The following is a 53,299-nucleotide window of genomic DNA, read 5'->3' as shown; positions in this document are numbered from 1 at the left end:
TGGTCTGGACAGACAAGAACCTGGGAGCCGATGGGCACTGTGATGTTGAACCCGGATCGGCAGCAGCAGACCAAGAAAAGAGCGGCATAGTTAGACGGCGACGCGACAACAACCTTGAAAAACGCCGTTCCTGGCATATGGTTTTGGAATCGCGTCCGACATTGCTCGGTGCGTAAAGCTCAAGGCCGGCAATCGACTTGCAGACAGCGCTGCCGCCAATTGATGGATCGACATCTAACAAAAGTGCGGTCACCAATAACCGGGCGAGACCGGAATTTGAGGGTGTGTCTCCCGGCTGAGAACCAAACCACTGCAGTTTTTGCAGATAAGCCGTGGCCAGATCGCGCGCAAAGGTGTGGCTCAGTACACGGCCAACCCACCCGGCGACGTTCTCTTCGGTGACGGCGGTTTGTCCAGTATTGCGGTGCAGGACATCCAACAGTTTTTTACCTGCACCCACCAATTGTGCAGTCACCAGACGTATGGCGCGACATTGCTCGGCAGACAGGACAATCAGCGAATGATCTTCAGCATCCAACTGTGTCCAGAAATTGCCGAGCACATCCACTTTCGGATTGAATTCAAAATAACCGATCAGGTTCTTCGTTTGCGCCAACGTTTGCGGAACAGGCAGCCCGTGAAACTTGAGCCATTGATCGATATCGACATAATCGACGTCATAGATATACCCGCCAGCCTGTTTGGCAATATCACCAACGACCAGAACATTTTTATATAAATAAGTGAGCTGAGGAATATTATCGAGATCCACTTCATGCCATTTTTCAGTTTCCTTGCGAAAGACTTCAACTCCACCTTTTTCATTTACCCTGACCAACGCCATATTCAATGCGCGATGGCGACGCAACTCACTCATGATCCGGTCGTTGTTGGCCAACTTGCTCCAGAACACGCGCCCGGGGTTGAACACCTCATAAAAAGACGAGCCTGCCCGCACCTCAACGGTATAACCCTGCCAGCTATAAACCGGATCAACCCCTTGCTCTTTGACTCCATCGCGCAACTGGGCAAGTACGAGCTCTCGCTCTTCAGCATCAAACGCCTTTCGACGCTGATGCTCCTGACAAAAAACGCCATAAGACTTGAACAACTTTCCTGCAACCTCAGATGACATCACAATTTCCTTATCAATATTTATGCGCTCTAGTTGCGCCTGAAAAGCTAACCCCATTCGCAACTAGATAAGCCATCAGATATTTATAAGCCAATATGTAAGCCACGAAAAAACCAACACCCAACTACTCCAACAACCCCCAATCATCATGCCCTTCTTCCCGATGACTCACACTGTCCATTTGCAACTTAATCTTCAACCTCAAATTAGTTACAGAGTCAGCATGTTTCAACGCCTCTTCTTCGCTGAGCACTTGATCTTCAAACAGACTGAACAATGACTGATCAAATGTCTGCATGCCCACAGCCCCAGACTTTTCCACGATCATTTTAAGTTCACCTAATTCATTGCGGCCTATCAGATCGCTAATAGTCGGTGTTCCCAACATTACTTCCACCGCGGCCCTCCTCTGCCCGTCAACCGTGCGCACAAGTCGTTGTGAGATACACGCTCTCAAGTTAACGCCTAACGTCTGCAACAACGGCGACCGCCGCTCCTCCGGGAACATATTGATAATCCGGTCCAACGCCTGGTTGGCGTTATTGGCGTGCAAAGTGGACAGCACCAGATGCCCGGTCTCGGCGAACGCCAATGCATGTTCCATGGTTTCACGGTCGCGAATTTCGCCGATCAGCACCACGTCCGGCGCCTGACGCAGAGTATTTTTCAAAGCGATATGAAAACTGCGGGTGTCGACACCGACTTCACGCTGGTTGATGATCGAACGCTGATGACGGTGGATGTATTCGATCGGGTCTTCGATGGTGATGATATGCCCGCTGCTGTGGCGGTTACGGTGATCGATGAGCGCTGCCAGTGACGTTGATTTTCCCGAATCGGTGGCGCCGACGAACAAGATCAGCCCCTGTTTGAGCATCACGGTTTCGAGCAATACCGGCGGCAGTTTCAAGTCCTCGAAACGCGGAATGTCGAGCTTGACGTTACGGATCACAATCGACACATCGTTGCGCTGTTTAAAAATGTTTACGCGAAAGCGTCCGACACCGGTTCGAGAAATTGCCAGGTTCATTTCCAGATCCCGATCGAACTCCCGGCGCTGCTCGGCGTCCATCACCGAGTTGGCAATTGAGGCTATCTCACCGGGCTTGAAGCGTTGTTCGCTCAACGGCGTCAGCACCCCGTCGAATCGCGCACTCGGTGGTGCGCCTGTTGACAGAAACAGGTCCGAGCCGTGACGGTCCGCCAGTTGTTTGAGCAGTGCATCGATTTCCATGGCAAAAAGCACCCGCGAAGCTTTCAATGAACAGAGAGGCCCGGTGCCGTGACGCGACGGGCCAAATGGCGTCTACCGAACTAGGATAGTAGACGCCGCCTCACCGACCGACGCTCAGGATTGATGTAATGAACGCTGTACCCACCACCGATGACGCCCAGGCACTGATCGCCCGTACCGACTGGAGCCAAAGCCCGCTGGGCGCCTCCGGTACCTGGCCGCAGAGCCTGCGCACGGCAGTGGACATCGTGATTCACTCGCCGATGCCGATGTTGCTGTTGTGGGGGCCGGAGCTGACGCAGATCTATAACAACGGCTTTGCCCTGCTTGCCGGGAGCAAGCATCCGAGCGCTTTCGGACAGCCTGCCCACCAGATATGGCCGGAACTTCGAGACTTCACTGACCCGATTTACAGCGCCGTCCTACAAGGCCAGGTGCGCACCTATAGCGAACGACGCTTCACCCTGCAACACGACGGCAAGGATTCCGATTTCTGGCTCGACCTGACTTACAGTCCGATCCGCGATGAAAGCGCAAACGTGGCGGGAATTCTGGTCACGGCGATTGAAACCAACGAGCGGCGGCGTATTGCTCTGGAACTGCAACGGCGCTCCGACGAAAGCCTCAAAGCCCAACGTGAAACTGAAGAGCGCCTGCAACTGGCGCTCGCCGCAACCGATGCGGTGGGCACCTGGGACTGGGACATCGGCGAAGACCGCTTTATTGCCGACGCGCATTTTGCTCAATTGCACGGCATCGATCCCGCCCTGTCGGGGCAGTTGCCAATCACCGAGTACCTGCAAGGCGTGCATCCCGAGGATCGGGCAATGGTCGCGCGCAGCATCAAGCACTGCATCACCCACGGCACCGAATACGCCGAGGAATATCGTCTGCTGCAACCTGGCGGACAACTGCGCTGGGTGTTTGCTCGCGGGCGCTGCTACAAGGATCACCATGACCGGCCGGTACGCTTCCTCGGCGCCGCGCTCGATCTGACCGAGCGTAAACACACCGAACAAGCGTTGCGTCAAAGCCAGACCGAGTTGCAGTTGATCATTAACGCCATGCCGATCCTGATCAGCTATGTCGACCACGAAGAACGTTTTCGCCTGAACAACGCGGCGTATCTTGACTGGTACGGCCAGACGCCGCAGGAGCTCTATGGCCGCACGATTCGTGAAGTGATAGGCGAAGAGGCGTATTTCCTGCGCCTACCGTATATCGCCGAAGCGCTGGCGGGCCGGCCTTGCTCATTCAGCCTCTACACGCCGCACCGCGACGGCAGCAACCGCCATGCCCTGATGAACTACTTGCCGCGCCTGGGCGCAGAGGGTGCGGTCAATGGTTTCTACATCTTTGTGATCGACGAGTCCGAGCGCAAAAAAACCGAGGAGGCCCTGCGCAACCTCAACGAAACCCTGGAGGAGCGCGTCAGCGCCCGCACCGAGCAACTGGCTCAGGCCAATCAGCGGCTGCAGAACGAGATGTTCGAACGCGAGCGCGCCGAAGACGCGCTGCGCCATGCACAGAAGATGGAAGCGGTCGGGCAGCTCACCGGCGGCATCGCCCATGACTTCAACAATATGCTCACCGGGATCATTGGCAGCCTCGACCTGATGCAGCGCTATATCGCCAACGGCCGGACCGATGAGATCGGGCGCTTCACCGACGCCGCGGTGTCGTCCGCCAACCGTGCGGCGGCGCTGACCCACCGTTTGCTGGCGTTTTCGCGGCGACAATCGCTGGATCGCAAGACGCTGAACGTCAACACGCTGATCCATTCACTGGAAGATCTGATCCGCCGTACCAAGGGCGATCCGATCGAACTGACATTGCGCCTGGCCGATCAGGTGTGGCCGGTCAGCACCGACGTCAGCCAACTGGAAAACGCCCTGCTCAATCTGGTGATCAACGCCCGGGACGCCATGCCTCATGGGGGTGAGTTACTGATCGAGACGGCCAACGTCTATCTCGACGGCAGCGATATCACGACGCTTGAGCCAGTCAAGGCTGGCGATTACCTGATGCTGGCGGTCAGCGATAACGGTACCGGCATGACGCCTTCGGTGCGATCGAAAGCGTTCGATCCGTTTTTTACCACCAAACCCATCGGCCAGGGCACCGGCCTGGGCTTGTCGATGATCTATGGTTTTGCCCAGCAATCGGGCGGGCATGTCAGCCTCGACAGCTTGCCGGGCCAGGGCACTTGCGTACGTTTGTACTTGCCGCGCCTGCATGGCGTTGAGCCTGAGCACCCGGCTATGGAGCCGATTGAGCAGACCCCGAGCACCGTCACCGGGGAAACCGTGGTGGTGGTCGAAGACGATCCGGCGGTGCGCATGCTAGTGCTCGATCTGCTCAACGAGTTGGGCTACAACGCCCTCGAAGCAGAAGACGCGAAGACCGCCCTGCCCTTGCTGGAATCCGGCGTGCGGGTGGATTTGCTGGTCACCGACGTTGGCCTGCCGGGCATGAACGGCCGGCAATTGGCGGAAATCGCCCGGCAGCAGCACCCACGACTCAAGGTGCTGTTCATGACCGGTTATGCGCAGAAAGCCGCCGAGCGTCAGGGTTTTCTGGAGGACGGCATGGACATGGTGGCCAAACCGTTTTCCATTGAGCTTCTGGCCAGCAAGATCCGCACGATGCTCAGCCAAACGCCTTGAGTTGAGGCATAATCCGCGGCCCGCCGTCACCCCGTTATCAGGTATCGCAAGATGAAAGCCCAAGCCCGCCACATCCTGGTGAAAACCGCCGAAGAAGCCGAACAGCTCAAACAACGCATTGCCAAGGGTGAAGCGTTTGATGTGCTGGCCAAAAAATTTTCCACCTGCCCGTCCGGCAAGCGCGGCGGTGATCTGGGTGAAGTGCGGCCGGGGCAAATGGTCGGTGCGATCGACGCGGTGATTTTCAAGAAGCCGCTGCGCACGGTCCATGGGCCGATCAAGAGCAAGTTCGGTTATCACCTGGTGCAGGTGTTTTACCGGGACTGAAGGGTCGACTCGCGGACCGACTGCGCAGCAAGCGGCATCCACCGCTTACCTCGGAATCAGCGCCCCAGGCACCTGAATCACCCGACTCGCCAACCGGTGCCCCGCCGCGGCCGCCTCCGTCGGGCTGCCCCCCAGCAAACGACTGGCCAGATACGCCGCACTGAACGAATCCCCCGCCGCCGTGGTGTCCACCACCTTTTCGACCTTTTGCGCCGGCACCTCAAACACCTCACCGTCGCACCGGATCAGACACGCCTGGGCGCCCCGTTTGAGCACCACTTCCGGTGTGCCGATCAGCGCGTAAGCCTCGAACACGGCATCGCCGTCAGCAAAACCAAACAGCGCCTGGTCGTCATCGACCGTCAGCAACGCCAGATCGACATAGGGCAACACGCTGCGATAGGCCGCCCTCGCATCCTCCGACGACGCCCACAGACGTGGCCGGTAGTTGTTATCGAAGACAATCCGCGCATCACGCTGGCGGGCCTCGGACAACACTTCGATCAGTCTTTCCCGGCCCTGCGCACCGAGCACGGCCAGGGTGATGCCGCTGAAATACAGCACGTCGTAATCCGGTAACGCCGCCAGAATCGGTTCGGCGGCCGGGGTGGTGAAGCAATCGCGAACGGCCGCTTCGTTGCGCCAGTAGAGAAAACGCCGTTCGCCGTTGGCGTCGGTCTGGATGCAATACAGGCCGGGCAAACGACCCGGCAGGCGTTGCACGAGATCGAGGCCGATGCCTTCGCTGGTCCAGATCTGGCACATGGCGTCGCTGAAGCTGTCATCGCCCAGCGCGGTGACGTAGTCAACCTGAGCCTGATCGCCCAAGGCGCGGGACAGGTACACGGCCGTGTTGAGGGTATCGCCGCCGAAGTTTTGCAGCAGACTGCCGTCGGCGCGTTGCTGCAGTTCGATCATGCACTCGCCAATCAAGGCGATGCGCGGGCGGTGTGGGCCCAAGGGGCTGAGGCTGGTCATTTTGTGGGTCTCTGTTTGATCGAGGGTGTCTGGGCAGACGCATTGGCGAGCCTTAGAAACAGGTCTCCATGCACTCGATCACCGTCAACTGCTCGTCGACCAGCAACCCCACGCGCCATTTATCAAAGGTCAGGCACGGGTGCGAAGTGCCGAAGGAAATGATGTCACCCACGCGCAGCTCAACGCCCGGCGCTACGGTCATGAATGCGTGCTGATCCATCACCGCTGTCACTTTGCACGCGCCGACGTCATCGCCCACCGCCGGCACCACACCGGCCTGGTAACGCAGCAACGGTACCGGCAGACCGGCATCGAACGCGACATCCCGTTTGCCCAGCGCAATCACCGCAAACCCCGGTTCCGGCATCGACTGCACATGAGCCCAGACCTCCAGCGCCGGCCGCAAACCTTCGTGCAAATCGCTGCGCCGATCGAGCACGCAGCACTGCGCCTCTTTGTAGATGCCATGGTCATGCGCGACATAACTGCCAGGGCGCAACACACTGAGGAAACGTCCGCCCGCGTTCTGCGCCTCGAACGATTCGGCAATCAGGTCATACCAAGCCGACCCCGAAGCCGTGATGATCGGCTTGGCAATGGCAAACGCGCCGCTGTCCTGCAACTGCACCGCCAGACGCACCAGCGACGCGGCGAACTCACGAATGCCGCTGACCGCGTGATCGCCATGAATCACGCCTTCGTAACCTTCGATACCGGTCAACGCCAACGAAGGTTGCGCGTTGATTGCTTTGGCCAGTTCGATGACTTCCTGCTCGCTACGGCACCCGCAACGACCACCGACCACGCCGTATTCGATCATCACGTTGAGCTTCACACCGCGCGAGGCAAAGTAAGCACCGAGATCGGCCACGTTGTCCGGGTGATCCACCATGCAATAGAACTCGAACGACGGATCCGCCAGCAGTTCGGCAATCAATGCCATGTTTGGCGTGCCGACCAATTGGTTGGCCATCAGCACCCGGCGTACGCCATGGGTATAGGCCGCACGGGTTTGGGTCGCACTGGCGAGGGTGATGCCCCAGGCACCGGCGTCGAGTTGGCGCTTGAACAGCGCTGGGGTCATGCTGGTTTTGCCGTGGGGCGCCAACTCGGCGCCGCTGTCGCTGACAAACTTTTGCATCCAGCCAATGTTGTGTTCCAACGCTTCGCGGTGCAGCACCAGCGCCGGCAGGCTGACGTCACTCGCCAGGTGCGCGCCGATCGCGGCATCGCCCTTTTGCGCAGCAGTATTGATGGCAGTCGTCATGGTCAAACTCCTCGCAGCCGCGCCCGCAGGCCGCCGCGTTTATTCGTTGATTCGCCGGGCGAGGCTGTTGGCGCTCTCGATCAGAACCCGGCGATAGTCGTCGTAATTGTTCTTCGCATCGGCCCGTGGTGCGACGATGCACAGGGTGCAAATGGCCACGCCATTAGGGTCTTTGACCGGAGCGGCGAAGCAATGGGTGAAGGTGTCGGCGACGCTGTCGAAGGAAAAAAATCCGTCGATACCGGCCTGACGGATCTGCGCCAGAAACAGCTCCAGCGACAAGCGTTCACCGTCGGGCAGGATGTAATCGTCTTCGTCGATCAGGTCGACGATTTGCTGGTCACTCAGGTGCGCCAGTAGCAAACGACCGGATGCCGTCCACGGAATCGGCGCGTTCTCGCCGATGTCGGAAGAAATACGGAAATGCCGTTCACCTTCCTTCATCAATGCCACCGTGTACTTGCGCCCATTGAGCAGGCACATCTGCGCGGTTTCACGGGTCTGGCTGACGATCTCCTGCAAGGCGTGATCTGCCTCGCGGCTGAGGTCGAAATGACGCAGGTGCGCCTGACCGAGGAAGTACAACTGCCGGCCGAGATAGACGTGACCGTCCTTGCCCACCGGTTCCAGAATCCGCCGCTCCAACAAGGACGCGACCAACTCATAGACCGTGGATTTCGGGCTGCCGATGCCGTTGGCGATGTCGTTCGGGCGCAGCGGCTGGCCGATTTCCTTGAGGAAATCGAGGATATCGAACGCTCGGTCCAGGCCACGCGCCCGGCGTTTGATGGTGTCTTCGGTCATTTCTGCAGTCCCCAATGAAAGTGCCGGGAGTTTACCGAGAGTGCCGCATCGACGGTAAGAGCGCTTTGGCGAGCAAGCCCCCTCTCAACCCTTTCTCTTGTACGCAATGCAATCGATCTCGACCTTGCAATCAACCATCATGCTCGCCTGTACGCAGGCCCGTGCCGGGGCGTGCTCAGGTTTGAAGTATTCGCCGAACACCTTGTTGAAACTGGTGAAATCCCGCGGGTCGTCCAGCCATACGCCAGCGCGAACCACATCTTCCAGGCCATAACCGGCCTCTTCGAGAATGGCGATCAGGTTCTTCATGGTCTGATGGGTCTGCTCGACGATGCCGCCAACAATGATCTCGCCATCCACCGCGGGCACCTGGCCGGACACATGCAGCCAGCCATCCGCTTCAACGGCGCGAGCGAAGGGGCGTGGCTGACCGCCAGCGGCCGTGCTGCCGGTGCCGTATCGAGTAATGCTCATGGGTACTTCTCCTGATTACAAAGCAAAAATTAGAACCGCGTGCTCTTGAGAAACTCAGCCAACCGCGGTGATTGCGGGCGTTCGAACAGCTCCTTGGGAGGCCCCTGCTCTTCGATCCGCCCCTGATTCATGAAAACGATCTTGTCCGAGACCTCGAAAGCGAAACGCATTTCGTGGGTCACCAACAGCATGGTCATGCCTTCGTCGGCCAGGCCCTTGATCACGTTAAGCACTTCGCCGACCAACTCCGGGTCGAGCGCCGAGGTGACTTCGTCGAACAGCATCAGGCTCGGGTTCATGGCAATGGCCCGGGCAATCGCCACGCGCTGTTGCTGACCGCCGGACAACTGACCCGGGAAGTGATTACGCCGTTCCAGCAGGCCCACCCGCTCCAGCCATTTCTCGGCCAGGACCACGGCTTCGTCCTTGTGCATTTTCTTCACCTTGAGCAGCCCAAGGGTGACGTTCTGCAAGGCCGTCAAGTGCGGGAACAGGTTGAATTGCTGGAACGCCATGCCGGTCATCGCGCGATGACGGGCGATGACTTTTTCTGCGTGGCGCACGCGTTTGCCGTTGACGTCGTCATAGCCGATGGATTCGCCGTCGAGCAGGATCTGCCCGCCCTGGAACTCCTCAAGCATGTTCACGCAACGCAGCAGCGTGGTCTTGCCCGACCCGCTGGAGCCGATCAGTGTCACCACGTTGCCGCGTTGCATACTGAGGTCGACACCTTTGAGTACTTCGACCGCGCCGTACTGCTTGTGCAGGCCACGGATGTCCAGCAGTGGCTGGCCGTTTTGTACGTTGGAAACTGGAGCGTCTGTCATGGCAAGGCCACCCGTTTTTCAATGTGCCGGCCGAGTAATTCGATGCCGAAGTTGATGACGAAGAACAGAAAACCGGCGAACAGGTAGAACTCCAGTGTCATGAAGTTCCGAGCGATGATCTGTTGGGTGCTGAGCAGCAATTCGGCCACGCCGATCACCGACAGCAAGGTCGACGCCTTGACGATTTCGGTGGACGAGTTGACCCAGGTCGGCAGAATCTGCCGCAGCGCTTGGGGTAACAGCACGTAGCCGAGGGATTGATAAAACGTCAGGCCAATGGCTTTGCCCGCTTCCATCTGGCCGCGAGGCAAGGCTTGCAACGCACCGCGTACGATCTCGGCAACGTGGGAGCCACAGAACAGCGTCAGGCCCAACGCGCCGGCCTGAAAAGCGCTGATCCGCCAGCCCAGCGCCGGTGCCATATAGAAGCAGGCCAGCACCAATACAAACACCGGCGTACCGCGAATGATGTCGACGTAAAAACGAAACGGTGCGCGCATCCAGAACTTGCCGTAGGTCAGCACCAGACCCGCGACGACGCCGAGCATCGTGCCGAACAAAATCGCCAGCGCCGACACCTGCACACTGGTCAGAAAACCCTGCCAGAGCGGCTCGCGCGCCACCCATAACTCATGCAACCAACTGGGGGATTGGTACATCACTGCCTCCTATCGGCGGATCGCCAGACGCTGCTCCAGATAACGCAGCAGCATGGCGATGAGGTAACAGGCCGCGACATACAGCGCCGTGGTCACCAGCCAGGTTTCGATCACCCGGTAGCTCTCGACGTTGATCTTGCGCGCGTAATAGGTCAGCTCCGGCACCGCAATCGCGGCAGCCAACGAGGTGTCCTTGAACAGCGAAATGAAGTTGTTCGACAGCGCGGGCAAGACGTTGCGCAGCATTACCGGCACGGTGACGTAGGCCTTGACCTGCCATTCACCGAGGCCGATCGCCAGCCCGGCTTCGCGCTGGCCTTTGGGAATGCTCAGCAAGCCACCCCGGAACACTTCGGTCAGGTACGCCCCGGCATACAACGACAGGGTGATGATGAACGACGGGATCTTGTCCAGCCGGATCCCCAGGCTCGGCAACGCAAAGTAGATCAACAGAATCAACACCAGGATCGGCGTATTACGCACCACCGTGACGTACACCGAGGCCAGCACCCGCAAGGCGCGATGCCTGGACAGCAAGGCAAACGCCATCAGCAGGCCGATCACGCAACCGATGGCGATCGACACCAGCGCCAGTTCAAGGCCCAGACCCAGCCCCGCCAGCAAGGTGTCGAAATCGCGCCACACGGCGGCAAAGTTCAACTGATAGTTCATGGTCAGCAGTACCTTGAGCGGGGCGCGTTATGGGCGCCCCACTCTCACAGGATCATTTGAATTCGACAGGGAAACCGATGGCGGGCGATGGCAGGTCAACACCGAACCATTGCTTGAACGACGCCGCGTAAGTCGGGAATTCAACGCCGGTCATGGCTTCATGCAACGCCGTGTTGACGAAGTTCAACCAATCCTGATCGCCACGTTTGACGGCGCACGCGTAGGTCTGCGGGCTCCAGGCATAGCTCGGGCTGCGATAGCGGCCAGGGTTCTGCACCATCAGGTATTTGACCGAGGACTGGTCGGTGGCGGCGGCATCGGCGCGGCCGGAGTTCACGGCCTGATACATCAGATCGACGCTGTCGTACTGATCGACCTTGGCTTTGGGCAATGCCTGATGCACCAGTTCTTCGGCGTATACGTTTTGCAGCACCGCGACCGTCACGCTGTCGCCCGCGGCTTGCAGGTCTTCGATTTCCTTGTACTTGCTGTTGTTCGGCAGCAGCAAGCCAACACCTTCGCGGTAATACGGCAGGGTGAAGGCAACTTGTTGGGCGCGGCTGGCTGTCACGGTGATGAACTGGCAACTCATATCGACTTTGTCGGTGAGCAGATTGGGGATCCGCGCATCGGACGACTGCACCACGAACTCGACTTTGCCCGGGTCGTTGAACAGCCCTTTGGCCACGATCCTGGCGATGTCGATATCAAAGCCCTGCAACTTGCCGTCCGCGCCCTGAAAGTGCCACGGCGCATTGGTGCTGCCGGTGCCCACAATCAGTTTTCCGCGGGCCAGCACACTGTCGAGCTTGCTGTCGGCGGCCTGAGCCAGGCCCATGACAGTTGAAGAAGCTGCAAGAACAAAAACACACGCTTTGAACAAGGAAGGTCGGCGATGCATGGCAAGCACTCCTGAGACTTTTTATTCCGCTATAACGGAACTTGGTTTGTTACTACGGAATAGATAGCAGAAAGTGTGCCACAGGATTCGCCAGGAATCTGCAATGGATTGAAATGCTTGAAGAATCAAAGGGATGCATGATGTGCGGCATTAGGCGCTACGTGAGGTGCCACTGCCCAACGCTACCGAGGGCCACACATGGGCGGGTACTCGGGCAACATTCGGGTGCACCGTGATCAAGCGAGCGCACTGCTTTAGTGATGCCTGCCTGTCAACTCTGACAGTAGATGAGAGGGTTCGATGGGGGTTAACGTTGCAGTCGCGCTCACTCGTTGAACAAGGAGGTTTCCATGCAAACGACAACTCGTCGTTCGGACTTGCCTGCCATTTACCGTAAAGCCCTGAAAACCTGGCGGCCGGTCATCCTGTACTTCGCCAACGAACACTGCCCCGCCTGCGAAAGGGCCGGGCCGATTTTTCGTCAGACTGCCGAGCCGTATCGGCATCGTGCCAACATCTACATGCTCAATACCCGTGAGTCGCCGCGCCATCCGCTGGTCACGGGAACGCCGACGGTGCTGTTCTACAAGAACGGCAGGCTTGTGAAGAAACTCAAAGGGATTGGCACAGAAGGAACACTCGCGGCGGACTTTGCCCGGCACATTGGCAACACCAAGGCACCAGCGGTGCAGCAAAAATCACGGCACGACCTGATCTGGCTTCGTCGTACGTTGCGTCATCTGTGCACCATCACCGGTGCGCGCCGGCAGAGGCGCGGCGCCTGATACATCGCCTTCGCGAGCAAGCCCGCGCCCACACTGGACTTGTGGCTGGATCACAAATCATTCGCCCCTCCCAGCCCATGGCGCTGGTGGGGTCTATAGTGATCAGGTCTTGTGCCCAGCCGTCGAGTGCCGCCCATGGCCCACACCGAACACCTGATCATCTGTGAGCACTGCGACTGTGTGTACGAAAAAGTCGTGCTCACTCAGCATCAGAAGACCCTTTGCACGCGCTGCGGTGGCGTGTTGCAGCGCTACAACGGTTTGACCGCCGAACAACGGCTGGCCCTGAGCTTTACCGCGGCCATGCTGTGGTTGTTCGCCAATTTCTACCCGGTGATGAGCATCAGCATGAAGGGCCTGAAAAACAGTGCAACGCTGTGGGATTCGGTGCTGGCGCTGAGTCAAGGGCCCATCACGTTCATGGCGATGGTCGCGGCGATTTCGATCATCATCGCCCCGGCCTTTCAATTGGTGCTGTTGATCTGGGTGCTCAGCTTCGCCCTCTCTTCACGCCGAGCGCCGGGCTTCAAGGTCTGTTTGCGCTGGCTGGAAACGTTGCGCCCCTGGAGCATGCTCGAAGTCTGCCTGCTGGGGGCGATGGTGGCGGTGTTCAAACTCGCGGGGTTGCTTGATGTGTTGCCGGGCATCGGTCTGTTTGCCCTTGCCGCACTGAGCCTGATGATGATCCGCATCGCCGGCCGCGACATTCGTGATCTGTGGGACATTCCATGAAACGACCAGCGACGGCCAGCGAACTCAATCTCTGCCTGTGTCACAGCTGTGGGCTGGCCTGTGACATGAGCGACGAGCCCCAAGAGTGCCCGCGCTGTGACGCACCGTTACACCGGCGCAAGCCCCATTCACTGGCTCGCACCTGGGCCTACCTGTTTGCAGCGCTGGCGTTTTATGTGCCGGCCAATCTACTGCCGGTGATGAACACCGTCATGCTCGGCAACGGCGCCGACAGCACGATCATGAGTGGCGTGCTGGAGTTCTGGGACGGTGGCGCGTGGGACATAGCCCTGATCATTTTCATCGCCAGCATCGCGGTGCCGGGCATCAAGTTCGTCGCCCTGTCGCTGCTGCTGATCACCGTGCAGTGCGGCAGCGGTTGGGCGCGTCGCGAACGCTCGAAACTGTTCCGCTTCGTCGAGCTGATCGGCTATTGGTCGATGCTCGACGTGCTGGTGGTGGCGTTGGTCGCAGCGCTGGTGAAATTCCAGGCGCTGGGCGATATCGAGCCGCGCCCGGGCATCCTGTTCTTCGGCATGGTGGTGGTGTTCACCATGCTCTCGGCGATGAGTTTCGACCCTCGGATGATCTGGGACAACGCCCCGGACGACGAACTGCTCAGCGACGCAGAACCGCCAGCAGCACCTGCAACGGATGGCGCAGCGCCTGATCCGACTGGCGCTTGACCTGGCTGCGGCACGAATAACCGGTGGCCAGCGCCTCGCCCTGCGCCACCGGCACATCAACCTGCCGCGCCCACGATTGCTCGTAGATCACCGCCGACGTTTCGCGGTTACGCGCCTCGTGACCATAGGTGCCGGACATGCCACAGCAGCCGGTGGCCTGAGTCGCCAGTTTCAGTCCCGCGCGTTCAAACACTTGCTCCCATTGCCGAGTGGCGGCCGGGGCGTTGGTTTTTTCCGTGCAATGGGCCAGCAAACGGAACGTCTGGGCATTGCCCTGACGAACCTGTTCCGGCATCACCTTGAGCAACCACTCCTGCACCAGCGCCACTTCCGGGCATTGCTCCATGCCGGGCACTTTCAAGTATTCCTGGCGATACACCAGGGTCATCGCCGGGTCCAGCCCCAGCAGCGGCACACCGACATCCGCCAATTCACGCAGTTGCCGGGCATTGCGCAGCGCCGCGCGGTTGAACGCCGACAGGAAACCCTGAACATGCAGGGGTTTGCCGTTGGCGCTGAACGGCGCCAGATACACCTGATAACCCAGACGCGAAATCAGTTCGATCAGGTCTGCCAGCAGCGGTGCTTCGAAGTAACGGGTGAAGGCGTCCTGCACCAGCACCACGCTGCGCTCACGTTGCGCCGCGCTCAGTGCAGACAAGGTCGCCACCGTCGCCGGTTGCACCTGCCAACGGCGCATGGCTGCGTGAAAATCAAAGCGACTGAGCAGCGGCACATCGACCATGCCCCCCAAGCGTTCGAGCAGGCGGCGAATAAACGAGGCGCCCATCAAACCGTTGTACAGCGCCGGAATACGCGCCATGTACGGGATGCTGTATTCCAGCGAGGCAATCAGATAGTCCCGTGCCGGACGCAGATAACGGCTGTGATACAGCTCAAGAAACCGCGAACGAAACTCCGGCACGTTGACCTTGACCGGGCATTGTCCCGCGCAGGACTTGCACGCCAGGCAACCGGCCATGGCGTCGTAGACCTCATGGGAGAAGTCTTCGGACTGCGCACGGCTGTTGCGCCAGCGCTGCCACAGCGATGAGAAAAACGCCGGGCGGCGAATGGCATCCGACAACACATCAACCCCCGCCTCGCCCTGCAACCGCAGCCACTCGCGAATCAACGAAGCCCGGCCCTTGGGCGACTGCGAACGTTCACGGGTGGCTTTCCACGACGGGCACATCGCATCGTCCGGGTCGAAGTTATAGCAGGCACCGTTGCCGTTGCAGTGCATGGCCGCGCCGTAGCTCTGCCAGACTTTTTCGTCGATCTGCCGATCCAGTTCGCCGCGCAAAGTCACTTCGTCGATTTTCAGCAACGTCGCATCGGTATTGGCGGCAGTGGCGATCTTGCCCGGGTTGAATTGGTTGAACGGGTCAAACGCCGCCTTCAGGGCTTGCAGTGCCGGATACAGCTCACCGAAAAACGCCGGTGCGTATTCCGAGCGCAGGCCTTTGCCGTGCTCGCCCCACAGCAGTCCGCCGTAGCGTTGAGTCAACGCGGCAACACCGTCGGACACCGGGCGCACCAGCGCCGCTTGCTGCGGATCTTTCATGTCGAGAATCGGTCGTACGTGCAGCACGCCCGCATCGACATGGCCAAACATGCCGTACTGCAGGCCATGGCTGTCGAGCAAATCGCGCAACTCGGCGATGTACTCGGCCAAATGCTGCGGCGGCACGGCGGTGTCTTCGACAAACGGCTGCGGCCGCGCTTCACCGGCGACGTTGCCGAGCAGACCAACCGCCCGTTTGCGCATGCCGTACACCTTGCTCACGGCGGCCTGCCCGACGGCCAGCGTGTGGCCCAGCCGCTCAACGGTTTGATCGCTGATCAAGTGTTCGATGAAGGTCTCGACCCTGCGCTGCAAGTCTTCGGGATCATCACCACAGAACTCGACCAGGTTGATCCCCAGGGTTGGCCGCTCGGCGCTTTCCGGGAAATACTCGGCAACGCCGTGCCAGACGATGTCCTGCATCGCCAGCAGCAGGACTTTGGAGTCCACGGTTTCGATCGACAACGGTTTGAGCGCCATCAAGGCCCGGGCATCGCGAAGCGCGTCCATGAAGCCTGCGTAACGAATGTTCACCAGCATCGTGTGCTTGGGGATCGGCAGCACATTCAACTTCGCCTCGACCACAAACCCCAACGAACCTTCAGCACCGCACAGCACACTGTTGAGGTTGAAACGGTGATCGGCTTCACGCAGATGCGCAAGGTCGTAACCGGTCAGGCAGCGGTTGAGATCGGGGAAACGCTCTTTGATCAGTGCGCCCTGCTCATCGATGATCTGCCGGGCGCAGCGATAGACGTCGCCAACCCGGTCTTGCCGGGCACACAGCGCTGTCAACTCGCTTTCCTCCAGTGGCAGACCGTGCAGACGCTCGCCACCACGCAGGATCATGTCGAGTTCGAGCACATGGTCGCGGGTCTTGCCGTAGGTGCAACTGCCCTGGCCGCTGGCGTCGGTGTTGATCATGCCGCCGACGGTGGCACGGTTGGAGGTCGACAACTCCGGTGCGAAAAACAGCCCGGCGGATTTCAGCGCGGCGTTGAGCTGATCCTTGACCACCCCGGCCTGCACCCGCACCCAGCGCTGCTCAACGTTGATGTCCAGAATGCGGTTCATGTGCCGCGACAGGTCGACGACGATGCCGTCGGTCAGCGACTGCCCATTGGTGCCGGTGCCACCGCCGCGTGGTGTGATCACCACTTGTTTGTAAGCAGGCTCGGCGATCAGCCGTGCAACCCGCGCCACATCCTCGGCATCCATGGGAAACACCGCCGCTTGTGGCAGGCGTTGATAGATCGAGTTGTCGGTCGCCAACACCACGCGGCTGGCGTAGTCGGCGCTGATTTCACCGCGAAAACCGCTGGCCTTCAGGGCTTTGAGGAACTGCTGGTAATCGGCCGTCAGTGCGGTAGCGGGCGACAGTTGGGCAATCATCGGTCAGGGCATCTCAGGGCAAATTCGGGTCGTGTGGCGGTGAACAGTTGTACGCAACGAATGATTGCGTCACCCTCCGCCATCTAATGGTGCCCATGTTCATTGTTGAAGGACGCTGGGACAACCGTAAATTCGACCCGCTATCAATGACTTTTACGAATGAATCCGCGAACGCTCACGCCCTCCATGTCGTTATTGCTGGCCTTCGAGGCCGCCGCACGCCATGAAAGCTACACCCGCGCCGCCCATGAGCTGTCGTTGACGCAAAGTGCGGTCAGCCGTCAGGTGCAAATTCTGGAGAAGATGCTCGGCATGCGCTTGTTCAATCGCGAAGGTCGCAAAGTCGTCCTGACCGATGTCGGGCGCATGTATCAACGCGAACTCGCCGAAGCCCTCGGGCAGATCCGCAGCGCGACCCTGCAAGCCATGGCGTTTGGTTCCGGCATCCACAGTTTGCGATTGGCAACGCTGCCAACGTTTGGCTCGAAATGGTTGTTGCCGCGCCTCAAGGACTTCTACACCGCGCACCCGGGCATGACCGTGCACCTGCACTCACGCATCGAAGCGATTGACTTTGATACCAGTGAAATCGATGCCGCCATCTGCGTCGGCGGCGGTGAATGGCCAGGGCTGACAGCCCTGCCCCTGCACACCGAAGAACTGGTGGTGATCGCCAGTGCACAGTGGTCTGCCGCCGAGCGCAATGGCGCAGAGCAGCACATCGCCGGGCAATTGCTGCTCAACGTCAGCAGTAATGCCCAGGCATGGGCGGAATGGTTCAGCCATCACGCCTTGCCGCATCGCAGCATGCGCATCGGGCCGAGCTTTGAAATGACGTCGCACTTGATTCAGGCCGTACGCGCGAATATCGGCGTAGGCCTGGTGCCACGAATTCTGGTCGAGGAAGAGTTGTTGAATGGTGAGTTGCTGCAACTGGGAGAACCCATCACCAGTCGGCGCAGCTATTACCTGGTCTATCCACCGCGCAACGAAACTCTGCCGTCGCTGAAGGCGTTTCGGGACTGGTTGGTGGATACGCTCTGACGGTGCTCCTCAAGCAGTCGTCAGAGGCAGTCACGCACCGATTTGCGCAACGAACCGGACTTGGCCCACGGCGGCCCCTGATACAGCGATACGCGGCTGCCGTCCTTGTATTTCACGATATCGAGAATCTCGTCAGCGGTGATGATGCTGGGCGCCGTAACGCGGTAGCCGTTGGAAATCGACGTCTGCGAAGCCTTTGCAACATCCTGCTGCCATAACGGCAATACACACGCGGCATAGTCTTTGGGTGCTTTGTCACTGGTCTTGCTGAGATTAGGCTCACCCGGCACCAATGAAGCCGGCAACGAGCAACCGGCCAACATGACCAACGCCAAACTCCCGATCCATATCCGCATCATGTTTTCCTGCTTAAAAAAAAAGCGAATGTATCGCGTAACGGAGTACACATCCATCATGGCCCCGCGCCCTCAATGGTGATTGGGCAATTTTCATGTCCTTTGAGCCGATGACAGACGAACTGCGCACACACCGTGAAAAATGCGACTAGTCTTTTCTACCGAGAATGTTCTGGAGATGACCATGCGGCTCAATGAATACGAACACGAACTTCAGCGTGACTTGCAAAGTGTGGCCTCGGATCTGCGATGGTCGGCCGTCGACCTCAAACGTATCGCCGAACAGTTGCGCCAGTCCGGCAACGAGGCGGATGCTCAGACCGTACTGAGATCCTGCGAGGTACTGCAGAGCGATGAAGAGCGGCTGCAACTGTATGCCAAGGAAGTAAAGGCTCGCGCCATCAGCCGTACCAAGGTTCACTGAGGCCGACGCAGCCCAAAACACAAGCCCCGGCATAAACCGGGGCTCTTTCGTTACAGGTTACAAATATTTAGCTCACGCTCTCAGTTTGAGCACGTGTCGAGCGCTTTTTGTAACCGGGGAGCGCCGCTGCATACGCCAGCGCCTCTTCTCTGCTGCGAAACGACGCCAGCCGGTCACCCTGGGTGCAGACCCGCCACGGGCCGTTGTTCACGCTGAGCACGTCATAGCCGTTCATGTGCATTTTGTTCAACATGGGAATGCTCATGGACACCTCCTGTCCGCTAACGGTTGGTTCAGCTACACGCTTTTACCTTACACCCTGATTGCGCCGAAGTGCCGACCGAGTGTCGCGATGCTGTCTGTCAGGGGTTTGCCAGTTTTCTTACAACCAAAAGCGCCATAACCCAAGGAACCTTGGAACAAGGGTCGGCTCAAATATTGCAGTTTTATTTCATGTTTATGACATCCCGCCAAAAAGGTAACAAATGAAAGTACGCGCAACCGTTATTTGCGAGCAGGATCGACACGTACTCCTGGTGCGCAAACCCCGCTGTCGCTGGACATTGCCCGGCGGCAAGGTCGAGCCTGGGGAAACCCGAGCGGATGCGGCCATGCGTGAATTGCAGGAAGAAACCGGACTGGATGCAGACGATGTGCTTTACCTGATGGAACTGCAAACCGGGAGCACGCGGCATCACGTCTACGAGGCATCGGTATTGAACATTGACCAGGTACGCCCGCAGAACGAGATCACCGATTGCATCTGGCATCCACTGGACGCGGTGCAGAACCTGGAAACCAGCGACGCGACGTTGCGCATCGTTCAGGCGTTTCAGCGGCGTTTATGAGGTTTAACCGGCAAAAGCCCTGCGTCCCGCATTGATCTCCGTGCGTAACTCACCGATGAAGTTGGAAATATCTCGGATCGTGACGAGATGTTCCGGGGAAACACCATTGAGCAGTAACTCGACGTGACCGCTGTCGGGCTCATAGACTTTGATTTGCAATAGCCCCTGCGGCGTAGGAATGCAGTCGCATTTAAACGCGGGGAAGCCGGATTCGACAATGCGGCAAATATCGGCGATGGCAAGCATGGGCTGACGCCTCGCAGGCGATGAGAGAATCGGTCAACCCAGAAAGCATAGATGAGCCATTGGTGTCCTGCTCGATACAAAAATGCCAACCGGATCACAACATTGACCCGACGACTCAGTGGGCGTCATGATCCCAGACCCAGTTCCAGATGCCCGGTAACTCCACTTGATCCGAACTTTGCTGAACCGTGCGCGCCAGCGCGGCCTTCTCCAGCGCAGCGTGGTCATCGTAGAACGGCTTGTCCGCCAGCCTCACGCCTGTGGCGGCTGCACTGTCCAGCAGGATTTGCAGATATTCGCGAGTATGCCGCGCGGTGTAGCGATTGAGGTCATGGAAGGTCACCACCACCGGAATGACCCCGTCCACGGTTGGAAACTCACCAAGAGCGATGCGCTCCCGGACTTGCGACAACTGCCGCAACAGGTTCGCCCGGCGCCGCGGGCTGGCGTTAAACCCCCAAATTTTGCCGTCATTAGCGCTCAAATCCGTCAACAAGACGTGTAATCCATGTTGTTGATAGGCGGCAAAAGTGCGCTTGTCGTAGTTCCAGAATGGCGGACGCAATAACCGGGGTGGCGCCCCGGTAATGGCGGCGATGTCAGCCGTACCGTTGCTCAGCGACGTTTCCAGCTCCCGCGGGTCGAGCAATCGATGATTGGTGTGCCAGTGGGTCGCGGTGTGAAACCCGAGAATATGCCCCTCCTCATGCTCGCGACGCATGATGGCGCGGCCGATCTCGCTGTCGCCTGCCCTGGGCGCACGGGTCTGGACGAAGAACACCGCTTTGATGCCCGGTTGCAGGGGGTTGTCTTTGAGGCTGTCGAGGACCGTGGCCGACGGATTCCAGAAACTCGAGGCGCTGGGGCCATCATCGTACGTCAGCAAAAAGCGCACCGGCGCTTGAGCTTTCAGGCGTGTTTCGGTTTGCGCGGTCAATTCGATGGGCGCGGCAATGCAACCGGCCAACCCCAAAACAATGGCTGCTGCACAAAGAAGTCTGAATCCGGTTGTCATGTTTCGCCTTGAGTCCGACCGCTGCGGTCACGTTGTCGATTGGCAAAACTCCTTCGCCCTTACCCTTCCCTGCGCCCGGTTCTGCGAGCCGAGGCTGGATAAGGTACACAGGGTTTGGTTCCGGCGCTCGCTCAGTTAGCCAGTGTCTGCTCAAGACAAGGATTGAGAGCGCATCAGCGACTAAGCTGAAACCGTCCAACCGGAGATTCAGCCCATGTGCGCAAGACTCTCGCAGTACCGTGGCATTCACGATTTCGTTGCTGTGCTGAGCATCCCGGATGCGTTGCTCAATCATGTGGGCGACGCGCCGCTGAATCGCTACAACGCGGCCCCGACCACTTCGCTGGCCGTGCTCCATCAGCACGATCAACGACTGTGCGCTGACAACCTGCGCTGGGGCTGGCGCCCACACTGGGCCAAGGATCGCGCAGCGCCAATCAACGCGCGAGTGGAGAAAGTCGCCCATGGCCCATTCTTCCGGGCCATCTGGCGGCATCGCTTGATCGTCCCGGTCGACAACTGGTTTGAGTGGGTGGATGCCGAGGATAAAACCCGACAACCGTGGCTGATCCGTCGGGCCGATCACGGACCGGTTTTCTGCGCCGCCATCGGACAACTTCCTACATCCGGCACGCAGGCGCGGGACGACGATGGATTTGTGATCATCACTGCGGACAGCGTCGGCGGCATGCTTGATATCCATGATCGTCGACCTGTGGTGTTCTGCGCAGATTTGGTGCGCGAATGGCTCGATCCAGCAACGCCCGTCGAACGCGCCGAACATATGCTTCTGTTCGAAGGCGAACCTTGGGAGACGTTCGAATGGTACAAAGTCGCTAAAACCGTAGGAAATTCACGCAATCAGGGCGCCAGGCTAATAGAACAACTGACCTGAATGTTCTTTGCATCAATTTATTTAAAAAGATTCGAATCAATAGTGATTCCGTTTCATTACAACAAGCGTTTCAACAATGACACAGCCCAATGCGAAACAGTCGTTTGAACGAACTAACCGCCTGTCAGACATTTCAACCGTCATACATACATTTAGAGGCGCTAGCGATAGCATGCGCGCCGCATTTCCATTTGGCATATCAGTTGACCGAAGAGTCAACAAAACCAGGAATCCCCAACAACTTTTTCAAACCTGCAGAGAACCAAGTTGCGCGACGATTTTGCAATCAAACAGGCCAACGACCTGGAGTGTATTCATCTGTCCATGACAGAACGCTTTCAACTCGACTGTTTTATCGGCCACTACATAAAAACCCGAAACCTGCGTGCCGTTCCCGACATCGAACGTATCCTGCGCACCACCCTCGAAGAGTATCCTGGTCAGGCACCGGTGATGGTCAACGAACTCAATGCCTGGATCGACAAAACCCTGGGATATCGGGCCTCACACCCCGATTTCACGCAGATGGACGATCTCTGAAATAACGAAAAGCCCCGCTCAGGCTTTGATGCGGGGCTTTTTCGCAAGAATCAATTACAACTTGCGATCAGGCTCCGATAGCTCTCTGCCGTCATCGTGTTTCCAGGTTTGCTCCTTGTGCTTCTCCCGCTCTATTTCTTCTTGCGTCGGCTCATCCGTCTCATCGTCATCCCGTTCAGGATGCTCTTGCTCAGTCGTCATGCACACCTCCTGCCACAAGTAAATTACCCTCCTTACAGCGTAGAGCAGTTTCACGCGGGCAACTTACAACCACCAGCGTCTTGAAGAAACCTACTGCGCGGCAACCGTGAATCGCAGATAACGCTCTCCATCCAGAAAAGCCGTTGATAACGGTGCCATTAAAAAACCTCTCTGGCTTGAACAAGCTTGCGCCATTGCCCAAGGCCTGCGCGTAACATAACGCCTTTCACAATCGCGTCAGGGAGACAACATGCTGTACCGAATCGCAGCCGACGGGCTGGTGCTGTTTCATTTGTTGTTCATTGTGTTCGTGCTGTTCGGCGGGTTGCTGGTGCTCAAGTGGCCACGGCTGATGTGGTTGCACTTGCCCGCCGCCGCGTGGGGCTTCGCGGTCGAGGTGTTGCACCTGACCTGTCCGTTGACCTACTGGGAAAACCTGATGCGCCACGCCGCCGGACAGACCGAATACGCCGGTGGATTCATCGAGCATTACATCTGGCCGATCATCTACCCGGCCGGGCTGACACCGCAGATTCAACTGGCACTCGCCAGCGTGGTGCTGGCGGTCAACCTGTTGGTCTATGGGCGGCTGATCCGCTCGTGGAAACTGCGCCGAGCCAGGCGCATTCCGTTTTAACGCGACGCGGATTTCAAGGCTTCCAGCCACGCCGGATCAAGGCGTGGCTGATCGATATCAAGCCCCAACGCCTGCATGCGTTCCTTATGCTGCTCAACTTCCCGCCACAGTTGCCCGTGATCACTGGAGTTACCGTCCAGTTCATGCATCTGGGTCAGCCCCAGATGATAGAAGCGCAACACCTTCATCGCCGTCGGATCGTTTTTTTCTACCGCCGCCGTCACCTGATGCATCACATTGGTGACACTCATCAGGCTACGCTTGAGCCGCCAGCTATAAACAGCCGGGGCCATCCAGCTCTGATTCCAGAATCGCCCGCGCAACAGCCCCGCCGTCAACAGGAACGCGACAAAGACCCCACCGACATTGAACCGCAGATTATCGCCGCCAGGCTCACCGAACAGCGCCACTGCCACCGCCGAAAACAACATCGCCAGCACCAGAAACAGCACGGCGATGATGATCGTGCTGCGGCGGGTCTGCTGGCGAAAAGTAGCGGCATCCATCGGCTGAATTTCAAACATCACGAATGACTTCCTTGAGCGGCAAAAAAGGGCAACGGAAAAAACCGGCCGGGGCATTATCGCCTCTGCGGCGGATTTAGCTATGCTGGGGCTCCTTTTCATCTTTTTATCAATCAACGGGGACATGGCGGTACAGCGCAGATCGTGCCATCTTCATTCATGGATACACACTATTCGGATGCCATCGCCTCGTCTTGAGATGACATCGTTTTAAGGATCATTGCATGACCCAACGACACGTAATCAACGCCTCGGTCAGCCCGAAGGGCAGCCTGGAAACCCTTTCTCAACGTGAAGTTCAGCAACTGAGCGAAGCCGGATCCGGCAGCACCTACACCCTCTTCCGCCAGTGCGCCCTGGCCATCCTCAATACCGGCGCGCATGTCGATAACGCCAAGACCATTCTTGAAGCCTACAAGGATTTCGAAATCCGCATTCACCAGCAGGATCGCGGTGTGCGCCTGGAGCTGCTGAACGCTCCCGCCGACGCCTTCGTCGACGGCGAAATGATCGCCAGCACCCGGGAAATGCTGTTCAGCGCTCTGCGCGACATCGTCTACACCGAGAATGAACTCGACAGCCAACGCATCGACCTGAGCACTTCGCAAGGCATCAGCGACTACGTCTTCCACCTGCTGCGCAACGCTCGCACCCTGCGCCCGGGTGTCGAGCCGAAAATCGTGGTGTGCTGGGGCGGCCACTCGATCAACACCGAAGAGTACAAATACACCAAGAAAGTCGGCCACGAACTGGGCCTGCGCAGCCTCGACATCTGCACCGGTTGCGGCCCCGGCGTCATGAAAGGCCCGATGAAGGGCGCGACCATCGCCCACGCCAAACAACGCATTCATGGCGGTCGCTACCTCGGCTTGACCGAGCCGGGCATCATCGCCGCCGAAGCGCCCAACCCGATCGTCAACGAACTGGTGATCCTGCCGGACATCGAAAAACGCCTCGAAGCGTTCGTGCGCGTTGGCCACGGCATCATCATCTTCCCGGGCGGCGCCGGTACTGCTGAAGAGTTTCTGTACCTGCTGGGTATCCTGATGCACCCGGACAACGAGGGCCTGCCGTTCCCGGTCGTACTGACCGGGCCGAAACATGCCGCACCGTATCTGGAGCAACTCGACGCGTTTGTCACCGCCACCCTTGGCGAAGCCGCAAAACAGCACTACGAAATCATCATCGACGACCCGGCCGAAGTCGCGCGCCAGATGACTCAGGGCCTGAAAGCCGTGAAGCAGTTCCGCCGCGAGCGCAACGACGCCTTCCACTTCAACTGGCTGTTGAAAATCGACGAGGGGTTCCAGCGTCCGTTCGATCCGACCCACGAAAACATGGCCAACCTCAAACTGCACCGCGATCAGCCGCCACACGAACTGGCGGCCAACCTGCGCCGGGCGTTCTCCGGGATCGTGGCCGGCAACGTCAAGGACAAGGGCATTCGCTTGATTGAGGAACACGGGCCGTACCAGATCCGTGGTGACGCAGCGATCATGCAACCGCTCGATGCGCTGCTCAAAGCTTTCGTTGCGCAGCACCGGATGAAACTGCCGGGCGGCGCGGCGTATGTGCCGTGTTATCAAGTGGTCGCGTAAGCTTTCAGCCGCTACACAACCCTGTGGGAACTCGCTTGCTAGCGAATAGGCCAGACCAGTAGACAGAGATGTTGAACCTGCTGGCCTCTTCGCAGGCAAGTCCGCGAAGAGGCCCTGATCAGCAACCTCAATCCTCAGCCTTGCTCAGCACACAATCGCATCGCCAACGCCTTCGCCTGTAACGCCACATCGGTCACTGCCGTACTCTCCCACCACATCCCGCGCAACGGCGGGCCCATGGCGAACAGCCGATTCGCTGCCTGCCCGTGTTCGTTCAGCACTGCACCATCAATCGCAGCCGCGATCCCCAACGCCAACGGCCCCGGTCGCACCAATCCCCGCGCCAGCAACTGCTGCGGCAACGGTCGCGCCACCCGACGCCAGTCATACTCGATGCCACTGGAATTGATCAGCGCAGCGCCATGAACTACACAGGTTTGAGCCTCACCACGGCGACGAATGCGAATACTCACACCGTCCGCCACGCACGTTTCAAGCCCTTTGAAAGAAGCCGCCTGAATCCGCAACCGCCCCTCGCCCTGCAGCCGTTCGACCAACTGCGCACTCAGCGGCGGCGAACGATGGTGATGACTCTCCCACCACGGCCGCACATGCCGTACGAATTGTCGACGCTGCACGTCAGTCGCCTGACTCCACAAGCGTCCGATGTGAGCGCGCACCGTGTCCAGAGGCGCCTGCCAATCAATGCCTTGGGCGATGGCCTCACGGCAATGCCGACGCAATTCGCGCAGCAACTGCCGTGGCGAGCGAATGCCAGGATCTTCAGCGAGGAAATCCACCCAAACCGGTGGTTGGCGCCGTACGTGAGGCAGCAAGCCGTGACGGGAAAACACCTCGATAGGCCCGCGATGCCCGGCCTGTTCCAGTGAGACCACGGCATCGACCATGGTCAGGCCGGAGCCGATGATCAGCACGGTCGATTGCGGATCGAGTTGGCGCATGGCCGCGACGTCCCAAGGGTCAAGTGCGGTGGCGTTGAGGCCACTAGATTCTTTCTGCGGCGTGCGTGCGGCGGGAAACATGCCTGTGGCGAGCACAGCAAATGCGCCGTGTAAAAGTTGACCGTCACTCAAGGTCAAGTGCACTGAATCCGCATCGGCGTGCAGATCGACGACCTCCGCGCGGACATGCTCGACTGTCGAGCCTTGTTGCGCACCGGCATTGCGGGCTTCGGCTAACCGTTGTTGCACGTAAACGCCGAACAATCCACGAGGCGGGAACAACTCACTGACAGGTACATTTTGCTCAGCCGACTCCGGCCAGCCACCAGCGGCAATATGCTCGGTCAGCCACTGCGTCAGGTCATTGGGGTTATCCGGGTCGACGCTCATTCGCGCCGCGTTGCCATTAAGCGTATGGCCAGGTTCGACTGCGCTGTAAGCCTCGCCGCGCCCCACTTCGGCGCGCGGTTCAATGATCAGAATCTTGCGTTGACCGGGCAGACGCAGCAATTGCACCGCCAGCATCGTGCCGCTGAGGCCGCCGCCAATAATCAGGATATCTGCGCTCTGACTCATTCAGATCACCACATTACGGACAAACCGCGCCGCCACATCCCCATCATTGCGATAGGCGTGCGGCTGGTTGCTGGCGAACATGAAAAACTCACCCGCGTTGATGTGCTGCGGTTGATCGCCGAGCATCAGCGTCAGGCAACCCGCAAACACATAAATCTGCTCACTCCAACCGTCGGCATCCGGTTGCGAGGGATAGACCTCGCCGGGTTGCAGGCACCATTCCCACTGTTCGACTTCGCGGGTCGCGGTAGCCTTCGACAGCAATACCGCTTTGCTGCCGGGGATGACACCGGCCCACGCCACCTCGTTGATGCGGCTCGGATCGCGCGCGTCGGATGCCTGGATCAGATCACTGAAGGCGACGTCGAGTGCTTCGGCGACGCGGTCGAGGGTGGTCAGGCTGACATTCTTTTCGCCCGCCTCGATCGCCACCAGCATGCGCCGGCTCACCCCGGATTTTTCCGCCAACGCGGTCTGGCTCATGTCTGCCGCGTGGCGCAGACGCCGGACGTTCTGGCTGACGTGTTGCAGGACGGACGCTCGTTGGCTGGAATCTTTGGGCACTATATTGCTCACTCGGTGGGGTTGGGCAGTATACTGCGCAACGTTGGGCGCATTGTGCGTCCTGCCTTTTATAGTGCGCAAGGTCATGACGTCAGTGAATCGCCCCGACACCTCCCTCCGTTTCTCCCGTTTCAGCAAAGCCGAGTGCGTGCTGGTGCTGATCACCATGGTCTGGGGCGGCACTTTCCTGCTGGTGCAACACGCGATGACCGTCAGTGGGCCGATGTTTTTTGTCGGTCTGCGATTCGCCGCTGCGGCGTGCATCGTGGCGCTGTTCTCTTGGCGCCATCTGCGCGAACTGACCCTGTTCGAACTCAAGGCCGGCGCCTTCATCGGTGTGGCGATCATGCTCGGCTACGGTTTGCAGACGGTCGGTCTGCAATCGATCCCGAGCAGTCAGTCAGCATTCATCACCGCGTTGTACGTGCCGTTCGTCCCGTTGCTGCAATGGCTGGTGCTCGGGCGGCGACCGGGGTTGATGCCGAGCATCGGTATCATGCTGGCGTTTACCGGTTTGATGCTGCTGTCGGGGCCGTCGGGGGCCTCGCTGAATTTCAGCCCCGGGGAAATCGCCACGCTGATCAGCGCCATTGCCATTGCGGCCGAAATCATTCTGATCAGCACTTATGCCGGGCAAGTCGATGTGCGCCGGGTGACCGTGGTGCAGTTGGCGGTGACGGCTGTCTTGTCGTTTCTGCTGGTGGTGCCGACGAACGAAGCGATTCCGGACTTTTCCTGGACGCTGCTGGTGACCGCACTGGGACTGGGCGCCGCGAGTGCGGCGATTCAGGTGGCAATGAACTGGGCACAGAAGAGTGTATCGCCGACGCGGGCCACGTTGATCTATGCCGGTGAGCCGGTGTGGGCCGGGATTGTCGGACGGATTGCCGGTGAGCGCTTGCCAGCGATTGCACTGCTGGGCGCTGGGTTGATTGTGGCGGCAGTGATTGTCAGTGAGTTGAAGACCAAGGGTAAAGCTGCCGAAGCAGAGACTGAGCTGGAGCGGGAAACTCAGGGTTAAACCAGGCTGGGTGCTATCCAAAGCATTGCCTTCGCGAGCGAGCCCGCGCCCACAGGTATTGTTTGTCCCCCGTGAGCGTAAGCCTTCTCGCGATGGGACCATCACTGGCAACTTCCTTTCCTGCGAAACAATGCCAAACAGAAATTTCCAGACTATTTTGTAGGATTCTGAGACATCCTGGCGTTTGGTGATCGGGGAGCTGGCACGTATGATGCTTCACAAACTTCCGCAGATTAGAAGCCTATGTCCCTGATAGTTCTACTGCTTCTGCCTTTCATAGGCAGCTGTCTGGCAGCGGTGCTGCCACACAATGCGCGTAATACCGAATCCCTGTTGGCAGGTCTGGTCGCTCTGATCGGCACCGTCCAGGTCGCGATGCTGTATCCGCAAATCGCCGATGGCGGCGTCATCCGCGAAGAGTTCATGTGGCTCCCCAGCCTGGGGTTGAACTTCGTCCTGCGCATGGACGGCTTCGCCTGGTTGTTCTCGATGCTGGTGCTCGGCATCGGCACGCTCGTCTCTTTATATGCCCGTTATTACATGTCTCCGGACGACCCGGTGCCGCGTTTCTTCGCGTTTTTTCTGGCGTTCATGGGCGCCATGCTCGGGCTGGTGATTTCCGGCAACCTGATCCAGATTGTGTTTTTCTGGGAGCTGACCAGCCTCTTCTCATTCCTGTTGATCGGCTACTGGCACCACCGCGCGGACGCCCGCCGCGGTGCCTATATGGCATTGATGGTTACAGGGGCCGGTGGACTCTGTCTGCTGGCGGGGGTCATGATCCTCGGCCATGTCGTCGGCAGCTATGACCTGGACAAGGTCCTGGCCGCCGGCGATCAGATTCGCGCACATGCCCTCTACCCTCTTCTATTACCTCTCATCCTCATCGGCGCACTCAGCAAAAGTGCCCAGTTCCCCTTCCACTTCTGGCTGCCCCATGCGATGGCGGCGCCAACGCCAGTCTCCGCGTATCTGCACTCGGCAACCATGGTCAAGGCAGGGGTTTTCCTGCTCGCGCGCCTGTGGCCGTCGCTGTCCGGCACTGAAGAATGGTTCTACATCGTCAGCGGTGCCGGCGCATGTACGCTGTTGCTCGGCGCCTATTGCGCGATGTTCCAGAACGATCTCAAGGGTCTGCTGGCCTACTCGACCATCAGCCATCTCGGCCTGATCACCCTGCTGCTGGGGCTGAACAGTCCGCTGGCCGCCGTCGCGGCGGTGTTCCACATCCTTAACCACGCCACGTTCAAGGCCTCGCTGTTCATGGCGGCAGGCATCATCGACCATGAAAGCGGTACTCGCGATATCCGCAAACTCAGCGGCCTGATCAAACTGATTCCGTTCACAGCGACGCTGGCCATGGTTGCCAGCGCTTCGATGGCCGGCGTGCCGTTGCTCAACGGCTTCCTGTCGAAGGAGATGTTCTTCGCCGAAACCGTGTTCATCAACGCCACCGCGTGGGTCGAAGCGGCGTTGCCGATTGTCGCGACCATCGCCGGTACGTTCAGCGTCGCTTACTCGCTACGCTTCACCGTCGATGTGTTCTTTGGCCCGCCAGCCACCGACCTGCCGCACACCCCGCACGAACCACCCCGCTGGATGCGTGCGCCGGTCGAACTGCTGGTGTTCACCTGCCTGGTCGTGGGGATTTTCCCCGCGCACGTGGTCGGCCCGCTGCTTGCAGCCGCCGCGCTGCCCGTGGTGGGTGGCACCTTGCCGGAGTACAGCCTGGCGATCTGGCACGGTCTGAACGCCCCGATGATCATGAGCCTGATTGCCATGTCCGCCGGCATCGTCGTCTATTTGTTGCTGCGCAAGCAACTCAAGCGCGGGCGCTTCAAATATCCGCCACTGATAGGCCGCTTCAACGGCAAGCACCTGTTCGAGCGCAGTCTGGTCGTCATGATGCGCATGGCCCGCAGGGTCGAGCGCCGACTCGGCACCCGTCGCCTGCAAATGCAATTGTTTCTGGTGGTATTGGCGGCGGTGCTCGCGGGCCTGATTGCGATGTTGCACAGCAGCCTGAGCTGGGGCGACCGGCCGAAAATCCCCGGCTCCATCGTCTTCGTGACCCTGTGGCTACTGGCAATTGCCTGCGCCCTTGGTGCCGCCTGGCAAGCCAAGTATCACCGTCTCGCGGCTTTGACCATGGTCAGTGTTTGCGGCCTGATGACCTGCGTGACCTTCGTCTGGTTCTCCGCACCGGATCTGGCCCTCACGCAATTGGCGGTCGAAGTGGTCACCACGGTACTGATCCTGCTAGGCCTGCGCTGGTTGCCACGACGGATCGAGGAAGTCTCGCCACTGCCGAGCACCCTGCGCAAGGCGCGCATTCGTCGTCTGCGCGACTTGCTGCTGTCGATTGCCGTCGGCGGCGGCATGGCACTGCTGTCGTACGCCATGCTCACGCGCCAGACACCGAACGACATTTCCTCGTTCTACCTCAGTCGCGCCATGCCTGAGGGCGGCGGCAGCAACGTGGTCAACGTGATGCTGGTGGACTTCCGTGGCTTCGATACCCTCGGCGAAATCACCGTGCTGGTCGCGGTGGCGCTGACAGTGTTTGCCTTGCTGCGCCGCTTCCGCCCACCGAAAGAGAGCCTGCAACTGCCCGCACAGCAACGCCTGCTGGCGCCGGACGTGGTCACTGATCTGGTCAACCCGCGTACGGCCAGCGATACCGCGCTCGGCTTCATGATGGTGCCTGCGGTGCTGGTACGACTGCTGCTGCCGATTGCTCTGGTGGTGTCGTTCTACCTGTTCATGCGCGGCCACAATCAGCCGGGCGGCGGTTTTGTCGCCGGCCTGGTGATGTCGGTGGCGTTCATCCTGCAATACATGGTGGCCGGTACGCAGTGGGTCGAGGCGCAAATGAGCCTGCGACCACTGCGCTGGATGGGGACGGGGTTGCTGTTCGCCACGGCGACCGGACTCGGAGCGCTGGCGGTCGGCTACCCGTTCCTGACCACGCACACCTGGCATTTCGCATTGCCGCTGCTGGGCGAGATCCATATCGCCAGTGCGCTGTTCTTTGATATCGGCGTGTACGGCGTGGTGGTCGGTTCGACGCTGTTGATCCTCACCGCCCTCGCCCACCAATCGGTGCGCGGGCACAAGACCGCATCGTTGCCCAAGTCCGTCGCCAGCAAAGGAGCCGTCTGATGGAAGAAGTCATCGCAATCGCCATCGGCATCCTCGCCGCGTCCGGCGTCTGGCTGATCCTGCGACCACGGACCTTTCAGGTGGTCATGGGCCTGTGTCTGCTGTCATACGCGGTCAACCTGTTCATCTTCAGCATGGGCAGCCTGTTTATCGGCAAGGAGCCGGTGATCAAGGACGGCGTGACGCAAGATTTGCTGCACTACACCGACCCGCTGCCACAGGCTTTGGTATTGACGGCGATCGTCATCAGCTTCGCCATGACCGCGTTGTTTCTCGTCGTTCTGCTCGCCTCGCGCGGCCTGACCGGCACCGACCACGTTGACGGCCGGGAGCCTAAAGAATGATGGCGATGACTCACCTGATCGCCGCACCGATTCTGCTGCCGCTGCTGACCGCCGCCATCATGTTGATGCTCGGCGAAAAACACCGACCGCTGAAGGCGAAAATCAACCTGTTCTCCAGCTTGCTTGGCCTGTTCATTTCCGTGATGTTGCTGCAATGGACGCAGACCACTGGCGTGCCCGGCTCGATCGGCGTGTACCTGCCGGGCAACTGGCAGGCGCCGTTCGGCATCGTGCTGGTGGTCGATCGCCTGTCAGCGTTGATGCTGGTGCTGACCGGGATCATCGGCGTCAGCGCCCTCCTCTTTGCGATGGCGCGCTGGGATGGCGCGGGCTCAAGCTTCCACGCATTGTTCCAGATTCAGTTGATGGGCCTGTATGGCGCGTTCCTCACTGCTGATCTGTTCAACCTGTTCGTGTTCTTCGAAGTGCTGCTGGCCGCGTCCTACGGTCTGTTGCTGCACGGCTCCGGCCGGGCGCGGGTGTCGTCGGGTTTGCATTACATCTCGATCAATCTGCTCGCCTCGTCGCTGTTTCTGATCGGTGCGGCGCTGATCTATGGCGTCACCGGTACGCTGAACATGGCCGATCTGGCCCTGAAAATCCCACTGGTGCCGGAAGCCGACCGCGGTTTGCTGCACGCCGGTGCGGGGATTCTCGCGGTAGCGTTCCTGGCCAAGGCCGGTATGTGGCCGCTGAACTTCTGGCTGGTGCCGGCGTACTCTTCGGCCAGCGCGCCGGTTGCGGCGATGTTCGCGATCATGACCAAGGTCGGCGTTTACACCCTGCTGCGCCTGTGGACCCTGCTGTTCTCCGGCCAGGCTGGGGCTTCGTCCTTCTTCGGTGGCGACTGGCTGATCTACGGCGGTATGGCGACGATTGCGTGCGCAGCGCTGGCGATTATTGCTGCGCAACGGCTTGAGCGCATGGCCAGCCTGAGCATTCTGGTGTCGGCGGGGATACTGCTGTCGGCCGTGGGTTTCGCCCAGCCGAACCTGATCGGCGCGGCACTGTTCTATCTGGTCAGCTCGACCTTGGCGTTGAGCGCACTGTTCCTGCTGGCTGAGTTGATCGAGCGTTCACGCTCGGCCAACGAGATTGCGCTGGAAGACGAAAGCGAACTGCTGCCACGTCCACAGGAATCCCTGCAACCGCCCAAAGGCATCAACCTCGATGACGAGCAGAAAGCCGTGGTCGGTCAGGTCATCCCGTGGACCATGGCGTTTCTCGGCCTGAGTTTCATCGCCTGCGCGTTGCTGATTATCGGCATGCCGCCGCTGTCCGGATTCATCGGCAAACTCAGCCTGATCGGTGCGCTGCTCAATCCGCTGGGGCTGGGCACTGACGCGCCGATTTCCAATGCGGCATGGGCACTGCTTGTGCTGCTGATCCTTTCCGGGCTGGCGTCGTTGATGGCCTTCTCGCGCCTCGGCGTCCAGCGATTCTGGACGCCGCAAGAGCGCCCTTCACCGCTGTTGCGCAAACTCGAATGCACGCCGATTTTCCTGTTGCTGGGGTTGAGCATCCTCCTCACGTTCAAGGCTGAGCCGCTGCTGCGCTACACCCAAGCGACCGCTGATGCCTTGCACAACCCGCAGCAGTACGTGATGGCCGTGCTCGGCACTCGCGCCGTACCGAGCCCGGAAGCCAAAGCCGCCATCCTGGAGGTACAGCCATGAAGCGCGTGTTTCCTGCACCGTTGTTATCCCTGGCGCTGTGTGTTTTGTGGCTGACGCTGAATCTGTCGGTCAGCCCCGGTAATCTGCTGCTCGGCATGATGCTGGGTTTTGCTGCGCCGCTGATGATGCGTAAATTGCGTCCAAAACCCGTGCGCATTCGCCGTCCCGGGACGATCCTGCGTCTGCTCCTGCTTGTCGGCCGTGATGTGGTGATGTCCAACCTGATCGTGGCGTGGGGCGTGCTCAACGCCGGCCGCCGCCCGCCGCGCTCGTGTTTTGTCAAAGTGCCGCTGGACCTGCGCGATGCCCATGGCCTGGCTGCGCTGTCGATGATCTGCACGGTAGTGCCCGGCACGGTGTGGTCGGAACTGTCGCTGGATCGCAGCATTTTGCTGCTGCACATTTGGGATCTGGATGATGAAGCGCAGTTCATTGAGCACTTCAAGACTGCTTACGAGCGGCCGTTGATGGAGATTTACGAATGAGCCCATTCCTGTCGAACGCGATCCTGCTGACGCTGTTTTTGTTCTCGCTGGCAATGGTGCTGACCCTGATCCGCCTGTTCAAAGGGCCGTCGGCGCAGGATCGGGTGTTGGCACTGGATTATCTGTACATCGTTGCAATGCTGATGATGCTGACCCTGGGCATTCGTTACGCCAGTGACACTTACTTCGAAGCGGCGCTGCTGATTGCGCTGTTCGGCTTCGTCGGCTCGTTTGCCCTGGCGAAATTCCTGCTGCGTGGCGAGGTGATCGAATGAACGCTGAATGGTCTCTGTGGGTCGAGATTGCGGTGGCGATCCTGCTGGTGCTCGGCGGTGTGTTTACGCTGATCGGCGCGACCGGATTGCTGCGGATGAAAGATTACTTCCAGCGCATGCACCCGCCAGCACTGGCTTCGACGTTGGGTGCATGGTGCGTCGCACTGGCGTCGATCATCTGCTTTTCAGCGCTGAAATCCGGGCCGGTCCTGCATGCCTGGTTGATCCCGATTCTGCTGGCGATCACCATGCCGGTGACCACGCTGCTGCTGGCGCGGGCGGCGTTATTCCGCAAGCGCATGGCAGGGGATGACGTGCCGGCTGAAGTCAGTAGCCGGCGGACTGAGAACGGCAGTTAGTTTGCAATCATCCGTGTCAGGGCGAACCTCTTCGCGGGCAAGCCCGCTCAGCCTCAAACCCACGCCACCGCCAACAACCCCGCCCCCAATACCAGACACAACGGCGAATACACCCAGGTATCCAGCCGCGCAAATCGCGAGCCCTTCACTTCCTTGAAAAACCCCACCAGATTCGAATCGCCAATGGCTCGGGCGAACATCAACAGCGCAATCGCGCTGATCACCCATTGCAATGCCTTGTGATTCACCGCCGGGAAGCCCCAGCCAACCCGCAGACACACCAGTGCAGCAATCAGCAATAACCCGGCCGCCACCACCAATGTGATCCAGCCCGACGGTTTGAACGCCGGCCGCACCGTCGCGACAAAACCGTCCACCGGAATTTGCGGTACCGCCGCCACCGCCGCCCATTGCCCACCCAACGCCCAATACACATGCACCAGGGCGATCACCGCAAAAGTGGCCGCCATCCATTGAGCCAACACAAACGTCATGATTGAAATCCTTGAAAGGGATTTGAACAAATGATCCTAGTCGCATTTTTTTCAAGTGCACGACCGATCGGCGGTACGGTAAAGTGCCGCCCCATGAAATTCTCCAATACCGATCGCTCACTGCTGGCCTGGATGCTTTATTGCTGCGTCCTGTTCAACGTGTTCGCGTGCAGCATCGGTCACGGACAAATGGTCGCAATGCAGCTCAACGGCATTGGCGGCCAGTTCTGTACGGTGGACCCGACGACGCAAGCGCCGCTGGCATCCAATCCCACCGAAGAAAAACTGCCGACCCTGTCCAAAGCTTTCGGTTGCCCGTTGTGCTCCACCGGCGGCATGGGCCCGGCGTTCAACTCCAGCCTGACCCTGGCAGTCCTCCCCGAACAACACAGCCCGCCGCTGGCCCCGATTGTCAGCGCCGACCTCCCTGCCCGCTTCACCTGGCCCTCGGCCAACCCACGCGCCCCGCCGCTCGCCTGAGTGCCCTTGCCTTTTTGATTGTTCAGCCTACTGCGCCAACGCGCGGCGTTTGCCTGTGCGCTGATTCCTAGACAAGTATTCAGGATTCTTTGATGAAACAACTCACTCTGCTGGCGAGCCTGTGCGGCTGCCTGTCCGTTAACGCCTGGGCGCAATCCACCGTGGATCTGGCGCCGATCACCATCGATGGCGAGGCCGGCACCGAACCGGGCCTGAGCCTCGACCAATCCAGCGGCATGGCTTCGCGCCTTGGCTTGAGCGTGCGCGACACGCCCGCCTCGGTGGCCATCGCCAATCGCAACGACATCGAACGCCATGGCGCGCAGAACTTCCAGGACGCCGCCAACACCCTGCCCGGCGTCAACGCCAGCGCACCGCCGGGTTTCGGCGGTTTCATTTCCTATCGCGGCTTCACCAGCAGCCAGATCACCCAGATGTTCAACGGCATCAACGTCTCAGGCGGCCTCGCCCGGCCGGTGGATGCGTGGATTTATGATCGAGTGGAGTTACTCGGCGGCCCGTCTTCATTGGTCAACGGCGCAGGTTCGGTGGGCGGCTCGCTGAACTACGTGACCAAACTGGCGACCCGCGATGAACAAGCGGTTGAAGGCAGAGTCAGTTACGGCCGCTATGACACCACCGAAACCGCGTTCGGCCTCAACCACGCCCTGACCGACCCGAGCGCCGACGTGCAGCACTACGCGCGCCTCGACGTCAGTCACAACACCAGCAACGGCTACATCGACCGCCAGGAGCGCGATGCCTGGAGCGTGGCGTTCTCGCTGCTCAGCGATCTCACACCCGACCTGTCGCACACGTTGGCCCTGGAATATCAGGATGAACACGAAGACAGTCCGTACTGGGGCACGCCCGTGCTCAATCCCAAGGCCGGCGAGTTGAAGATCGATAAACACAACCGCTTCAACAACTACAACGTCGAGAACGGTCGCTACGAGCAGCGAACGATCTGGGTTCGCTCGATCGTCGACTACCGGATCAACGACAGCACCACTCTTCGCAACACGCTGTACCACCTCGACAGCCAACGCGATTACCGCAACCTCGAAACCTACCAGTACAACGCCGATATCACGGCGGTGAATCGCTCCACGGCGTATCAGGTACGCCACCAGGGTGAGCAGAACGGCAACCAGTTCGAACTGCGCCACGACAGCACACTGTTTGGTCTTGATACGACGTGGTCGAGCGGCTTTGAATACAAGGTCAACCAGACCACCAACTCGCCGCTCAACATCAGAGGCGCGAGCACAGTGGACCCGAACCACTATCGACCGGGGCACTTCTACGACATTCCCGGCACCCACCCTCAATTGATCAGCGACAAGACCAACCAGGTGACCACCAAAGCGCTGTTCGTGGAAAACCGTTTGGCGTTGACCGACAAACTGTCGCTGCTCACCGGCCTGCGTTATGACGACATCGATCTCGACGTGACCAACCACCGAGCCGTGACCGCCGCCAATCCCAAGCATCTCAAACGCCGTTGGGAGCCGGTCACCGGCCGCGCGGGCCTGACGTATCAATTCATCCCTTCGGCCAACGTTTATGTGCAATACAGCACCGCCGCCGAGCAACCGAACGGCACTCAGGATTTCGACGTCTCGACGGGCAAGCAATGGGAGATTGGCAGCAAGTTCGACTACCTGAACGGCCGTGGTTCGGCCACGGTGGCGGCCTACACAATCGAACGAAAGGACTTCGCCGTCACCGATCCGCTGGACCCGACCAGCAGCATTGCAGTGGGCCAGCAAACGTCGAAAGGGATTGAGATTGCCAGTTCGCTGCAAATCACCGACCGGCTGTTGGCTGAAGGCAACTTTGCCTGGGTCGACGCGCAGTACGATGACTTCACTGAGAAAAACGCCGCTGGCGTGGTGGTATCGCGCAAAGGCAATACACCCACCAATGTCCCTGACCGGGTCGGCAATCTGTGGATGACCTACGATTTTTCATCGCAATGGCAAGGTGGGGTCGATGCGCGATACGTAGCCTCGGTGTTTGCCGATACCGCCAACACCATGACCGTGCCGTCATACACGCTGTTCGGCAGTTTCCTCAGCTACAAGGTTGATTCGCACACGACCGTGACCGGGCGGGTGCGCAATTTGACGAATGAGGTGTATGCCGAGTTTGCGCATGTTTCGCCAGCGTATTACCTGGGTACGCCGCGTACCTTTGAATTGGCGGTGCAGACTCGATTCTAAAAGCTTCGCGAGCCAGTCCACTCCCACCGTTGAATGCATTCCACTGTGGGAGTGGACTGGCTCGCGTTGAGGCCAGCAGGCTCAACCCTTATTTCAGATCAGCCGAGACCTTATCCGCCACATCCTTCGGCAACCAGGCCTGCCACACATCCGGATGCGCCTTCATAAACGCTTCCGCTGCCTGACGCGGCGCGGTGTGGTTCTCGCTCATTTGCGCTAATGCCTTGTTCAACGGCCCAATCGGAAAATCCACTTTGCTGAAGAACTCGGCGATCTGCGGATACTGTTTCTGAAATGGCGTAGACACGCCAATCGACAGCTTCGACGCCAGTGAGCGGGTCGGTTTCGGATTGGGATTATCGGCATCGGTCAACGTCTTCCACGCCTCGGCATCGAACGGCGGCTCTTGCAGTTGTACCAGTTTGAATTTGCCCAGCAACGGCGTCGGCGACCAGTAATAAAACAACACCGGTTTACCGCGACGAATCGAGGAACTGATCTCAGCATCCAGCGCCGCCCCCGAGCCACTGCGGAAATTGGTGTAGTCATCCTGCAAGCCGTAAGCCGTCAGCTTCTGTTTGTTGACCACCTCAGACGTCCAGCCGATCGGGCTGTTAAGGAAACGCCCCTTGCTCGGGCTTTCCGGGTCCTTGAACACGTCTTTGTATTTGGCCAGATCATTGACACTGCGCAAGTCCGGCGCCAGCGGCTTGATGCCCTTGGCCGGATCACCCTTGATCACGTACTCAGGCACCCACCAGCCTTCGGTCGCCCCCTTGACCGTATCGCCCAGGCTCACGACTTTACCTTCGGCCTCAGCCTTGACCCACACTGGACTGCGCCCCGCCCACTCTTCGCCAATCACTTGAATGTCATTGTTGGCCAGCGCGGTTTCCAAGGTGATGGTGGTACCCGGCAATGTGTCAGTCGGCAGTCCGTACCCCTTCTCGACGATGATGCGCAGAACATCCGTGATCAGGCTGCCGCTTTCCCAGTTCAGGTCGGCAAAATGGATCGGCGCGGGTGCCGCCATCACCGACTGCGCTGACGTCAGCAAACCGAATGTGGCCACGCTGGCAGCCAATAACCGTCGAAATCCGTTCATGCATTGCACCTCGTGCTGTTCACAGCAATGGCGGAATGGCCTGACAGAAGACCGCAAGCCTCTGAATACTCAGTCAACTGACTTTAGCCGAGGTTCCTGCTTTTTCAGGGCCAAGCCCCGAACGATGTCAGGTTTCAGACATTTCCCTGCAAACTTTGCAGCTCGCGTCTGACCATGCTCGCGTATTCCGCCGGGCGCAACGTGTAAATCTGCGACGCCACCCAACCCAGCCACGCACCTTGCAACTCGGCCTTGGCAGCAAACAAACGCCGGGCCTCTTCGCGTGCGCTTTCGAGGTTCTGCGCGTGGAAGTCGGCGCGGCTCAATCCACCGATCACTCGCTGGCCTTGAACGTCACCAGTTCGCCCTTGCGCCACTTCGCGGCTTTGGCAGTAACGGCTTTCAGAGTCTTGGTCAGGCCTTCCTGCAATTGCTCATTGGCGGCGAACACGGTCACCACGCTGTGACCTTCCTTGAACAGGATCGCGTGGCCATCGGCAGTGTCGACGAAGGCGTAATCGCCAAGCCCATAGACCGTCAGTTTGATTTCGCGAAAGCGGATATCCATCTTGCCGCCTTCGCGGCTGGGCAGGACCGATGCGCTGAAATGATCGCCGACCTTGAGCTTGAGCCCCGGTTTGTCATCGACCACCAACGCACTGTCGGTGTCGATTTCGGCAACGTAAATGCCTTCGGCATTTTGCTCGGTGATGTAAACAAAACGCGACTGAAACAGCTTGACCAGCTTCGCACGCAAATCACCCAACACGAACAAAGCATGCATATCGAGATTACTGACTGCCAAAGAAACATCCCCAGATCTGAAAAAACCGCACACGGAAAACGCGCACGGCGAAAAAACGGCCAGGCCGATGGAACCGCCAAATGACTCTAATAAAAGCTCGAACAGAGCAGACCGCTCATCCAACGCGAGGTTTCGTAAGACTACTGGATTGTCACTCGCGAAACTCACCCCGATGTCGCCAAAGCTTGAAGGAATAATCCTTACCGTCGGCCAGAGAACGCTGACTACAAACTTTAGGGAAAATTCTCACGAAAAAAAGCAGTTTTCCGACATATCGCTCGCGAAAAATTGCTTTAGATAAGCCCCATCGTCAACAGGTACTGGCGATTCTAGAGCAGCGATGCTCATTACGACTACCCGAAACGGCCTGTAAATATCGGCCAACTGATGAAAAGGACTTCACATGTGCACTCTGACTCACTTCGCCATGCCCGCTGACGCCCGACTCAAATCAACTCTGATCATGCATGTCGCCGCGATGAACGATCTGCCGGAACACGCACAAAACGATCATGCTCCGCGCTTTCAAGTGGTGCCGGCGGGCAACGCCTTTTTCCACATCAAGGAAAAATCCACCGGACGCGTAAGAGGTTTCCGCGAAGATCACAATGAAGCCTGCGCCCTCGCCCGCTCGCTCGAAATCCAAATCGAACTCCTGGACAACGACTGCCTCAGATAAAGGAAGTGATCGACTGCGCCATCCCGGCGCCAATCAGAAGGAGTACACGATGGACTTGCCGACCTATGATCTGAAAACCCTGTTCGATCAACTGGGACTGCCCTCAGAAGGCACAGCAATCGACGATTTCATCGAAGCCCATCCACTGGACGCCGAAACCAAGCTGATCGACGCCGATTTTTGGACGCCATCACAAGCACAACTGCTCAAGGAATGGCTGCGCAACGACGGCGAAGAAGCCGTTGTGGTCGACGAGCTCAACGTACGTTTGCACGACGGCAACTAACACTGATCAATGCAGGCTGTCGCCAGGCTCGGCCTTTAACTGCGCGAGCCACGCAGCCCTGCACTCCTCGGCCTCATCGCGGCTGGCAAACGCGGTGCCGCGTCGCTCACCGTCAAGCAACACCACCCAGCAAACGCTTTGACCCATCGCACGCAACGCGGCGGGCACGCCACTGCCGATCATCACGGCGACATCAATTCTGCAGGGCATGCAGACCTCCCGACTTCATTAGCAACCTAACCAAGTCGGCATGTTAATGATTTCACTGCGCAGGAAACAGCGACGCCCGTGCACAGATTCATTGCATCAATCGCAACAATCAATCAGCGCGGACTTTCCGGCTTATAGCCCAAACGCAAACCGCCCCAATGCCGCCCCTTGATCATGATCGGCACCGACAAGTCGTGCATCAGCTCGCCAGTGTCCCGCGTATAGGTTTGCAGCAACACCGGTTGCTGATGGCTGCCGCAGCGTATCCCGGTGCGGTCGGCAAACTTGCGTTTGGTGCGATTATTCACCGCATCAACCTGTGCATCCCCGGTCAACGGCTGACTGAACGCCTGATTGTGTGTCGGCACATAACCCTGCTGCGTGCAGGCGATGGCAAACACCAGCCCTTCATGACGCGGCAGTAATGGCTCCTGAATCGCCGGCAGCACCTGATCGGTATAACGGTCGAATCGGGTCTGATACTTGGCCGGTTGAGTATTCGCAATCGCCTGATACTGACGGTCGAAAAGATCCTCAAGACTGATCAGCCCCTGCTCGACGTCCGCCTCGAACCGCGCCGCAATCTGGCTCGCCCCTTCACGCGCCAGGTCATAAATACGCTGGTGATAATCATCCAGGCCGACTTCGGCCAGACGCTCGCTGATGGTTTCCGCCTGCCCTTCCATCTGCACTGCCGCTTCGGCGAGGTGACGGGTCTGTTGATCGCTGATCGCCAGATCGCTGCGCATCTGCTCAATGGCCTTGAACAGGCTGTCGAGTTGTTCGCGATTGGTCTCTGCGCCGCGTGCGATCTCACCGACCTGACTTTCCACTCCCGCCGCCAAGCGCGCGATATTTTCCAGATGCTGGCCGGTGTGCTCGACCTGTTCGACGCCCGTGTGCAGATCACTCGACAGTTCGCGGATCTGCTCCACCACCTGAGCGGTACGTTGCTGAATGTCCGCGACCATCTCACCGACTTCGCCCGTCGCCGACGCCGTGCGCGCCGCCAGCCCACGCACCTCATCCGCCACGACCGCGAAACCGCGACCATGCTCGCCGGCTCGCGCCGCTTCAATTGCTGCGTTCAACGCCAACAGATTGGTCTGGCTGGCAATCGACTGAATCACCAACGTCACTCGCTGAATATCATCGCTGCGCAGGCTCAAGGCCTCGATCAATTCACGGCTGGCGTTGGCGCGCTGACTGAGCTGATGCATGCGCGAAATCGAGTCGACCAATTCGGTTCGCCCCGCCGCACTGCTGTGATGCGCCTCGCTGGCCGCCGCCAGCGCTTCGCGGCTGAGCTGCGAAGTGGCGTGCTCGGTGGCGATCATCACCTCAGCATTACTGACAATCCGCGCCGCTGCATCGAGTTGCGATTCCAGTTTGCTCGCCAACGCCTTGACCGAAAACGCGACGCCGGCTGCCGACAAGGCGTTATGGCTGGTGGTGTAGGAAAGATCGCGGGTCAGTTCGGAAATGGCGCTGCCGGTGTCGGCAGGCAGTGCAGCGGGAACGGCTCGGGCGCGCAGGCGCGGCAGCCAGACAATCAGTACCGCCAGCGGCATGCCGACGTACAGCGACCCTCCACCCAAGGTCATACCGGCGAGCAACAACATCAGGGCGATGCTTTGCAAGGTCGGTGCAATCCAGCGGTTCTTCGGCAAAAGCACTGGTGCAGGCAAAGCCCCAACCAGAGATCCATCTCTCGTCATATCAACACCCCACACTTGTTCTCATTATTGTGACTGCATTAAACGCCACTACAACGCCATTATCTATGGTCCGTTAGTCGTGGGGTCTGCAGCAGGTCAATGGAACGGCAGGGAAATAAGGCGGACGATAAAAAGCGTCGGGGGCAAGCCCGCTCCCACAGGTTCAATGCAAAACCTTGTGGGAGCGGGCTTGCCCGCGATGGCAGTGCCTGGGAAATCAGGCCTGACGCTGGTGCTTGTCGATCTGCTCGTGACGTTCTTGAGCTTCGATGCAGTATTTGGTGGTCGGACTGATCAGCAGGCGTTTCAGACCGATGGCCTCGCCGCTGTCGTCGCACCAGCCAAAGCTGTCTTCCTTGATACGCTCAAGGGCTTGTTCCAGTTGAGGCAGCATGCGCTGGTCGCGATCGATTGCGTTTACCAGCCAAGTGCGCTCTTCTTCAACCGAAGCCGCGTCCGCCGGGTCGGCCGGGGTGTCCAGGCTTTCGATAGCGATACGGTTTTGCTCAATGCGCTCATGGGTTTCGACTTTCATGTTCTGCAACAGCTCACTGAAGAAAGCGTGTTGCTCTTCATTCATGTAGTCATCTGCCGGCATGGCCAGCAACTTGTCCTTTGTCATTGATATCTCTATAAAAAAACGTGCATTAAGGCGAATTAGGGAGCGTTCCGGCGAACCGTGTCCGGTCGACGAAAAGGCATCGTTTATTGCAAACGCCACCCGGCACTCAATTTACGAGGGGCGGCAGTCTAAGGCCCGAATGAGGCCTCAGCAACTGTAAATACAGGGAATTTGTCCGACAACGCCCGGAATCTGCACTCACACAGGCTTCACAACGGTCATCGGAGTGCGTTTATAGCAAGAAATTCAGTCGAGCGGCTGTATATAGAAGACAAACGGCTATCGACGACCTGCGACCAAAGGCTATCGGCAGGCCAGCGCTTTTATTCAGAGCGACCTTGAGACCGCGCAAAGCCAGCATTCGCAAGGGTTTGCCGACCGCCACCGTTGCGCCGCAATTGAATGTCGACTGAATTCACGAACAAGCCGTTTTCGACACCTGACATTTCCCTCAGGCTCAGCTAGGTTATGCCTACCTCACCGGTTCGACTTGAAGGAACGCGTCATGAAATTGATCGGTATGCTCGACTCCCCCTACGTGCGCCGCGTGGCGATCAGCGCCAAACGCCTGGGGATCGACCTCGAACACGAGTCAGTCTCGGTGTTCCGCCACTTCGAGCAATTCCAGCAGATCAACCCGGTGGTCAAGGCCCCCACCCTGATCCTCGACGACGGCGTCGTCCTCATGGACTCGACCCTCATCCTCGACTACCTCGAAACCGCCGCCGGCAAAAGCCTGCTGCCCTCCGAGCTCAAGCAACGCGCCCACGCCCTGCGCCTGATCGGCCTCAGCCTCGCCGCCTGCGAAAAAGCCGTGCAACTCTATTACGAACGCAACCTGCGCCCAGCCGACATCCAGTACCAACCATGGGTCGAACGCGTCGAAGGCCAACTCGCCGCTGCCTTCACTGCCCTGGAACACGAACTCGAAAAACACGGCCTGCCCACCGACGGCACCCTCAGCCAGGCCGGCATCAGCCTCGCCGTCGCCTGGAGTTTCACTGATCTTGTCGTGCCGGACCAGATTGATGTTGCGCGCTATCGCCATATCGCCCAATACACCGCCTACGCTGAAACGCTTGAAGCGTTCGTCAGCTCGCCGATGAACTGATCATGAGTGCAACTGAAAATGCTGCGCCGGCCCTCAAGGAAATCTTCAACGCCGAACGTTTGAAACACATTGCCACCGAAATGAGCGCCGTGTACCCGGCATTCAAAACCAAAACATTCCTTAAACATGCCAACGACGGCCTCGCCGACCTCTCAGTCATGCAACGCATGGCCCGCGTCAGCGAAAGCCTGCACGCCGTGCTGCCACTGGACTACGAAGATTCCCTCCAGGTCCTGCGCGAACTCGCCCCACGGCTGAACAGCGGATTCGTCAGCATGTGCCTGCCGCACTACGTCGCCACCTACGGCGCTCACGCATTCGATACCTCCATGCAAGCCCTGAAATACTTCACCACCTTCGGCTCCTCCGAATTCGCCATCCGCCACTTTCTGCGCAGCGACCTGGAGCGCACGCTGGAACTGATGCACGACTGGACCCAGAGCGAAAACCACCACGTCCGCCGCCTCGCCAGCGAAGGCAGCCGCCCGCGCCTGCCATGGTCGTTCAGGCTGGAAACGGTGCAGGCTGATCCGCAATTGGCCGCCGGGATACTGGACCGGTTGAAGGCGGATGAGAGCTTGTACGTGCGCAAATCCGTGGCGAATCACTTGAATGACGTGACCAAGGAACATCCAGAGTGGGTGCTGGATGTGATTGAAGGGTGGTCACTGGCAAACAAACACACGGCGTGGATTGCCAAGCATGCGTTGCGCAGCTTGATCAAGCAGGGGAATTTGCGGGCGCTGACAGTGATTGGTGCGGGTGCGAAGCCTGAGGTTGAGTTGCTGGATGTGAAGATCGAGCCGGCAGTAGTGCGGCTGGGGGAAGCGATTACGTTGTCGTTTACGGTGAAGTCCACGGTGCTGGAAGAGCAGCGGTTGGTGATTGATTATGCGATTGACTATGTGAAGGCGAATGGCGGGGTTTCGGCTAAGGTTTTTAAGTTGAAGACGTTGGTATTGGCGGGGTTTGAGAGTGTGGTTGTGGGGCGCAGACAGGTGATGAAGGATTTTACGACGCGCAAGCATTTCGCTGGGGTACATGCGGTTCGGGTGATGGTTAATGGGGAGGTGTTGGCAACTACCGCGTTCAACATCATCGCGGGATGACGCCTCAAAAGGATTCAGTGGATCTGACAAAGGTTGAACAGATTTGAAATGACGGGCAGATATCGACCATGCGCTCATGATGTGGTCCGGCAAACATCAAAAATCCAGTGTGCTCGCGATGAGGCCAGCGCTTCCATTGATGTTGGCTGACACGACGCCATCGCGAGCCGGCTCGCACCCCGCAGGGGGCCTGGGTGTTTGGACAATTGCGCGCCGTCAGGGGCTGCACTGACATGGGCGCGGCGTCTTCCTGCGTTTCACCCATTGCTGGCGTCGATAGTCACCACCGCGCCAATGAAGCCCTAATACAAAATCCTCGGCGCAGCATCTTGTCGATGCTCGTCTGCGTTAGCCCTGGGTGGGTTTCTGATCAACGGCAGAGTGAGCGGACAGGGCTGAACGACCCGTAACCTCATATCAGCGCTGCGCCGCGTTTACATTCGAGGCTTTCACCTAAGCCACGGATCATCTCCATCAATGCCTTCACCCGCAGCGGCAAATTTCCGGGCGGGTACACCGCGTGCATCTGTGGGCTCTCACCGCTGCTGGAGGTGAGCTTGTACTCGGGACAAACCCGCAGCAGGCGCCCCGCTTCCACTTCGGGCTCCGCCATCCAATCCGCCAGGCGGGCGATCCCGACGCCCGCCAGGGCTGCCTGGAATACCGCCAGACCGGAGCTGAAACGAAATTTTGGATGAACCCGAAAGCTGATGGCCTGCTCCTCACTGCGAAAATTCCACTCCTTGAGAATCCGTGGCGCCGTGTGCAGGATCAGCGAATGCGACTCCAGTGCCTCGATGGAGTCGGGCATGCCGTTGCGCTCCAGGTAGTCGGGGCTGGCATACAGATAACGTGAGTAACGCCAGAGCGCAAAGCCGATCAATTCGCTGGATTGTGGAAACGCGCCGCGAATCGAGAAGTCCAGCTTGCTCTTGCCCGGGTCGATGATCTCATCGGTGAAAATCACATCGATGTTTACGTCTGGATAACGCGCGCAGTATTGCGCGATCAACCGGGGCAATACCCCGTTTCCGAGAAGCTCGGGGGCGGAAAAACGGATCCAGCCGGAGGCCAGGCCGCTGAGACCGGCCAGGTCTTCATCCACCTCACGTTGCAGATCGAGCATTTTGTACGCGTGTGGCAATAAGCATTCACCCGCTTCGGTCAAGCTCACGGCATTGGACGAGCGATTGAACAACTTGAGCCCCACACTTTCCTCCAGTGCCTGAACGGCCCGGGTCAGAGCGCTGGGGGAACGTCCCAGGGTCCGTGCCGCGGCGACGAAGCTGCGCTTGCGAGCCACGGTCGCGAAGGCTTCAAGTTCCCCCAACATATTCAATGCCACTCTCCACCTCATTGCATTTTTCACAACGCGGCATTGCAACACAAAAAAGGCCCTTCCGTTAACCTTCCCGTTCAACTTACAAGGATGGGGCAAACAGGAGCGCAAGGAAGTGTCGAAGCTGGATAAAGAAATCGGGAAAGCTGCAGCTTGTGTTGATGAAGTCATTCATGAATGGCTGGGAAAAAAATCAGTGACTTCGATTCGACGCGAGATACCGCAAATTCATCTGTCGCTCGAAGAACAACGCACACTTCAGACCGGTCTGGCATCGCTGGACGTGACCGATAGCGCCTCGGGTATCCGTCACATGCCGGTCCTGGGGCAGTTGCTGGAAAGAGTCTTGTGCACCGAGAAAATCCAGCAGCTACGCAATTTTCCACAGGCCCGAGACGTGGCGATGATCCTCAGGGGGCTGCCGCTGGACCCGCAACTGCCCGCCACGCCCTACGATCTGGAGCCGGGTATCGAGAACGTGTCGACTCTGGCCTCGGCTATTTTGTCCGTGCTGCAAATTCTGCAAACCCGTCCGCTGGCGTACGAGGGTGAAAGCCACGACACCGTGTTCCGTCACGTTTCGCCCAAGCAAAAGCGAGAGACCGAAAAGAGCTCCTATGGCTCGCGCGCGGATCTGGGCATGCATGTCGACAACCCACACCTGCCTTTGACCTGCGAACCCGTCTCGCAGTTGTCGGCCTGTCCGGAGTACCTGTCCCTGACCGGCCTGCGCTGCGAGCTCGACGTGCCGACGCGCATCGTCGCCATTGACGAGGTGCTGGCCATTCTGCCGACCTGGGTCGAAGAAGAATTGTCACGGCAGAAATTCACCGTTCGCCGGCCGGCTTCTTTCGGCAAACAGGGGAATGTGCTGGAAAACGTCCCCTTGCTGTACAGAAGCGCAACCGATGGCCTGTATTGCCGCTACAACAAAGCGAGTGTCGAAACGACCTGCGCCAATGCGAAGTTTGCCCTCCAACTGTTCGCCGCCGCCGCCAATCATCCCGATGTCGTGCACCACATACTGCTGCAACCAGGCGACATGCTGATCTTCAAGAACCAGCAAACCCTGCATGCCCGGGATGGTTTCACCCCCCGCTACGACGGCCGTGATCGCTGGATGTTGCGAGTCTTCGGGGTCAATGATCCGGCACGCGTGGTGCCGCTGAACCCTCATCAACCCTACATCGTAAGAGCCTGATTCATGGTCGATATTGTCATCCTTTGCGTGTTCGCCTTCGCCGCCGGTCTGATCGATGCGGCGGTGGGCGGCGGCGGACTGATCCAGATTCCCGCGCTATTCAACGTGCTACCCACCGCTCAACCGGCGGCGCTGCTGGGTACCAATAAGGTCGCGGCCGCCTGCGGCACCGCATTCGCGGCCCGGTCCTTCGTGCGCAAGGTGGTAATCGACTGGGGCCTTGTGATCCCCGCCGCCTGCGCGGCTTTTGTCATGGCCTTCTTCGGAGCCGCCACGGTGTCGTTCGTACCCCAGTCGATGATCCGGCCGGCGGTGCTGGTGTTGATCGTACTGATGGCGATCTACACCTTCTGGAAAAAAGATTTCGGCGCCCTGCACAAACCCATGCGCATCGGTACCAAGGAAAAACTGCTGGCGATCGTCATCGGCGGCGCCATCGGTTTCTACGATGGTCTGTTCGGTCCCGGCACTGGCAGCTTCCTGATCTTCCTGTTTATCCGCTGCTTCGCCTTCGACTTTCTCCATGCCTCGGCATCAGCCAAGCTGGTGAACATCGCGACCAACGTAGCGGCACTGATGTTCTTCATTCCGACGGGTAACGTGCTCTACCTGATCGCAATCCCCATGGCGGCATTCAACATCCTGGGCGCACTCACCGGCACCTGGTTGGCGGTTCATAAAGGCGTGCCCTTTGTCCGGGCTCTCTTCTTGGTGTTGCTGGTGATTCTGATCAGCAAACTGTCCTACGACCTGTTCCTGTAAACCAGAGGAAAACCGCATGCACCCCATGTTCGATCGCCTCGTGGCACTGCTCGATGCCCGCTCAGCCTCCTACCGGGTGTTGATACACGATGCCGAGGGCCAGTCGGCGCGCGTCGCCGAAATCCGTGGCACCGAGCCCGGCCAAGGCGCGAAGGCCATGCTTTGCTCCCTCAAGGGGCAGGCCGGCCCCTATGCACTGGTGATCCTGCCGGGCGACCAGAAGCTGGACATGAAGAAAGTCGGAGCGGCCCTGGGCGGCAAAAAAGCCGAGTTAGTGAAGGCCGAAACGGCCATGGAACTGACCGGGTGCCGGATCGGCGCCATCCCGCCTTTTGTCTTCGATGAGCGAATTCAATTGATCGTCGATCCAGCCTTGACTAAAGGCTACGCTGAAATAGCCTTCAACGCGGGGCGGCTGGATGCGTCGATGGTGCTCGATACGCAGGATTATCTGGCGATTGCCATGCCTCGATTGCTGGATATCAGCCAGGCCTGAGCAAACGTTTTTCACATGTGCCACAAAAAAAGGGGACGGATTTATTTTCATATTGCTTAAAAAATAGACCTAAAAAAATCACTTACGCGCGCTCAATGGGAGACGTTGCGGGGGTGAAAGGGGCGCTCACTCATCCAGGGATGTTCCAACCCAAAACCCGCGTTGAGCAAACCCGGCTAGGCATGCTCCCGTCGTTATGGTCGACTCTATTGCCGACCGTACTTCCAGGAGCTTGTCCCAGTGCCCGACACGCCGATCAACGTCGCTTACACAAAGCGCTTCAACGCCGTACTCGCCTACATTGATGAGAATCTCGAAGGTGATCTGTCGGTGAAGACGTTGAGCCATGTGGCGAATTTTTCGACGTTTCACTTCCATCGCCAATTCACCGCGTTCGTCGGCGTGCCGGTTTCACGTTATGTGCAACTGATGCGGCTACGACGCGCCGCCCATCGCTTGGCCGCCGTAGCGGATCACTCGGTACTGGAGGCGGCACTCGGTGCCGGTTTCGACAGTCCCGAGGCATTTTGCAGGGCGTTCAAGCGAGCGGTCGGCATGACGCCGAGTGCGTTCAGGAAGGCTCCGAACTGGCAGGTCTGGCATGCGGTGTTCGCCATCCCTCACTTTTCCAGGACGATCATCATGCAAGTAAGAATCGTGGAATTCCCCAACGTCCGGGTCGCAGCGCTTGAACATTGCGGCTCCCCCGGGCTCGTCAATGAGAGCGTGAGCAGGTTCATCGAGTGGCGCATGCAGAGCGGGCAGTCGCCGGTGGCATCGAGTCGCAGCTTTGGCATTCCCTACGGCAACCCAGACACCACGCCAGCAGAAGCATTCCGCTTCGCCATTTGCGGCGAGATTCACGAGGCGGTGAAACCGAACGCGTTCGGCGTGCGCGAGCGGGTCATCGCTGGTGGTCGCTGCGTCGTAGTGCGGCACGTGGGGTCGCCGGACCACATCGGCGAATCGATCTATCCGATCTACCGCGATTGGCTGCCTGCCAGTGGCGAAGAACTGCGTGATCAACCACTGTTCTTCCATTACCTGAGCGTGTATCCGCAAACACCGCAAGATCAATGGCAAACGGACATATATGTTCCGTTGCAGTAAAGAGGCGAGCTGCTTTTTGATCTTGGCTGAGGGTGTCCACTCAGGAGCATAGCTTTTTGTGACGGGCGGCAATCGGCCAAAAGTAGACCGTCAGCGATTCCATTGATGAGCCTAGATCCGGCGTTGATTGGCACTAGCATGGGGACTGTCACTTGATTTCGTCCCCACAATTTCGGCGGCTACGTCAAATAGCAAAAGACTCCTAGTCACAGAAGTTTGGTCTGATCCCCTGCGCGAGCGCACATCTACAGTCTCAAGATGTAGATGCGTCGAACCGTCTAGCTTCAATGCTTGGAATGTCTTGTGAAGCCTTTCTACACCCCCTTGGCTCGGAGTTTGCTGCTAGGACTGCCAGAATGTCAGGCAAACTCCATATTCATCGAGAAGATCATCAGCAACTTCAAACTGAAACACCTTCTCTGGAAAGTATTCTGATAATGCGCGCGCCCAATATCTGACTATCTGCTCAGCAAATAAATGACAAAGACGATAATCCTCCTCCGACAAACCAACTTTCAATATAGGGCGACTCGATGTATCTTCCCACTTTGTAAAAAATTGACTTATAGGGAAAATATTTCTATATCGTTCAATATCTCTACGCGACACACTTTTTTCACACACGCCAGCTCTAGTTTCGACCAGTCCCATTAAAGAAAAATTTTGCGGATCGTATTGCTGAGCGTTAGGCAGCCAGAAAACGTGGCCGTCAGACTCAATAAAATCAGGAGAAAGCAAACCTAGAACCGCAACTGCTTGTTCTAATGACACCGAGCTTCCCACATATGAAAAAAACTCTCCGGAGCCAATATCTGAAACAAACAGATTCAATGATTCTTTAGAAATATTACCTTGATAACTTTTCATCAATTCAACCCTAACCTATCAGCGCAGACTGAGGAACATTTCCCTCGAAAGCTTTTGAGTAACTTCCCATCTTGGCAAATATTTTCCGCTCGGTGCTTGGTTCCATTCGACCACTTTAATCTTAGCGCTATACACATTCCAGCGACTCTTCTAAGCCCCTGCCCGAAATTCACATCCCTTTCTGAAGCGACTAGACAGCATAATAGACACGTTTGACGGTTAGAACAGAATTGCAGGGAGTACGATCAAGTTGCCTTCACGACTGGCCGCTTTGGGTCGATTCTGTTGAAAAATTCCGTTTGCCCAAAGCACAGACTTCAATCTCAGGCACGAACTTTTCTGCCGTGAAAACTGAAGCCGACTTTTTCAACAGAATCGGTCGATAACAGCCAGACATAGGATTCAGCCCCATAATTTTTTCCGGCCGACAAGCCTGCGTGCTCTATGACGGCGAGACTGAGACAACGTTTTGTCCTCGGCGCAATGAGCCAAGAGCGCGGTCAGCGGAATGTCTATAGGAATGCCATCCTCCAGCCATTTAAGCGCCAGTCCCGACCAATATTCGGATTGCGACATCAAAGCTGTGATCACCAGCGGCTGCAACGCTATGTCGGCAGGTAGCTTATATTTTTTGCTAAGGGCTCTTACCGCACAAGGCAAATCGAGTGCAGCTGTTTCGAAAGGTTTCTCAAGCAGCGGCAATAGCCAGACATAGCTGAATTCTTCGTTCATCTTCTCCCCCTAGGCTGCTATCGACGCCAAGGCGTTCATCAAATTGAGGTAACGAAGCGGGTTTCGAGGCCAACGCTGACTGGCGGTAGCGCATTAATCAATACGACGGCATCGTCGCCCTGGTTAAGGTAGATTAATGAGTCACCGGTCTCGAACGTAACTCTGAATCCAGCCAGCCAAGGTTCTTGCCCGTTGAAAGAGTCAAGAATTCCCTCAACTGCACAAATTTTTGTGTTCTCGAGGTGGGTTGTTGATAAACCTACAAGTAGGTTCTCCCTCTTCCAGGAGCAGGTTACGTTTGGCTCTATCTTGAAGGACACCGGGGGGAAGAGAAAAACAAACACTCACCCCTCCACATAGCCTTTTACTTTATAAAAGTTCTTGTAGATCCAACGCACTGACAGAAGAACTGATAGAGGCAGCCCGAGCCACTTGAATACCACGTTGAAATCCGGTTCAAAAAACAGATACAAAACTGCCATAAGCAAAAAAACCACAACCAACGATACCAGAAGAAACGCGGACCAAACAAATCCGATCACGCCAAAGAAAATAACCCCCCTTAGAATAATATTTTTATTTCGCACCGCTAGCCTCCTTATAAAAGTCAAACACTTTCCGCCCACTCCACCTATGTACACACCCAGTGCCGAGCCATAAGGCAAACCGATACCTGTGAGCGGTATAAATTTATTATTGTCGAACTGCCTCACCGTTACACCGAATAAAGATGTCGACTTCAGGCCATCTGACGCTACGACTTTCAACGGAACCTTTACAAACCCTGCTCCTGCAGAGAACACTAAATCAGCTCCACTATACACGGCAGGCCCGTATCCTCCCGGAATTTGATAAAACGCATCCTTGACCGGGTTATAACTAGACGGTTCATCACCCCAGAAATGATTGTATAAGCCTGACCCATCTTCAAAAGTGTTACCCACACCAAAAACCGCCATCGGACCCTGAGGGATCCCCACAAATCTACTCCAGGCTCTGCGCCTGATGATGCACCTCATCGCGCAGAGCTTTCTCCAATTTTTCCCAGTCTCCGCTGCCTCCGAACTCTATGCATCTACGCCAGTATTCC

61 protein-coding genes are annotated in these 53,299 nt (G+C 58.5%); 31 read left to right on the top strand and 30 right to left on the bottom strand.

The genetic code is table 11. The features are described 5' to 3' along the window. The first annotated feature begins 355 nt into the window (after positions 1–355). Positions 356–739 carry a hypothetical protein gene (locus AACY11_RS22635; protein ID WP_339495750.1) on the top strand — a complete coding sequence of 128 codons (384 nt, stop codon included), beginning with the start codon at positions 356–358 and terminating at the stop codon, positions 737–739. Positions 740–775: 36 nt separating this feature from the next. After that, positions 776–1,132: a hypothetical protein gene (locus tag AACY11_RS22630; RefSeq protein WP_339495749.1), complete on the top strand. Its 357-nt coding sequence runs from the start codon at positions 776–778 to the stop codon at positions 1,130–1,132. A 127-nt stretch (positions 1,133–1,259) separates the two neighbouring features. Here the strand turns inward: AACY11_RS22630 and AACY11_RS22625 are convergent, their stop codons facing one another. Next, a complete protein-coding gene (locus AACY11_RS22625) occupies positions 1,260–2,369 on the bottom strand; it encodes a PilT/PilU family type 4a pilus ATPase (RefSeq protein WP_339495748.1) in 1,110 nt (369 codons plus the stop codon). Positions 2,370–2,497: 128 nt separating this feature from the next. On the opposite strand from AACY11_RS22625, the gene AACY11_RS22620 reads away from it, so the two are divergent. Then, positions 2,498–5,035: a PAS domain-containing hybrid sensor histidine kinase/response regulator gene (locus AACY11_RS22620; protein ID WP_339433141.1), complete on the top strand. Its 2,538-nt coding sequence runs from the start codon at positions 2,498–2,500 to the stop codon at positions 5,033–5,035. A 51-nt stretch (positions 5,036–5,086) separates the two neighbouring features. Continuing rightward, positions 5,087–5,362 (top strand): peptidylprolyl isomerase, encoded by a 276-nt coding sequence (locus AACY11_RS22615; protein ID WP_007912322.1) that lies wholly within the window; start codon positions 5,087–5,089, stop codon positions 5,360–5,362. A 45-nt stretch (positions 5,363–5,407) separates the two neighbouring features. On the opposite strand, the gene AACY11_RS22610 is transcribed toward AACY11_RS22615, so the two are convergent. The 8 genes from AACY11_RS22610 to AACY11_RS22575 form a co-directional block, all read right to left on the bottom strand. Then, positions 5,408–6,340, bottom strand: a complete 933-nt coding sequence (locus AACY11_RS22610) for a sugar kinase (RefSeq protein ID WP_339433140.1) — start codon at positions 6,338–6,340, stop codon at positions 5,408–5,410. 52 nt (positions 6,341–6,392) lie between these two features. Further along, complete coding sequence (locus AACY11_RS22605; RefSeq protein WP_339495747.1) at positions 6,393–7,607, bottom strand: amino acid deaminase; 1,215 nt, start codon at positions 7,605–7,607, stop codon at positions 6,393–6,395. Positions 7,608–7,646: 39 nt separating this feature from the next. Next, positions 7,647–8,411 (bottom strand): IclR family transcriptional regulator, encoded by a 765-nt coding sequence (locus tag AACY11_RS22600; protein ID WP_339433138.1) that lies wholly within the window; start codon positions 8,409–8,411, stop codon positions 7,647–7,649. Positions 8,412–8,495: 84 nt separating this feature from the next. Next, a complete protein-coding gene (locus AACY11_RS22595) occupies positions 8,496–8,885 on the bottom strand; it encodes a RidA family protein (RefSeq protein ID WP_339433137.1) in 390 nt (129 codons plus the stop codon). A 29-nt stretch (positions 8,886–8,914) separates the two neighbouring features. Beyond that, a complete protein-coding gene (locus tag AACY11_RS22590) occupies positions 8,915–9,712 on the bottom strand; it encodes an amino acid ABC transporter ATP-binding protein (protein WP_339465937.1) in 798 nt (265 codons plus the stop codon). After that, positions 9,709–10,371: an amino acid ABC transporter permease gene (locus AACY11_RS22585; protein ID WP_339433135.1), complete on the bottom strand. Its 663-nt coding sequence runs from the start codon at positions 10,369–10,371 to the stop codon at positions 9,709–9,711. The genes AACY11_RS22590 and AACY11_RS22585 overlap by 4 nt, the downstream gene beginning before the upstream one ends. Positions 10,372–10,380: 9 nt before the next feature. After that, positions 10,381–11,043 (bottom strand): amino acid ABC transporter permease, encoded by a 663-nt coding sequence (locus AACY11_RS22580; protein WP_038368362.1) that lies wholly within the window; start codon positions 11,041–11,043, stop codon positions 10,381–10,383. A gap of 52 nt (positions 11,044–11,095) precedes the next feature. Beyond that, the gene (locus AACY11_RS22575) at positions 11,096–11,944 is read right to left on the bottom strand and encodes a transporter substrate-binding domain-containing protein (protein ID WP_339433134.1); all 849 of its coding nucleotides are present in this window, start codon (positions 11,942–11,944) and stop codon (positions 11,096–11,098) included. Between the two features lie 350 nt (positions 11,945–12,294). Here AACY11_RS22575 and AACY11_RS22570 point away from each other — a divergent pair, with 350 nt between their 5' ends. The 3 genes from AACY11_RS22570 (at position 12,295) to AACY11_RS22560 (ending at position 14,147) form a co-directional block, all read left to right on the top strand. Beyond that, positions 12,295–12,729, top strand: a complete 435-nt coding sequence (locus tag AACY11_RS22570) for a thioredoxin family protein (protein WP_339495746.1) — start codon at positions 12,295–12,297, stop codon at positions 12,727–12,729. Positions 12,730–12,864: 135 nt separating this feature from the next. After that, positions 12,865–13,461 carry a paraquat-inducible protein A gene (locus AACY11_RS22565; RefSeq protein WP_339433132.1) on the top strand — a complete coding sequence of 199 codons (597 nt, stop codon included), beginning with the start codon at positions 12,865–12,867 and terminating at the stop codon, positions 13,459–13,461. Beyond that, the gene (locus AACY11_RS22560) at positions 13,458–14,147 is read left to right on the top strand and encodes a paraquat-inducible protein A (RefSeq protein ID WP_339465938.1); all 690 of its coding nucleotides are present in this window, start codon (positions 13,458–13,460) and stop codon (positions 14,145–14,147) included. The genes AACY11_RS22565 and AACY11_RS22560 overlap by 4 nt, the downstream gene beginning before the upstream one ends. On the opposite strand, the gene ydiJ is transcribed toward AACY11_RS22560, so the two are convergent. Further along, positions 14,080–17,106 carry a D-2-hydroxyglutarate dehydrogenase YdiJ gene (gene ydiJ, locus AACY11_RS22555; RefSeq protein WP_339433130.1) on the bottom strand — a complete coding sequence of 1,009 codons (3,027 nt, stop codon included), beginning with the start codon at positions 17,104–17,106 and terminating at the stop codon, positions 14,080–14,082. The two genes, AACY11_RS22560 and ydiJ, sit on opposite strands and share 68 nt — an antisense overlap. Before the next feature lie 159 nt (positions 17,107–17,265). Between ydiJ and AACY11_RS22550 the strand changes: the two genes are divergently transcribed. Further along, a complete protein-coding gene (locus tag AACY11_RS22550) occupies positions 17,266–18,150 on the top strand; it encodes a LysR substrate-binding domain-containing protein (protein WP_221729628.1) in 885 nt (294 codons plus the stop codon). Positions 18,151–18,170: 20 nt separating this feature from the next. On the opposite strand, the gene AACY11_RS22545 is transcribed toward AACY11_RS22550, so the two are convergent. Beyond that, complete coding sequence (locus tag AACY11_RS22545) at positions 18,171–18,506, bottom strand: hypothetical protein (RefSeq protein WP_339433129.1); 336 nt, start codon at positions 18,504–18,506, stop codon at positions 18,171–18,173. A 184-nt stretch (positions 18,507–18,690) separates the two neighbouring features. Between AACY11_RS22545 and AACY11_RS22540 the strand changes: the two genes are divergently transcribed. Then, positions 18,691–18,930 carry a hypothetical protein gene (locus AACY11_RS22540; protein WP_221729626.1) on the top strand — a complete coding sequence of 80 codons (240 nt, stop codon included), beginning with the start codon at positions 18,691–18,693 and terminating at the stop codon, positions 18,928–18,930. 67 nt (positions 18,931–18,997) lie between these two features. Here AACY11_RS22540 and AACY11_RS22535 read toward each other — a convergent pair whose 3' ends face one another. Further along, positions 18,998–19,195, bottom strand: a complete 198-nt coding sequence (locus tag AACY11_RS22535) for a DUF2188 domain-containing protein (protein WP_339433128.1) — start codon at positions 19,193–19,195, stop codon at positions 18,998–19,000. A 220-nt stretch (positions 19,196–19,415) separates the two neighbouring features. Here AACY11_RS22535 and AACY11_RS22530 point away from each other — a divergent pair, with 220 nt between their 5' ends. Then, a complete protein-coding gene (locus tag AACY11_RS22530; RefSeq protein ID WP_221729624.1) occupies positions 19,416–19,778 on the top strand; it encodes an NUDIX hydrolase in 363 nt (120 codons plus the stop codon). A gap of 3 nt (positions 19,779–19,781) precedes the next feature. Here the strand turns inward: AACY11_RS22530 and AACY11_RS22525 are convergent, their stop codons facing one another. Both AACY11_RS22525 and AACY11_RS22520 read right to left on the bottom strand, forming a co-directional pair. After that, positions 19,782–20,024 (bottom strand): DUF1652 domain-containing protein, encoded by a 243-nt coding sequence (locus AACY11_RS22525; protein ID WP_339433126.1) that lies wholly within the window; start codon positions 20,022–20,024, stop codon positions 19,782–19,784. Positions 20,025–20,139: 115 nt separating this feature from the next. Further along, complete coding sequence (locus AACY11_RS22520; protein ID WP_339433125.1) at positions 20,140–21,039, bottom strand: polysaccharide deacetylase family protein; 900 nt, start codon at positions 21,037–21,039, stop codon at positions 20,140–20,142. A 214-nt stretch (positions 21,040–21,253) separates the two neighbouring features. On the opposite strand from AACY11_RS22520, the gene AACY11_RS22515 reads away from it, so the two are divergent. Both AACY11_RS22515 and AACY11_RS22510 read left to right on the top strand, forming a co-directional pair. Next, positions 21,254–21,934, top strand: a complete 681-nt coding sequence (locus AACY11_RS22515; RefSeq protein WP_339465940.1) for an SOS response-associated peptidase — start codon at positions 21,254–21,256, stop codon at positions 21,932–21,934. Between the two features lie 267 nt (positions 21,935–22,201). After that, positions 22,202–22,474, top strand: a complete 273-nt coding sequence (locus AACY11_RS22510; protein ID WP_339433123.1) for a hypothetical protein — start codon at positions 22,202–22,204, stop codon at positions 22,472–22,474. 54 nt (positions 22,475–22,528) lie between these two features. Here AACY11_RS22510 and AACY11_RS22505 read toward each other — a convergent pair whose 3' ends face one another. Beyond that, the gene (locus AACY11_RS22505) at positions 22,529–22,675 is read right to left on the bottom strand and encodes a hypothetical protein (protein WP_339433122.1); all 147 of its coding nucleotides are present in this window, start codon (positions 22,673–22,675) and stop codon (positions 22,529–22,531) included. 250 nt (positions 22,676–22,925) lie between these two features. Here AACY11_RS22505 and AACY11_RS22500 point away from each other — a divergent pair, with 250 nt between their 5' ends. Then, positions 22,926–23,312 carry a DUF2784 domain-containing protein gene (locus tag AACY11_RS22500; RefSeq protein WP_339433121.1) on the top strand — a complete coding sequence of 129 codons (387 nt, stop codon included), beginning with the start codon at positions 22,926–22,928 and terminating at the stop codon, positions 23,310–23,312. Here the strand turns inward: AACY11_RS22500 and AACY11_RS22495 are convergent. After that, positions 23,309–23,836, bottom strand: coding sequence for a DUF3087 domain-containing protein (locus AACY11_RS22495; RefSeq protein WP_339495751.1), 528 nt, complete (start codon positions 23,834–23,836; stop codon positions 23,309–23,311). The two genes, AACY11_RS22500 and AACY11_RS22495, sit on opposite strands and share 4 nt — an antisense overlap. A gap of 224 nt (positions 23,837–24,060) precedes the next feature. Here AACY11_RS22495 and ppnN point away from each other — a divergent pair, with 224 nt between their 5' ends. Then, on the top strand, positions 24,061–25,434 hold the full coding sequence (gene ppnN / locus AACY11_RS22490) for a nucleotide 5'-monophosphate nucleosidase PpnN (protein ID WP_339495745.1): 1,374 nt from the start codon (positions 24,061–24,063) through the stop codon (positions 25,432–25,434). Between the two features lie 134 nt (positions 25,435–25,568). On the opposite strand, the gene AACY11_RS22485 is transcribed toward ppnN, so the two are convergent. Both AACY11_RS22485 and AACY11_RS22480 read right to left on the bottom strand, forming a co-directional pair. Beyond that, complete coding sequence (locus tag AACY11_RS22485; RefSeq protein WP_339433119.1) at positions 25,569–26,972, bottom strand: FAD/NAD(P)-binding protein; 1,404 nt, start codon at positions 26,970–26,972, stop codon at positions 25,569–25,571. Then, on the bottom strand, positions 26,973–27,536 hold the full coding sequence (locus tag AACY11_RS22480; protein ID WP_339495744.1) for a helix-turn-helix domain-containing protein: 564 nt from the start codon (positions 27,534–27,536) through the stop codon (positions 26,973–26,975). An 85-nt stretch (positions 27,537–27,621) separates the two neighbouring features. Between AACY11_RS22480 and AACY11_RS22475 the strand changes: the two genes are divergently transcribed. From AACY11_RS22475 to AACY11_RS22445, 7 genes are all read left to right on the top strand, one after another. Beyond that, complete coding sequence (locus AACY11_RS22475; RefSeq protein WP_339433117.1) at positions 27,622–28,557, top strand: DMT family transporter; 936 nt, start codon at positions 27,622–27,624, stop codon at positions 28,555–28,557. A 243-nt stretch (positions 28,558–28,800) separates the two neighbouring features. Then, positions 28,801–31,719, top strand: a complete 2,919-nt coding sequence (locus tag AACY11_RS22470; RefSeq protein ID WP_339433116.1) for a monovalent cation/H+ antiporter subunit A — start codon at positions 28,801–28,803, stop codon at positions 31,717–31,719. Then, positions 31,719–32,063 (top strand): Na+/H+ antiporter subunit C, encoded by a 345-nt coding sequence (locus tag AACY11_RS22465; protein ID WP_016775082.1) that lies wholly within the window; start codon positions 31,719–31,721, stop codon positions 32,061–32,063. The genes AACY11_RS22470 and AACY11_RS22465 overlap by 1 nt, the downstream gene beginning before the upstream one ends. Further along, positions 32,060–33,739, top strand: a complete 1,680-nt coding sequence (locus AACY11_RS22460) for a monovalent cation/H+ antiporter subunit D (RefSeq protein ID WP_339495743.1) — start codon at positions 32,060–32,062, stop codon at positions 33,737–33,739. Before AACY11_RS22465 ends, AACY11_RS22460 begins: the two co-directional genes overlap by 4 nt. After that, on the top strand, positions 33,736–34,224 hold the full coding sequence (locus AACY11_RS22455; protein WP_339433114.1) for a Na+/H+ antiporter subunit E: 489 nt from the start codon (positions 33,736–33,738) through the stop codon (positions 34,222–34,224). Before AACY11_RS22460 ends, AACY11_RS22455 begins: the two co-directional genes overlap by 4 nt. After that, positions 34,221–34,499, top strand: a complete 279-nt coding sequence (locus AACY11_RS22450) for a K+/H+ antiporter subunit F (RefSeq protein WP_221729610.1) — start codon at positions 34,221–34,223, stop codon at positions 34,497–34,499. The genes AACY11_RS22455 and AACY11_RS22450 overlap by 4 nt, the downstream gene beginning before the upstream one ends. Continuing rightward, positions 34,496–34,858 carry a Na+/H+ antiporter subunit G gene (locus AACY11_RS22445; RefSeq protein ID WP_339433113.1) on the top strand — a complete coding sequence of 121 codons (363 nt, stop codon included), beginning with the start codon at positions 34,496–34,498 and terminating at the stop codon, positions 34,856–34,858. Before AACY11_RS22450 ends, AACY11_RS22445 begins: the two co-directional genes overlap by 4 nt. Positions 34,859–34,911: 53 nt before the next feature. Here AACY11_RS22445 and AACY11_RS22440 read toward each other — a convergent pair whose 3' ends face one another. Continuing rightward, positions 34,912–35,352, bottom strand: a complete 441-nt coding sequence (locus AACY11_RS22440) for a DUF3995 domain-containing protein (RefSeq protein ID WP_339433112.1) — start codon at positions 35,350–35,352, stop codon at positions 34,912–34,914. A 93-nt stretch (positions 35,353–35,445) separates the two neighbouring features. Between AACY11_RS22440 and AACY11_RS22435 the strand changes: the two genes are divergently transcribed. Then, positions 35,446–35,832, top strand: a complete 387-nt coding sequence (locus AACY11_RS22435) for a DUF2946 domain-containing protein (protein ID WP_339433111.1) — start codon at positions 35,446–35,448, stop codon at positions 35,830–35,832. A 92-nt stretch (positions 35,833–35,924) separates the two neighbouring features. Beyond that, positions 35,925–38,057 carry a TonB-dependent receptor gene (locus tag AACY11_RS22430; RefSeq protein ID WP_339495742.1) on the top strand — a complete coding sequence of 711 codons (2,133 nt, stop codon included), beginning with the start codon at positions 35,925–35,927 and terminating at the stop codon, positions 38,055–38,057. A gap of 88 nt (positions 38,058–38,145) precedes the next feature. On the opposite strand, the gene AACY11_RS22425 is transcribed toward AACY11_RS22430, so the two are convergent. The 3 genes from AACY11_RS22425 to AACY11_RS22415 all read right to left on the bottom strand — a co-directional run bounded on the left by AACY11_RS22425 (position 38,146) and on the right by AACY11_RS22415 (position 39,946). Continuing rightward, positions 38,146–39,162 (bottom strand): ABC transporter substrate-binding protein, encoded by a 1,017-nt coding sequence (locus AACY11_RS22425; protein ID WP_221729605.1) that lies wholly within the window; start codon positions 39,160–39,162, stop codon positions 38,146–38,148. 134 nt (positions 39,163–39,296) lie between these two features. After that, positions 39,297–39,488, bottom strand: a complete 192-nt coding sequence (locus AACY11_RS22420) for a hypothetical protein (RefSeq protein WP_339433176.1) — start codon at positions 39,486–39,488, stop codon at positions 39,297–39,299. An 8-nt stretch (positions 39,489–39,496) separates the two neighbouring features. Continuing rightward, positions 39,497–39,946 carry a hypothetical protein gene (locus AACY11_RS22415; protein ID WP_445261500.1) on the bottom strand — a complete coding sequence of 150 codons (450 nt, stop codon included), beginning with the start codon at positions 39,944–39,946 and terminating at the stop codon, positions 39,497–39,499. 484 nt (positions 39,947–40,430) lie between these two features. On the opposite strand from AACY11_RS22415, the gene AACY11_RS22410 reads away from it, so the two are divergent. Both AACY11_RS22410 and AACY11_RS22405 read left to right on the top strand, forming a co-directional pair. Beyond that, positions 40,431–40,646 carry a hypothetical protein gene (locus AACY11_RS22410; RefSeq protein WP_339433175.1) on the top strand — a complete coding sequence of 72 codons (216 nt, stop codon included), beginning with the start codon at positions 40,431–40,433 and terminating at the stop codon, positions 40,644–40,646. Positions 40,647–40,695: 49 nt separating this feature from the next. Next, positions 40,696–40,932: a DUF2789 domain-containing protein gene (locus tag AACY11_RS22405; protein ID WP_339433107.1), complete on the top strand. Its 237-nt coding sequence runs from the start codon at positions 40,696–40,698 to the stop codon at positions 40,930–40,932. Between the two features lie 6 nt (positions 40,933–40,938). Here the strand turns inward: AACY11_RS22405 and AACY11_RS22400 are convergent, their stop codons facing one another. The 3 genes from AACY11_RS22400 to AACY11_RS22390 form a co-directional block, all read right to left on the bottom strand. Further along, a complete protein-coding gene (locus tag AACY11_RS22400; protein ID WP_339433106.1) occupies positions 40,939–41,142 on the bottom strand; it encodes a hypothetical protein in 204 nt (67 codons plus the stop codon). A gap of 113 nt (positions 41,143–41,255) precedes the next feature. Further along, positions 41,256–42,479, bottom strand: a complete 1,224-nt coding sequence (locus AACY11_RS22395; RefSeq protein ID WP_445261982.1) for a methyl-accepting chemotaxis protein — start codon at positions 42,477–42,479, stop codon at positions 41,256–41,258. 598 nt (positions 42,480–43,077) lie between these two features. Further along, positions 43,078–43,482, bottom strand: a complete 405-nt coding sequence (locus AACY11_RS22390) for a TraR/DksA family transcriptional regulator (protein WP_221729599.1) — start codon at positions 43,480–43,482, stop codon at positions 43,078–43,080. Positions 43,483–43,987: 505 nt separating this feature from the next. On the opposite strand from AACY11_RS22390, the gene AACY11_RS22385 reads away from it, so the two are divergent. Together AACY11_RS22385 and AACY11_RS22380 are read left to right on the top strand one after the other, a co-directional pair. Next, positions 43,988–44,593 carry a glutathione S-transferase gene (locus AACY11_RS22385; RefSeq protein ID WP_339495741.1) on the top strand — a complete coding sequence of 202 codons (606 nt, stop codon included), beginning with the start codon at positions 43,988–43,990 and terminating at the stop codon, positions 44,591–44,593. A 2-nt stretch (positions 44,594–44,595) separates the two neighbouring features. Beyond that, positions 44,596–45,702, top strand: a complete 1,107-nt coding sequence (locus tag AACY11_RS22380) for a DNA alkylation repair protein (RefSeq protein ID WP_339495740.1) — start codon at positions 44,596–44,598, stop codon at positions 45,700–45,702. A gap of 412 nt (positions 45,703–46,114) precedes the next feature. Here AACY11_RS22380 and AACY11_RS22375 read toward each other — a convergent pair whose 3' ends face one another. Beyond that, positions 46,115–47,047, bottom strand: coding sequence for a LysR family transcriptional regulator (locus AACY11_RS22375; protein ID WP_339433102.1), 933 nt, complete (start codon positions 47,045–47,047; stop codon positions 46,115–46,117). A gap of 190 nt (positions 47,048–47,237) precedes the next feature. Here AACY11_RS22375 and AACY11_RS22370 point away from each other — a divergent pair, with 190 nt between their 5' ends. The 4 genes from AACY11_RS22370 (at position 47,238) to AACY11_RS22355 (ending at position 50,610) form a co-directional block, all read left to right on the top strand. After that, complete coding sequence (locus AACY11_RS22370) at positions 47,238–48,242, top strand: TauD/TfdA family dioxygenase (RefSeq protein WP_339433101.1); 1,005 nt, start codon at positions 47,238–47,240, stop codon at positions 48,240–48,242. A 3-nt stretch (positions 48,243–48,245) separates the two neighbouring features. After that, on the top strand, positions 48,246–49,004 hold the full coding sequence (locus AACY11_RS22365) for a sulfite exporter TauE/SafE family protein (protein WP_103303395.1): 759 nt from the start codon (positions 48,246–48,248) through the stop codon (positions 49,002–49,004). A gap of 16 nt (positions 49,005–49,020) precedes the next feature. After that, a complete protein-coding gene (locus tag AACY11_RS22360) occupies positions 49,021–49,500 on the top strand; it encodes a YbaK/prolyl-tRNA synthetase associated domain-containing protein (protein WP_339433099.1) in 480 nt (159 codons plus the stop codon). A 240-nt stretch (positions 49,501–49,740) separates the two neighbouring features. Next, complete coding sequence (locus AACY11_RS22355) at positions 49,741–50,610, top strand: AraC family transcriptional regulator (protein ID WP_339433098.1); 870 nt, start codon at positions 49,741–49,743, stop codon at positions 50,608–50,610. A 342-nt stretch (positions 50,611–50,952) separates the two neighbouring features. Here the strand turns inward: AACY11_RS22355 and AACY11_RS22350 are convergent, their stop codons facing one another. From AACY11_RS22350 to AACY11_RS22335, 4 genes are all read right to left on the bottom strand, one after another. Next, entirely contained in the window at positions 50,953–51,477 is a 525-nt protein-coding gene (locus tag AACY11_RS22350) for a hypothetical protein (protein WP_339433097.1), read from the bottom strand. A 402-nt stretch (positions 51,478–51,879) separates the two neighbouring features. After that, positions 51,880–52,209: a hypothetical protein gene (locus tag AACY11_RS22345; RefSeq protein WP_339465955.1), complete on the bottom strand. Its 330-nt coding sequence runs from the start codon at positions 52,207–52,209 to the stop codon at positions 51,880–51,882. 38 nt (positions 52,210–52,247) lie between these two features. After that, complete coding sequence (locus AACY11_RS22340; protein WP_339433095.1) at positions 52,248–52,553, bottom strand: hypothetical protein; 306 nt, start codon at positions 52,551–52,553, stop codon at positions 52,248–52,250. Further along, a complete protein-coding gene (locus AACY11_RS22335; RefSeq protein WP_339495739.1) occupies positions 52,554–53,189 on the bottom strand; it encodes a hypothetical protein in 636 nt (211 codons plus the stop codon). Between the last annotated feature and the right edge of the window lie 110 nt (positions 53,190–53,299).

This window comes from Pseudomonas sp. RA_105y_Pfl2_P56 (assembly GCF_963970845.1).
Lineage (GTDB): Bacteria > Pseudomonadota > Gammaproteobacteria > Pseudomonadales > Pseudomonadaceae > Aquipseudomonas > Aquipseudomonas baetica_A.
Note: the sequence above shows the minus strand (reverse complement) of the source record. Positions and strands in the feature narration are given on the sequence as shown.

Coding starts and splice junctions, on each gene's coding strand:
- AACY11_RS22605 (WP_339495747.1), bottom strand. CDS start 7,607: ATGACGACTGCCATCAATACTGCTGCGCAAAAGGGCGATGCCGCGATC.
- AACY11_RS22545 (WP_339433129.1), bottom strand. CDS start 18,506: ATGCGGATATGGATCGGGAGTTTGGCGTTGGTCATGTTGGCCGGTTGC.
- AACY11_RS22410 (WP_339433175.1), top strand. CDS start 40,431: ATGCATGTCGCCGCGATGAACGATCTGCCGGAACACGCACAAAACGAT.
- AACY11_RS22385 (WP_339495741.1), top strand. CDS start 43,988: ATGAAATTGATCGGTATGCTCGACTCCCCCTACGTGCGCCGCGTGGCG.
- AACY11_RS22575 (WP_339433134.1), bottom strand. CDS start 11,944: ATGCATCGCCGACCTTCCTTGTTCAAAGCGTGTGTTTTTGTTCTTGCA.
- AACY11_RS22630 (WP_339495749.1), top strand. CDS start 776: ATGCCATTTTTCAGTTTCCTTGCGAAAGACTTCAACTCCACCTTTTTC.
- AACY11_RS22535 (WP_339433128.1), bottom strand. CDS start 19,195: ATGAGCATTCCCATGTTGAACAAAATGCACATGAACGGCTATGACGTG.
- AACY11_RS22380 (WP_339495740.1), top strand. CDS start 44,596: ATGAGTGCAACTGAAAATGCTGCGCCGGCCCTCAAGGAAATCTTCAAC.
- AACY11_RS22580 (WP_038368362.1), bottom strand. CDS start 11,043: ATGAACTATCAGTTGAACTTTGCCGCCGTGTGGCGCGATTTCGACACC.
- AACY11_RS22460 (WP_339495743.1), top strand. CDS start 32,060: ATGATGGCGATGACTCACCTGATCGCCGCACCGATTCTGCTGCCGCTG.
- AACY11_RS22345 (WP_339465955.1), bottom strand. CDS start 52,209: ATGAACGAAGAATTCAGCTATGTCTGGCTATTGCCGCTGCTTGAGAAA.
- AACY11_RS22520 (WP_339433125.1), bottom strand. CDS start 21,039: ATGACAACCGGATTCAGACTTCTTTGTGCAGCAGCCATTGTTTTGGGG.
- ydiJ (WP_339433130.1), bottom strand. CDS start 17,106: ATGATTGCCCAACTGTCGCCCGCTACCGCACTGACGGCCGATTACCAG.
- ppnN (WP_339495745.1), top strand. CDS start 24,061: ATGACCCAACGACACGTAATCAACGCCTCGGTCAGCCCGAAGGGCAGC.
- AACY11_RS22525 (WP_339433126.1), bottom strand. CDS start 20,024: ATGCTTGCCATCGCCGATATTTGCCGCATTGTCGAATCCGGCTTCCCC.
- AACY11_RS22470 (WP_339433116.1), top strand. CDS start 28,801: ATGTCCCTGATAGTTCTACTGCTTCTGCCTTTCATAGGCAGCTGTCTG.
- AACY11_RS22550 (WP_221729628.1), top strand. CDS start 17,266: ATGAATCCGCGAACGCTCACGCCCTCCATGTCGTTATTGCTGGCCTTC.
- AACY11_RS22485 (WP_339433119.1), bottom strand. CDS start 26,972: ATGAGTCAGAGCGCAGATATCCTGATTATTGGCGGCGGCCTCAGCGGC.
- AACY11_RS22405 (WP_339433107.1), top strand. CDS start 40,696: ATGGACTTGCCGACCTATGATCTGAAAACCCTGTTCGATCAACTGGGA.
- AACY11_RS22440 (WP_339433112.1), bottom strand. CDS start 35,352: ATGACGTTTGTGTTGGCTCAATGGATGGCGGCCACTTTTGCGGTGATC.
- AACY11_RS22400 (WP_339433106.1), bottom strand. CDS start 41,142: ATGCCCTGCAGAATTGATGTCGCCGTGATGATCGGCAGTGGCGTGCCC.
- AACY11_RS22530 (WP_221729624.1), top strand. CDS start 19,416: ATGAAAGTACGCGCAACCGTTATTTGCGAGCAGGATCGACACGTACTC.
- AACY11_RS22565 (WP_339433132.1), top strand. CDS start 12,865: ATGGCCCACACCGAACACCTGATCATCTGTGAGCACTGCGACTGTGTG.
- AACY11_RS22350 (WP_339433097.1), bottom strand. CDS start 51,477: ATGAAAAGTTATCAAGGTAATATTTCTAAAGAATCATTGAATCTGTTT.
- AACY11_RS22465 (WP_016775082.1), top strand. CDS start 31,719: ATGGAAGAAGTCATCGCAATCGCCATCGGCATCCTCGCCGCGTCCGGC.
- AACY11_RS22560 (WP_339465938.1), top strand. CDS start 13,458: ATGAAACGACCAGCGACGGCCAGCGAACTCAATCTCTGCCTGTGTCAC.
- AACY11_RS22395 (WP_445261982.1), bottom strand. CDS start 42,479: ATGATCGCCACCGAGCACGCCACTTCGCAGCTCAGCCGCGAAGCGCTG.
- AACY11_RS22600 (WP_339433138.1), bottom strand. CDS start 8,411: ATGACCGAAGACACCATCAAACGCCGGGCGCGTGGCCTGGACCGAGCG.
- AACY11_RS22365 (WP_103303395.1), top strand. CDS start 48,246: ATGGTCGATATTGTCATCCTTTGCGTGTTCGCCTTCGCCGCCGGTCTG.
- AACY11_RS22570 (WP_339495746.1), top strand. CDS start 12,295: ATGCAAACGACAACTCGTCGTTCGGACTTGCCTGCCATTTACCGTAAA.
- AACY11_RS22435 (WP_339433111.1), top strand. CDS start 35,446: ATGAAATTCTCCAATACCGATCGCTCACTGCTGGCCTGGATGCTTTAT.
- AACY11_RS22390 (WP_221729599.1), bottom strand. CDS start 43,482: ATGACAAAGGACAAGTTGCTGGCCATGCCGGCAGATGACTACATGAAT.
- AACY11_RS22590 (WP_339465937.1), bottom strand. CDS start 9,712: ATGACAGACGCTCCAGTTTCCAACGTACAAAACGGCCAGCCACTGCTG.
- AACY11_RS22620 (WP_339433141.1), top strand. CDS start 2,498: ATGAACGCTGTACCCACCACCGATGACGCCCAGGCACTGATCGCCCGT.
- AACY11_RS22595 (WP_339433137.1), bottom strand. CDS start 8,885: ATGAGCATTACTCGATACGGCACCGGCAGCACGGCCGCTGGCGGTCAG.
- AACY11_RS22455 (WP_339433114.1), top strand. CDS start 33,736: ATGAAGCGCGTGTTTCCTGCACCGTTGTTATCCCTGGCGCTGTGTGTT.
- AACY11_RS22495 (WP_339495751.1), bottom strand. CDS start 23,836: ATGTTTGAAATTCAGCCGATGGATGCCGCTACTTTTCGCCAGCAGACC.
- AACY11_RS22445 (WP_339433113.1), top strand. CDS start 34,496: ATGAACGCTGAATGGTCTCTGTGGGTCGAGATTGCGGTGGCGATCCTG.
- AACY11_RS22430 (WP_339495742.1), top strand. CDS start 35,925: ATGAAACAACTCACTCTGCTGGCGAGCCTGTGCGGCTGCCTGTCCGTT.
- AACY11_RS22615 (WP_007912322.1), top strand. CDS start 5,087: ATGAAAGCCCAAGCCCGCCACATCCTGGTGAAAACCGCCGAAGAAGCC.
- AACY11_RS22625 (WP_339495748.1), bottom strand. CDS start 2,369: ATGGAAATCGATGCACTGCTCAAACAACTGGCGGACCGTCACGGCTCG.
- AACY11_RS22450 (WP_221729610.1), top strand. CDS start 34,221: ATGAGCCCATTCCTGTCGAACGCGATCCTGCTGACGCTGTTTTTGTTC.
- AACY11_RS22505 (WP_339433122.1), bottom strand. CDS start 22,675: ATGACGACTGAGCAAGAGCATCCTGAACGGGATGACGATGAGACGGAT.
- AACY11_RS22585 (WP_339433135.1), bottom strand. CDS start 10,371: ATGTACCAATCCCCCAGTTGGTTGCATGAGTTATGGGTGGCGCGCGAG.
- AACY11_RS22610 (WP_339433140.1), bottom strand. CDS start 6,340: ATGACCAGCCTCAGCCCCTTGGGCCCACACCGCCCGCGCATCGCCTTG.
- AACY11_RS22515 (WP_339465940.1), top strand. CDS start 21,254: ATGTGCGCAAGACTCTCGCAGTACCGTGGCATTCACGATTTCGTTGCT.
- AACY11_RS22415 (WP_445261500.1), bottom strand. CDS start 39,946: ATGCATGCTTTGTTCGTGTTGGGTGATTTGCGTGCGAAGCTGGTCAAG.
- AACY11_RS22425 (WP_221729605.1), bottom strand. CDS start 39,162: ATGAACGGATTTCGACGGTTATTGGCTGCCAGCGTGGCCACATTCGGT.
- AACY11_RS22475 (WP_339433117.1), top strand. CDS start 27,622: ATGACGTCAGTGAATCGCCCCGACACCTCCCTCCGTTTCTCCCGTTTC.
- AACY11_RS22540 (WP_221729626.1), top strand. CDS start 18,691: ATGCGGCTCAATGAATACGAACACGAACTTCAGCGTGACTTGCAAAGT.
- AACY11_RS22360 (WP_339433099.1), top strand. CDS start 49,021: ATGCACCCCATGTTCGATCGCCTCGTGGCACTGCTCGATGCCCGCTCA.
- AACY11_RS22500 (WP_339433121.1), top strand. CDS start 22,926: ATGCTGTACCGAATCGCAGCCGACGGGCTGGTGCTGTTTCATTTGTTG.